This is a genomic window from Streptomyces sp. NTD91 (genome assembly GCF_059510455.1).
This window is the reverse complement of record NZ_JCAJZW010000021.1, coordinates 1-57012: the sequence shown is the minus strand read 5'-3', so window position 1 is coordinate 57012 and position 57012 is coordinate 1. Positions and strand designations below refer to the sequence as shown.

General features: G+C 69.4%; 49 protein-coding genes, 1 tRNA gene and 7 pseudogenes (1 of these 57 only partly in view). 28 read left to right on the top strand and 29 right to left on the bottom strand.

Features of this window, described 5'->3' with window-relative positions:
• The 4 genes from kdpB to AC5WRT_RS21815 all read left to right on the top strand — a co-directional run.
• A protein-coding gene (kdpB, locus tag AC5WRT_RS21830; protein ID WP_496095155.1) for a potassium-transporting ATPase subunit KdpB crosses the window boundary here: on the top strand, nt 1–264 show its end. 1878 nt of this gene lie to the left of the window's left edge; the window shows 264 of its 2142 coding nt (coding positions 1879–2142); its start codon lies beyond the left edge, outside the window; it ends in the stop codon at nt 262–264.
• A gap of 38 nt (nt 265–302) precedes the next feature.
• A complete protein-coding gene (kdpC, locus tag AC5WRT_RS21825) occupies nt 303–887 on the top strand; it encodes a potassium-transporting ATPase subunit KdpC (protein WP_496095154.1) in 585 nt (194 codons plus the stop codon).
• A gap of 94 nt (nt 888–981) precedes the next feature.
• The gene (locus tag AC5WRT_RS21820; protein WP_496095153.1) at nt 982–1665 is read left to right on the top strand and encodes a response regulator; all 684 of its coding nucleotides are present in this window, start codon (nt 982–984) and stop codon (nt 1663–1665) included.
• 2 nt (nt 1666–1667) lie between these two features.
• A complete protein-coding gene (locus AC5WRT_RS21815; RefSeq protein WP_496095152.1) occupies nt 1668–4214 on the top strand; it encodes a DUF4118 domain-containing protein in 2547 nt (848 codons plus the stop codon).
• A 233-nt stretch (nt 4215–4447) separates the two neighbouring features.
• Here AC5WRT_RS21815 and AC5WRT_RS21810 read toward each other — a convergent pair.
• Nucleotides 4448–4570 (bottom strand) — tRNA-Gly (locus AC5WRT_RS21810).
• A gap of 1134 nt (nt 4571–5704) precedes the next feature.
• On the opposite strand from AC5WRT_RS21810, the gene AC5WRT_RS21805 reads away from it, so the two are divergent.
• The 5 genes from AC5WRT_RS21805 to AC5WRT_RS21785 all read left to right on the top strand — a co-directional run bounded on the left by AC5WRT_RS21805 (nt 5705) and on the right by AC5WRT_RS21785 (nt 10761).
• A complete protein-coding gene (locus AC5WRT_RS21805) occupies nt 5705–6256 on the top strand; it encodes an enoyl-CoA hydratase/isomerase family protein (protein ID WP_496095151.1) in 552 nt (183 codons plus the stop codon).
• A gap of 172 nt (nt 6257–6428) precedes the next feature.
• Nucleotides 6429–7997, top strand: coding sequence for a bifunctional 3-(3-hydroxy-phenyl)propionate/3-hydroxycinnamic acid hydroxylase MhpA (gene mhpA / locus AC5WRT_RS21800; RefSeq protein ID WP_496095150.1), 1569 nt, complete (start codon nt 6429–6431; stop codon nt 7995–7997).
• Nucleotides 7998–8085: 88 nt separating this feature from the next.
• Nucleotides 8086–9165 carry a maleylacetate reductase gene (locus AC5WRT_RS21795; protein WP_496095149.1) on the top strand — a complete coding sequence of 360 codons (1080 nt, stop codon included), beginning with the start codon at nt 8086–8088 and terminating at the stop codon, nt 9163–9165.
• Nucleotides 9166–9179: 14 nt separating this feature from the next.
• The gene (locus AC5WRT_RS21790) at nt 9180–10037 is read left to right on the top strand and encodes a dioxygenase family protein (protein ID WP_496095148.1); all 858 of its coding nucleotides are present in this window, start codon (nt 9180–9182) and stop codon (nt 10035–10037) included.
• A 319-nt stretch (nt 10038–10356) separates the two neighbouring features.
• The gene (locus AC5WRT_RS21785) at nt 10357–10761 is read left to right on the top strand and encodes a nuclear transport factor 2 family protein (protein WP_381102081.1); all 405 of its coding nucleotides are present in this window, start codon (nt 10357–10359) and stop codon (nt 10759–10761) included.
• Nucleotides 10762–10824: 63 nt separating this feature from the next.
• On the opposite strand, the pseudogene AC5WRT_RS21780 reads toward AC5WRT_RS21785, so the two are convergent.
• Nucleotides 10825–11660 (bottom strand): annotated as a pseudogene (locus tag AC5WRT_RS21780) (IS5 family transposase).
• Between the two features lie 331 nt (nt 11661–11991).
• The gene (locus AC5WRT_RS21775) at nt 11992–13131 is read right to left on the bottom strand and encodes a PucR family transcriptional regulator (protein WP_496095222.1); all 1140 of its coding nucleotides are present in this window, start codon (nt 13129–13131) and stop codon (nt 11992–11994) included.
• 87 nt (nt 13132–13218) lie between these two features.
• On the opposite strand from AC5WRT_RS21775, the gene AC5WRT_RS21770 reads away from it, so the two are divergent.
• Nucleotides 13219–14274: a ferredoxin reductase gene (locus AC5WRT_RS21770; RefSeq protein ID WP_496095147.1), complete on the top strand. Its 1056-nt coding sequence runs from the start codon at nt 13219–13221 to the stop codon at nt 14272–14274.
• Nucleotides 14275–14281: 7 nt separating this feature from the next.
• Nucleotides 14282–15400: a fatty acid desaturase family protein gene (locus tag AC5WRT_RS21765; RefSeq protein WP_496095146.1), complete on the top strand. Its 1119-nt coding sequence runs from the start codon at nt 14282–14284 to the stop codon at nt 15398–15400.
• A gap of 491 nt (nt 15401–15891) precedes the next feature.
• Here AC5WRT_RS21765 and AC5WRT_RS21760 read toward each other — a convergent pair whose 3' ends face one another.
• Both AC5WRT_RS21760 and AC5WRT_RS21755 read right to left on the bottom strand, forming a co-directional pair.
• On the bottom strand, nt 15892–17577 hold the full coding sequence (locus AC5WRT_RS21760) for a ribonuclease J (protein WP_496095145.1): 1686 nt from the start codon (nt 17575–17577) through the stop codon (nt 15892–15894).
• 739 nt (nt 17578–18316) lie between these two features.
• Nucleotides 18317–18877 (bottom strand): hypothetical protein, encoded by a 561-nt coding sequence (locus AC5WRT_RS21755; RefSeq protein ID WP_496100517.1) that lies wholly within the window; start codon nt 18875–18877, stop codon nt 18317–18319.
• A gap of 152 nt (nt 18878–19029) precedes the next feature.
• Here AC5WRT_RS21755 and trhA point away from each other — a divergent pair.
• A pseudogene (gene trhA / locus AC5WRT_RS21750) lies at nt 19030–19783 on the top strand (PAQR family membrane homeostasis protein TrhA).
• A gap of 276 nt (nt 19784–20059) precedes the next feature.
• Here trhA and AC5WRT_RS21745 read toward each other — a convergent pair.
• A complete protein-coding gene (locus AC5WRT_RS21745; protein ID WP_496095143.1) occupies nt 20060–20398 on the bottom strand; it encodes a MerR family transcriptional regulator in 339 nt (112 codons plus the stop codon).
• A 1059-nt stretch (nt 20399–21457) separates the two neighbouring features.
• On the opposite strand from AC5WRT_RS21745, the gene AC5WRT_RS21740 reads away from it, so the two are divergent.
• The 3 genes and pseudogenes from AC5WRT_RS21740 to AC5WRT_RS21730 form a co-directional block, all read left to right on the top strand.
• Nucleotides 21458–21817, top strand: coding sequence for a GvpU-like protein (locus tag AC5WRT_RS21740; protein WP_496095142.1), 360 nt, complete (start codon nt 21458–21460; stop codon nt 21815–21817).
• 263 nt (nt 21818–22080) lie between these two features.
• Nucleotides 22081–22637, top strand: a pseudogene (locus AC5WRT_RS21735) (helix-turn-helix domain-containing protein); the annotation flags it as partial.
• Nucleotides 22638–22874: 237 nt separating this feature from the next.
• Nucleotides 22875–23009 (top strand): annotated as a pseudogene (locus AC5WRT_RS21730) (IS30 family transposase); the annotation flags it as partial.
• Between the two features lie 72 nt (nt 23010–23081).
• On the opposite strand, the gene AC5WRT_RS21725 reads toward AC5WRT_RS21730, so the two are convergent.
• The 12 genes from AC5WRT_RS21725 to AC5WRT_RS21670 form a co-directional block, all read right to left on the bottom strand.
• Nucleotides 23082–23408 carry an SCO5918 family protein gene (locus AC5WRT_RS21725; RefSeq protein WP_496095141.1) on the bottom strand — a complete coding sequence of 109 codons (327 nt, stop codon included), beginning with the start codon at nt 23406–23408 and terminating at the stop codon, nt 23082–23084.
• 50 nt (nt 23409–23458) lie between these two features.
• Nucleotides 23459–23860 (bottom strand): CBS domain-containing protein, encoded by a 402-nt coding sequence (locus AC5WRT_RS21720; RefSeq protein ID WP_496095140.1) that lies wholly within the window; start codon nt 23858–23860, stop codon nt 23459–23461.
• A gap of 45 nt (nt 23861–23905) precedes the next feature.
• Nucleotides 23906–25402: a DEAD/DEAH box helicase gene (locus AC5WRT_RS21715; RefSeq protein ID WP_496095139.1), complete on the bottom strand. Its 1497-nt coding sequence runs from the start codon at nt 25400–25402 to the stop codon at nt 23906–23908.
• 346 nt (nt 25403–25748) lie between these two features.
• A complete protein-coding gene (locus AC5WRT_RS21710; protein WP_014145516.1) occupies nt 25749–25952 on the bottom strand; it encodes a cold-shock protein in 204 nt (67 codons plus the stop codon).
• A gap of 960 nt (nt 25953–26912) precedes the next feature.
• A complete protein-coding gene (locus AC5WRT_RS21705; RefSeq protein ID WP_496095138.1) occupies nt 26913–27155 on the bottom strand; it encodes a DUF5302 domain-containing protein in 243 nt (80 codons plus the stop codon).
• A gap of 205 nt (nt 27156–27360) precedes the next feature.
• Nucleotides 27361–28776, bottom strand: a complete 1416-nt coding sequence (locus AC5WRT_RS21700) for a DEAD/DEAH box helicase (protein WP_496095137.1) — start codon at nt 28774–28776, stop codon at nt 27361–27363.
• A gap of 383 nt (nt 28777–29159) precedes the next feature.
• Entirely contained in the window at nt 29160–29444 is a 285-nt protein-coding gene (locus AC5WRT_RS21695) for a hypothetical protein (RefSeq protein WP_496100516.1), read from the bottom strand.
• A complete protein-coding gene (locus AC5WRT_RS21690) occupies nt 29420–30124 on the bottom strand; it encodes a transposase (protein WP_496095221.1) in 705 nt (234 codons plus the stop codon). The genes AC5WRT_RS21695 and AC5WRT_RS21690 overlap by 25 nt, the downstream gene beginning before the upstream one ends.
• A 583-nt stretch (nt 30125–30707) precedes the next feature.
• Entirely contained in the window at nt 30708–30857 is a 150-nt protein-coding gene (locus AC5WRT_RS21685) for an alpha/beta hydrolase fold domain-containing protein (RefSeq protein ID WP_496095135.1), read from the bottom strand.
• 629 nt (nt 30858–31486) lie between these two features.
• Entirely contained in the window at nt 31487–32083 is a 597-nt protein-coding gene (locus AC5WRT_RS21680) for an NADPH-dependent F420 reductase (RefSeq protein WP_496095134.1), read from the bottom strand.
• A 411-nt stretch (nt 32084–32494) separates the two neighbouring features.
• Entirely contained in the window at nt 32495–32941 is a 447-nt protein-coding gene (locus AC5WRT_RS21675; protein ID WP_496095133.1) for an alpha/beta fold hydrolase, read from the bottom strand.
• 38 nt (nt 32942–32979) lie between these two features.
• Nucleotides 32980–33798, bottom strand: a complete 819-nt coding sequence (locus AC5WRT_RS21670; RefSeq protein WP_496095132.1) for a 3'(2'),5'-bisphosphate nucleotidase CysQ — start codon at nt 33796–33798, stop codon at nt 32980–32982.
• A 137-nt stretch (nt 33799–33935) separates the two neighbouring features.
• Between AC5WRT_RS21670 and AC5WRT_RS21665 the strand changes: the two genes are divergently transcribed.
• Entirely contained in the window at nt 33936–34844 is a 909-nt protein-coding gene (locus AC5WRT_RS21665; RefSeq protein ID WP_496095131.1) for a LysR family transcriptional regulator, read from the top strand.
• A 315-nt stretch (nt 34845–35159) separates the two neighbouring features.
• Entirely contained in the window at nt 35160–35369 is a 210-nt protein-coding gene (locus tag AC5WRT_RS21660; protein WP_496095220.1) for a hypothetical protein, read from the top strand.
• Nucleotides 35370–35951: 582 nt separating this feature from the next.
• On the opposite strand, the gene AC5WRT_RS21655 is transcribed toward AC5WRT_RS21660, so the two are convergent.
• The 4 genes from AC5WRT_RS21655 to AC5WRT_RS21640 are packed head-to-tail and all read right to left on the bottom strand — an operon-like array spanning nt 35952 to nt 41770.
• Nucleotides 35952–37250: an MFS transporter gene (locus tag AC5WRT_RS21655; protein ID WP_496095130.1), complete on the bottom strand. Its 1299-nt coding sequence runs from the start codon at nt 37248–37250 to the stop codon at nt 35952–35954.
• On the bottom strand, nt 37247–38461 hold the full coding sequence (locus AC5WRT_RS21650; RefSeq protein WP_496100515.1) for a type III PLP-dependent enzyme: 1215 nt from the start codon (nt 38459–38461) through the stop codon (nt 37247–37249). Before AC5WRT_RS21650 ends, AC5WRT_RS21655 begins: the two co-directional genes overlap by 4 nt.
• Entirely contained in the window at nt 38458–40158 is a 1701-nt protein-coding gene (locus AC5WRT_RS21645) for an IucA/IucC family protein (RefSeq protein ID WP_496095128.1), read from the bottom strand. Before AC5WRT_RS21645 ends, AC5WRT_RS21650 begins: the two co-directional genes overlap by 4 nt.
• A gap of 37 nt (nt 40159–40195) precedes the next feature.
• Nucleotides 40196–41770, bottom strand: coding sequence for an IucA/IucC family protein (locus AC5WRT_RS21640; protein ID WP_496095127.1), 1575 nt, complete (start codon nt 41768–41770; stop codon nt 40196–40198).
• A gap of 408 nt (nt 41771–42178) precedes the next feature.
• Between AC5WRT_RS21640 and AC5WRT_RS21635 the strand changes: the two genes are divergently transcribed.
• From AC5WRT_RS21635 to AC5WRT_RS21615, 5 genes are all read left to right on the top strand, one after another.
• Nucleotides 42179–42949 (top strand): response regulator transcription factor, encoded by a 771-nt coding sequence (locus AC5WRT_RS21635; protein ID WP_496095126.1) that lies wholly within the window; start codon nt 42179–42181, stop codon nt 42947–42949.
• On the top strand, nt 42946–44391 hold the full coding sequence (locus AC5WRT_RS21630; protein ID WP_496095125.1) for a sensor histidine kinase: 1446 nt from the start codon (nt 42946–42948) through the stop codon (nt 44389–44391). The genes AC5WRT_RS21635 and AC5WRT_RS21630 overlap by 4 nt, the downstream gene beginning before the upstream one ends.
• A 117-nt stretch (nt 44392–44508) precedes the next feature.
• Nucleotides 44509–45162: a response regulator transcription factor gene (locus tag AC5WRT_RS21625; protein WP_496095124.1), complete on the top strand. Its 654-nt coding sequence runs from the start codon at nt 44509–44511 to the stop codon at nt 45160–45162.
• A gap of 50 nt (nt 45163–45212) precedes the next feature.
• The gene (locus AC5WRT_RS21620; RefSeq protein ID WP_496095123.1) at nt 45213–46409 is read left to right on the top strand and encodes a sensor histidine kinase; all 1197 of its coding nucleotides are present in this window, start codon (nt 45213–45215) and stop codon (nt 46407–46409) included.
• Nucleotides 46410–46459: 50 nt separating this feature from the next.
• Nucleotides 46460–47734, top strand: a complete 1275-nt coding sequence (locus AC5WRT_RS21615; protein ID WP_496095122.1) for a COG4705 family protein — start codon at nt 46460–46462, stop codon at nt 47732–47734.
• 519 nt (nt 47735–48253) lie between these two features.
• Here the strand turns inward: AC5WRT_RS21615 and AC5WRT_RS21610 are convergent.
• From AC5WRT_RS21610 to AC5WRT_RS21595, 4 genes and pseudogenes are all read right to left on the bottom strand, one after another.
• A pseudogene (locus tag AC5WRT_RS21610) lies at nt 48254–48400 on the bottom strand (ABC transporter permease); the annotation flags it as partial.
• 57 nt (nt 48401–48457) lie between these two features.
• Nucleotides 48458–48601: pseudogene (locus AC5WRT_RS21605) on the bottom strand (DNA-binding response regulator); the annotation flags it as partial.
• An 85-nt stretch (nt 48602–48686) separates the two neighbouring features.
• Nucleotides 48687–49697, bottom strand: coding sequence for a M56 family metallopeptidase (locus tag AC5WRT_RS21600; RefSeq protein WP_496100532.1), 1011 nt, complete (start codon nt 49695–49697; stop codon nt 48687–48689).
• A gap of 5 nt (nt 49698–49702) precedes the next feature.
• Entirely contained in the window at nt 49703–50131 is a 429-nt protein-coding gene (locus AC5WRT_RS21595) for a BlaI/MecI/CopY family transcriptional regulator (RefSeq protein WP_496095121.1), read from the bottom strand.
• A 141-nt stretch (nt 50132–50272) separates the two neighbouring features.
• Between AC5WRT_RS21595 and AC5WRT_RS21590 the strand changes: the two genes are divergently transcribed.
• From AC5WRT_RS21590 to AC5WRT_RS21565, 6 genes and pseudogenes are all read left to right on the top strand, one after another.
• Nucleotides 50273–51658, top strand: coding sequence for an MGDG synthase family glycosyltransferase (locus tag AC5WRT_RS21590; protein WP_496095120.1), 1386 nt, complete (start codon nt 50273–50275; stop codon nt 51656–51658).
• Nucleotides 51655–52440, top strand: coding sequence for a polysaccharide deacetylase family protein (locus AC5WRT_RS21585; RefSeq protein WP_496095119.1), 786 nt, complete (start codon nt 51655–51657; stop codon nt 52438–52440). The genes AC5WRT_RS21590 and AC5WRT_RS21585 overlap by 4 nt, the downstream gene beginning before the upstream one ends.
• A 77-nt stretch (nt 52441–52517) precedes the next feature.
• The gene (locus tag AC5WRT_RS21580) at nt 52518–53186 is read left to right on the top strand and encodes a DedA family protein (protein WP_496100514.1); all 669 of its coding nucleotides are present in this window, start codon (nt 52518–52520) and stop codon (nt 53184–53186) included.
• A 208-nt stretch (nt 53187–53394) separates the two neighbouring features.
• A complete protein-coding gene (locus AC5WRT_RS21575) occupies nt 53395–54102 on the top strand; it encodes a phosphatase PAP2 family protein (protein ID WP_496095117.1) in 708 nt (235 codons plus the stop codon).
• Nucleotides 54071–54226 (top strand): annotated as a pseudogene (locus tag AC5WRT_RS21570) (DNA-binding response regulator); the annotation flags it as partial. The gene AC5WRT_RS21575 and the pseudogene AC5WRT_RS21570, both read left to right, overlap by 32 nt.
• Before the next feature lie 223 nt (nt 54227–54449).
• Nucleotides 54450–54623 (top strand): hypothetical protein, encoded by a 174-nt coding sequence (locus tag AC5WRT_RS21565; RefSeq protein WP_496100513.1) that lies wholly within the window; start codon nt 54450–54452, stop codon nt 54621–54623.
• On the opposite strand, the gene AC5WRT_RS21560 is transcribed toward AC5WRT_RS21565, so the two are convergent.
• The 3 genes from AC5WRT_RS21560 to AC5WRT_RS21550 all read right to left on the bottom strand — a co-directional run bounded on the left by AC5WRT_RS21560 (nt 54620) and on the right by AC5WRT_RS21550 (nt 56702).
• Entirely contained in the window at nt 54620–55270 is a 651-nt protein-coding gene (locus AC5WRT_RS21560; protein ID WP_496100512.1) for a phosphatase PAP2 family protein, read from the bottom strand. The genes AC5WRT_RS21565 and AC5WRT_RS21560 overlap by 4 nt on opposite strands.
• A 251-nt stretch (nt 55271–55521) precedes the next feature.
• A complete protein-coding gene (locus AC5WRT_RS21555; RefSeq protein ID WP_496095115.1) occupies nt 55522–55989 on the bottom strand; it encodes a hypothetical protein in 468 nt (155 codons plus the stop codon).
• 116 nt (nt 55990–56105) lie between these two features.
• Nucleotides 56106–56702: a DedA family protein gene (locus AC5WRT_RS21550; protein ID WP_496100511.1), complete on the bottom strand. Its 597-nt coding sequence runs from the start codon at nt 56700–56702 to the stop codon at nt 56106–56108.
• Nucleotides 56703–57012: the final 310 nt, after the last annotated feature.

Here is a 57012-nt window from a genome sequence, read left to right as displayed (position 1 = left end):
GCGGTCTACCCGGGCCTGGACAAGCTGAACATCATGCAGCTGTCCTCGCCGAACTCCGCGATCCTGTCGGCCGTCATCTTCAACGCGCTGATCATCATCGCGCTGGTGCCGCTGTCCCTGAAGGGCGTGCAGTACAAGCCGGTCAGCGCCGACAAGATGCTCCGCAGGAACCTCGGCATCTACGGCCTGGGCGGGCTGATCGCCCCGTTCATCGGCATCAAGATCATCGACCTGCTCATCTCTCTGATCCCCGGGATCGGGTGAAGGACATGAACAACTCCTCCTTTGTGAATCTGGGCCGTATGACGTGGGCTGCTCTGCGCATGCTGCTCGTCCTCACCGTCGTGACCGGCATCGTCTACCCCCTCGTCGTCACCGGCATCGGCCAGGCGGCCTTCCACAGCAAGGCCAACGGCTCGATGGTCAAGGTCGACGGCAAGGAGGTCGGCTCCTCGCTGATCGGACAGAGCTGGAACGTCAAGGGCACCGACAAGCCCGACCCGCAGTGGTTCCAGCCCCGTCCGTCCAACAGTAACTACGACCCGCTGACCACCGGCTCCAGCCAGCTCAGCGCCAGCAACCCCAAGCTGGTGCAGATGGTGGAGGACGCGAAGAAGCAGGTCGCCGAGTTCAACGGCGTACCGCAGTCCGAGGTGCCCAAGGACGCGGTGACCGGATCGGCCTCCGCGATCGACCCGGACATCTCCCCGGCGTATGCGGATATCCAGGTGGGCCGCGTGGCCAAGGCGAACGGCCTGTCCGTCGCCCAGGTGCAGAAGCTGGTCAAGGAGCACACCGACGGCCGCACCCTCGGCTTCATGGGTGAGCCGCACGTCAACGTCCTGGCGCTCAACATCGCGCTCAAGGACCTTCTGGCGAAGCAGTGACGGGATCACCCGACATGCGTGGGAGTCGACGGCCGGGGGAAAATCCCGGGTCCGTCGACTCCCGCTGTCATGACGACAGGAGAGGCACACACCCATGACCAGGGTGCTCGTGGTGGAGGACGACCCGCAGCTCGTTCGGGCCCTCGTGATCAACCTGCAGGCACGCAACTACGGCGTCGACGCCGCCCCCGACGGCGCCACCGCGCTCCGGCTGGCGGCGGCCCGCCAGCCGGACGTGGTCCTGCTCGACCTCGGCCTGCCCGACATGGACGGCACCGACGTCATCAGGGCCCTGCGTGGCTGGACCCGCGTCCCGATCATGGTCCTGTCCGCACGTCAGTCGTCCGGCGAGAAGGTGGCGGCCCTCGACGCGGGCGCCGACGACTACGTCACCAAGCCGTTCAACATGAACGAGCTGCTCGCCCGGCTGCGGGCGGCCGTCCGCCGCACTGAGGACACCCCGCTCGTCCCGGAGACGACGCTGGTCGAGACGGAGGACTTCGCCCTCGACCTGCTGGCCAAGAAGGCCGTACGGGACGGACGGGACGTACGGTTGACGCCGACCGAGTGGCACCTGCTGGAGATCCTGGTGACGAACCCCGGCCGGCTGATCACCCAGAAGCGGCTGCTCCAGGAGGTGTGGGGTGTCTCCCAGAGCAACAAGACCAACTACCTGCGCGTCTACATGGCCCAGCTGCGGCGCAAACTGGAATCGGACCCCTCCCATCCCCGCTATCTCATCACCGAGCCCGGCATGGGCTACCGCTTCGAAGGATGAACATGGCACGCGGCAAGCTCCGGATCTACCTCGGCGCGGCACCGGGCGTGGGCAAGACCTACGCGATGCTCTCCGAGGCACACCGCCGAGTGGAACGGGGCACCGACTGCGTCGTGGCCTTCGTGGAGCATCACGGCCGGTCGCGCACCGAGGTGATGCTGCACGGCCTGGAACAGGTCCCGCGCAAGGAGATCGACTACCGGGGCAGCGTCTTCACCGAGATGGACGTCGACGCCGTCCTCGCCCGCCGCCCCCAAGTGGTCCTCGTCGACGAACTCGCGCACACCAACGTCCCCGGCTGCCGGAACAGCAAGCGTTGGCAGGACGTCGAGGAGCTGCTCGCGGCCGGCATCGACGTGATCTCCACGGTCAACATCCAGCACCTGGAATCGCTGGGCGACGTCGTGGAATCCATCACCGGGATACGGCAGCAGGAGACCGTCCCCGACGAGGTCGTACGGCGCGCCGACCAGATCGAGCTGGTCGACATGTCCCCGGAGGCACTGCGGCGCCGGATGGCGCACGGCAACATCTACAAGTCGGACAAGGTCGACGCGGCCCTGTCCAACTACTTCCGTCCCGGCAACCTCACCGCTCTGCGCGAGCTGGCACTGCTGTGGGTCGCCGACCGGGTCGACGAGTACCTGACCGAGTACCGCAGCCAGCACCGGGTCTCGAAGATCTGGGGCTCGCGCGAACGGATCGTGGTCGGGCTCACCGGTGGCCCCGAGGGCCGCACCCTCATCCGCCGGGCCGCACGCCTGGCTGAGAAGGGCGCGGGCGGCGAGGTCCTGGCCGTCTACATCTCCCGCAGCGACGGCCTGACCTCCGCCTCCCCGAAGGAAGTGGCGGTCCAGCGCACCCTGGTGGAAGACCTGGGCGGCACCTTCCACCACGTGGTCGGTGACGACATCCCCGCCGCCCTGCTCGACTTCGCGCGCGGCGTCAACGCCACGCAGATCGTCCTCGGCGTCTCACGCCGCAAGGGCTGGCAGTACGTCTTCGGACCCGGCGTCGGCGCCACGGTGGCCCGGGAATCCGGCCCCGACCTCGACGTCCATCTCATCACCCACGACGAGGTCGGCAAGGGCCGAGGACTGCCCGTCGCCGCAAGGGGCGCGCGGCTCGGCCGGGCCCGGCTCATCTGGGGATGGCTGGCCGGAATCGCCGGGCCGCTGCTGCTGACCTGGCTGCTGAGCAGTGTGCTGCCGCACCTCGGGCTGGCCAACGACATGCTGCTGTTCCTGACCATGACGGTGGCGGCGGCGCTGCTCGGCGGCCTGTTGCCCGCACTGACCTCGGCGGTGGTCGGATCCGCCCTGCTGAACTGGTACTTCACCCCACCGGTCCACACCTGGACCATCGCCGACCCGAAGAACATCGTCGCCATCGCGGTGTTCTTCGGCGTCGCCGTCTCCGTCGCCTCAGTGGTGGACCTGGCCGCCCGCCGCACCCACCAGGCCGCCCGGCTCCGCGCCGAGTCGGAGATCCTCTCCTTCCTCGCCGGCAACGTCCTGCGCGGCGAGACCACCCTGGAAGCACTCCTGGACCGGGTCCGCGAGACCTTCGGCATGGAGTCGGCGGCCCTGCTCGAACGCGAGAACGACGTCGCTCCCTGGACCTGCGCCGGCAGCGTCGGCCCCCGCCCCTGCGCCACCCCGGACGCAGCCGACGTGGACGTCCCGGTCGGTGACCATCTGACTCTGGCCCTCTCCGGCCGTGTCCTGCCTGCCGAAGATCGCCGGGTACTGGCCGCCTTCGCGGCCCAGGCCGCCGTCGTGCTGGACCGCCAGCGCCTGCAGCAGGAGGCCGACGAGGCGAAGGCCCTGGCCGAGGGCAACCGCATCCGCACCGCCCTGCTCGCCGCCGTCAGTCACGACCTGCGCACCCCACTCGCCGGCATCAAGGCCGCCGTCACGTCCCTGCGTTCGGACGACGTGGAATGGTCCGAGGCCGATCAGGCAGAGCTCCTGGCCGCCATCGAGGAGGGCGCCGACCGCCTCGACCACCTCGTCGGCAACCTGCTCGACATGTCCCGCCTCCAGACCGGCACCGTCACACCGATCATCCGCGAGACCGACCTCGACGAGGTCATCCCCATGGCGCTCGGCGGCGTACCCGAGGACAGCGTCGACCTCGACATCCCGGAGACGCTGCCCATGGTCGACGTCGACCGCGGCCTGCTGGAACGCTCGGTCGCCAACGTCGTTGAGAACGCGGTGAAGTACAGCCCGCCGGGGCAACCGGTCCTCGTCTCGGCCAGCGCCATAGCGGACCGCGTGGAGGTCCGGGTCGTGGACCGCGGCCCCGGCGTCCCGGACGAGGACAAAGCCCGCATCTTCGAACCGTTCCAGCGCTACGGCGACTCCCCGCGCGGCGCCGGCGTCGGCCTCGGCCTCGCGGTGGCCCGCGGCTTCGTGGAGGCCATCGGCGGCGCCCTCAACGCCGAGGACACTCCCGGGGGCGGCCTCACCATGGTCCTCACCCTGCCGACGGCACCCCAACGCCGCCCTGAGGAGCCCCAGCGCACATCCGCCGCCACGACATAAGCGGCCGAGCCCGCAAGCGTTCAGGCTCCCGGCGCAGCCCGAAGGGCCCGGCCGATCAGAGGGACTCTCCTTTGCACACGGGCGAAGGGAGTGCCGCCGCCCGGCTCGCTGGGCTGTGCACACTTCTCGCCGGCCTGATTCGCTTGCACTTAGGGCGCGCGGAGGGCACGCCACTTCCAAAATTGGGACTAGACAACAAGCAAACCGCAGGTCGCCGACGTGGGCTTTCAACCTGGAGCGGGTGACGAAAATCGAACTCGCGCTCTCAACTTGGGAAGCTGATGTTGCGCGCCTTCTGTGAAGGAGCTGCCCTTCTTGAATCCGGCGGCATCCCTTTCAAAGCACAACTGACCCGCGCAGCGCTCGACGCGTACTCCACTGACCTCGGCCACGAATGTTCCGCTTATTGGTGCCGGCGGCCGTCCGGGTAGGTTCGTCAGAACGGCAGCCACCTCCACCGTACGGCGGCGGCCACAGGGGCCGGGGTGCGGCATTGATGGGCGCGGGTGCCCTGTCCGGACGGATCAGCGGGTGCGATCGCAAACCGGTCGAGGGAGACAGCGTTTCAGGAGCACGGACTTCATGAGGCGACCGCGCCGTGGGTGCCGGCGCAGCCGATCTCCCGCCGAGGCCGGACCAGAGCGTTCCGGTGCGGCCTCGGCCTCTCACGGCTCCGCGTAAAGGTCCCGTCGGAACGGTTCCCGAGGGCCTCAACGTATAGCCCGCTATCACGCAACCATCACGAACTGGGCGGACCCTCCCGGCGCAGAAGGACCTGACCTGCGATTTCATGCCCGCCTTGGACTGGCCTGGACGCCCATGGACGGCCCCTACAACCTGTGCCATGTGGTACCCAGTGAGGGTCCCAAGATCAGGACAGGAGCCTCTTCTGGCCCGTCAAAGCGGTATTGCAGGGTGTTCGACGGTGTCTCACTCACGCGTCAGACCCTCTCATCTGTCACGAGATGTCACATCGCCGGGGTGAACCTAGCGGACCTTAGCCCTCTCGCGTCGGCATGTCCGGACACTGCCGGAACCGTTGAGCGTCTAGGTATGTGGTTCTCCGGCGTGTACTCATGACCGCGTCGACAGTGGACCCTCCGGGCGCGTTCCTGGTAGGAGACTTGGCCGTAGCCGGATGGGCCCTCCCGGTCACGGCTTTCGGTCCACAACCGGCAGCCGCACTCCGAGTCCGCCGGCCATACGGCTCGGCAAGTCGCTCGGCTGGTGGAACGCGTGGCTCACGCTTGCCCCTCCGCCGCACCCCCGTGCAGGCCGTCCCATGTGGTGGCGGCTCCGCGGAGGTCCTCTACATCCGGCTTGACGTACCACCTCTCGGTCGTCTTTGCGTTCGTATGCCCGGCCCATCGCGCGAGGATGTGGTCCGGCACGCCGTTGTTGGCTAGGAAGGTGAAGCACGGCGAGCGGGCGTCGTAGAGCCTGACGCGACGGAGGCCGAGAAGCTCCACGCATGTGAGACGCCCGCGGTCGTGCTGACCGGCGCGGGCGACGTCTTCTGCGGTGGGGTGGACGCCGCGCGACTCGGCCAGGGTGACCCGGCGGAGTTCGGAGCGGCGATGGTCGAACTGTTCAAGACACTCCCGGCCCTCGGCGTCGCCGTCATCGCCGCGGTGAACGGCGACGCCCTCATGTCGGGCTTCTCACTGGTATGCGCGAGCGACATCGTGGTCGCCGCCGAAGGAGCCAGGCTCGGCACTACGGAATCAAGCCTGGGTGCCTGGCCCATGGTCGCCTCTGTTCCCGTCCTGCACACCCTTGGACGTCACCATGCGTTCCAGAACCTCCTCACCGGCGACCCGTTCGACGCCCAACGTGCCTACGAAATCGGTGTTGTCAACGAGGTGGTCCCCGCCGACCGGCTGCGCACGGCTACCGAAAGCTGGGTCGCCCGCGCCACGCGATCGCGTGTGCTGGCCGGTGGCCGCCGCAACGCCGAACGCTTCCTGTCCCTCCCCTACGACGAGGCGCTGGAAGCAGCCCTCACCGAATTCGTCAACCTGTTCACCAGGAGCACGCCATGACAACCCCCTGTCCCATGGCGGTACGAAGGCCTGCCGGACATGAGCGCCCGCGAGCGCGAGCGGCCGGCGCGACGGCAAGTGATCGCGGCACGTCTTCCTTGAACCGGGACGTGCGCGGACACGGCCCGCACCGGCGCTCGGCCGGGTGGCATTCGAGGGAAGCGGGTGGGCGATGAGCCGGCACACCGACGTCGACGTCGTCATCGTCGGGTACGGCCCGGTGGGGCAGTACCTTTCCTACAAGCTGGGGCGCCTGGGCTGGACCTCGGTCTGCATCGAGCGGCACTCGGGAGCCTACGAATTCCCGCGTGCGGTCCACTTCGACGACGAGATCGCCCGGCTGTTCAACAGCATCGGCCTGGACGCCGACACCAATCCCGCGATCCAGCAGTTCGACGTCCCCTACCGCTGGGTGAATGCGGACAAGGAGGTCCTGCTCGAGCTGGTGTGGCGCGGCCGCGGGCGCTCGGGATGGAACGTCAACAACTTCTTCTACCAGCCCCACCTCGAGCGCGAGATCAACGACATCGTCGCCACACAGACCGGGACGCAGGTGCTCCGCGGCTGGGAAGCGGTCGAGGTCGTCCAGGACGACAGCGTCGCCACAGTGGTGGCCCGCCCGCACGAGGGCAGCCCGGACTCCGAGACGCGGTCATTCCGGTGCCAGTACGTCGTCGGTGCCGACGGCGCGAACTCGTTCGTGCGCAACAACATGGCGGTGACGACCACCGACCTCGGGTTCGCGTTCGACTGGCTCATCGTCGACCTGCTTCCGCACGAGCCGCTTGAGCTCGAAGCGCGCGCATGGCAGTGGTGCCGACCCGAACGTCCGACCACGGTCATCCCCGGTGGTTCGCCACATCGTCAGCGGTTCGAGTTCATGCGACTTCCCGGAGAAACGGTCGAGGAGCTCAACACCGCGCGAACGGCATGGCGTTTGGTCGGCGAATTCGGGCTGGCCCCGGACAACGCGGTCCTCGAACGGCACGTGGTCTACACGTTCGGCGCACGCTGGAGCGACCGCTGGCGCGATGGGCGGCTGTTCATCGCCGGCGATGCAGCGCACCTGACGCCGCCGTTCGCCGGCCAGGGCATGTGTGCCGGCATCCGCGACGCCGAAAACCTGGCATGGAAGCTCGACGCGGTTCTGCGGAAGAAGGCACCCGACTCCCTGCTCGACACGTACGGCCCGGAGCGCATCGAACACGTCCGTCATGTCATCGAGTTGTGCGTGGGCCTCGGCCAGGTGATCTGTGTGACCGATCCGCAGGCGGCCGCCGTGCGCGACGCCCGGATGAAGGCAGCCCTCCAAGACCCCGAGCTCGTTCCTGCGCCTCCCCCGCTCCCGCGCCTCGGGCCCGGCCTGACCGGCAGCCATCCGGAGGCCGGATACGTGTCCTACCACGGGCGCGTGACCGCGGGCGGAGTCAGTGGCCGGTTCGACGACATCCTCGGTCACGGCTGGACAGTACTGGGCCGACCCGGCGCCTTCGCCCCGCTGCCGCACGGGACCCGTGCCTGGGCGAACGACCACGGTCTGCGTTTCGTCGAGGTCGGCGAGGGGGCGCCGGTCTCCGACGACGAGGGCGTCTACGCTGCCTGGTTCGACGACCTGGATGCCGACGCGGTCGTCATCCGCCCGGACTTCTACGTGTACGACGCCTGCGCCGCCCAAAGCCTGGATGCCGTGCTGCGCCGCCTGCGCTCGTCCCTGGTCGTCGACGACGTCACAAAGGTCTGACCCATGGAGTTGCGACCTGGCTCGCTCGGACTCGGGAAAACGCGCCGGCCTCTGGGTGCGGAACACGCCGTGACAAGGATGAGTCGCCATGCACTTCGTTCATGAAGTCCCCCGATCGAGGGTGGTGTTCGGTGTCGGCAGGCGGCTTGAGCTCGGCGCCGAGTTGGCCCGGCTCGGGCTGACCCGGCCCCTGCTCGTCAGCGCCTCCTCCTCCAAGGCCGGGCAGGAGATGTCCGACCTGCTGACGCCGCTGCTCGTCGGTCACTTCGACGAAGTAGCCATGCACGTTCCGGTAGACGTAGCCGCGCGAGCGGTGCACGCCGCACGCGTCGCCGCGGCCGACTCTGTCGTGGCGGTCGGCGGCGGTTCTGCGATCGGCACCGCAAAGGCCATCGCGAAGGACACGCACCTGCCGATCCTCGCCGTACCCACCACGTACGCCGGGTCGGAGATGACGCCGATCTGGGGTCTCACCGACGACCGGCGCAAGACCACCGGGCGCGACCCGCATGTCCTGCCCCGGGTCGTCATCTACGACCCGGAGCTCACCGTGTCGCTTCCGCCCGCGCTCACGGCCGCGAGCGGCATGAACGCGCTGGCGCATCTCGCCGAGGGCCTCTACGCGCCGCAGGTGTCTCCCTTGGCCGCGCTCACCGCGCACGAAGGGATCCGGGCGCTTGCGGCGGGTCTGCCCAAGGCGGTGGCGGAACCGGCGGACATCAACGCCCGCACCGAGGTGAACTACGGCGCCTGGCTCGCCGGCTGGACGCTCGGCACCACCGGGATGGGCATCCACCACAAGATCTGCCACACCCTCGGCGGCACCTACGACCTGCCGCATGCTCCCTCCCACTCGGCGGTCATCCCGTACGCGCTGGCCGTCAACGCCCATGCCGCACCGACGGCGATGGCGGCCGTAGAGGCTGCGTTCCGGGCGGCCGGCCTGGACGTCGACCACGCGGCAGGTGCGCTGTGGGACCTGCGCAGGGAGATCGGGGCCACGCAGTCCCTGTCCGCGCTCGGTTTCCCGGCCCAGGAGATCGACGCGGCGGCGGACATCGTCGTGCACAGCCGGCCGGTCAACCCGCGCCCGGTCGACCATGCCTGCGCCCGCGCGGTTCTCGCCGCCTCCTGTGCAGGTGACCGCCCCGCCGTCTTCCTTCCCTGACGAGAGAGACGACCATGGACAAGATGGCCGAGGACGACCTGACCGACCAGGCCGTCTCCCGACTTGAGGCGACCCCGGACCCACGGCTGCGCGAGGTGATGTGCGCCCTGGTGCGGCACCTCCACAGCTTCGCCAAGCAGGTGCGGCTGACGGACCAGGAATGGCTGGCCGGCATCCGCTTCCTCACCGCGGCCGGTCATATCACCGACGACACGCGGCAGGAGTTCATCCTTCTGTCGGACACGTTGGGGCTGTCCTCGCTGGTGGACCTGATCAACCACTCCGACGTCGAGTCGCTCGCGACGGAGCCCACCATCCTGGGACCGTTCTACGTGCCGGGCTCACCAGACCGCGACTTCGGTGCCTCCATGGTCGAGTACGACGACGGCGGCCCGCCGGCGCTGCTCAAGGGAACCGTGCGGGACGAAAACGGACAGCCGATCCCGGGCGCACGCCTCGATGTGTGGCAGAACTCCGCCACGGGCTTCTACGCCGTGCAGCAGCCCGGCCTTCAACCGCCGACGAACCTGCGCGGCGTGTACCGCACCGACGAGCACGGCCGCTACGAGATCCGCACCGTCAGGCCGGTGCCCTACCCCATTCCTGCCGACGGGCCCGTTGGCCGGCTGCTGGCCGATACCGGACGGCACCCGTGGCGGGCGGCGCACATCCACGCCAGGGTCTCGGCCCCGGGCTTCGAACCGCTGACCACCCATGTTTTCGACCGCGACAGCCAGTACCTGGACTCCGACTCCGTTTTTGGCGTCAAGGAGTCACTGATCCGCGTTTTCGTGCCCGGCGAGGACGGCGTCCTGCACTGCGAGAGCGACTTCGTCCTGTGCCGGACAGGACAGTCCGCCGCATCCGCGTAGGGACAGGGGACGATGCCCGTCGCCCCGGAGAGGGCCGGCACCGCCTCAGACAGCCCCAGAGGCGTTCGGCTTTACAGAGGCGGAGGCTGTGACCGTTGGTCGCGAAGGGTCCTGGGCCGTATCTACCGTAAGAACTCCTAACAGAATGGCTCGGGGATGGGGTGAGCCGGGTGGCGGTCACTCGACACCGTTGCCACAGTGGACGGCTGCCGCCCTCCGATCCGGCCAAAGGGAGGACCTGGCTGCCCAGGCCCGGCTTGCCCTCAGTCGGCTGTGGCCCGGAGCGCCTAGGCTGTCACCGCTACGGAAGGGCGGTGCCATGAATGCTGACTCCCGGACCAGGGCCGCTGTCGAGGAGCATTGGCGGGCCTCGGAACGCGGGGACACCGAAGCCGAGCACGCCATCTACGCCACGGACGCGATCCTGGACTACCCGCAGTCAGGCGAGCGGTTCCGGGGCCGAGCGGCGATCTCGGCGCAACGCGGCGGGCACCCGGCCGACCGACACTTCACCGTCCAGCGGATCACCGGCCATGCGAATCTGTGGGTGAGCGAATGCCTCATCACCTACGACGGTGTGCCTTCGTACTCGGTGAGCATCATGGAATTCGCTGACCAACACGTGGTGCACGAGACGCAGTACTTCGCCGACCCCTTCGGCGCGCCGGCCTGGCGGGCCGCGCTCGCGGAGCGGATGCCGGGCCGGACCATCGCCGGAGCCTGATTCTTGGCCTTGCTGGGTCGGCCAGGTGACGAGCCTGTCACTTTGTTGAAGTTCCAAGAACCCCTATCGCAAGGGCTTCAAGCGCCTCCAGCAGATGAGCGCGCATGCGAGGGTGAGGAAGGCTTCGTGGATGTCGTCGCGGATCTCCCAGCGGATCCGCAGGCGACGGAACCAGTGCAGGTGGGCGAACGCACGCTCCACGACCCAGCGTTGAGCGCCGAGTCCGGAACCGTGCTCGGTGCCGCGCCGGGCGATCAGTGGCTTCACGCCGAGGTCCCAAACCAGCCGGCGGTACTTGTCGTGGTCGTAGCCGCGGTCACCCAACACCACGTCTGGGCGACGCTAGGGCCGACCACGCTTGCCACGCACGGGCGGCACGGCTTGGAGGAGCGGGATGAGCTGAGTGACGTCGTTGTGATTGCCCCCGGTCAGGGTGACGGCGAGCGGAATACCAGTCGCGTCGGTGATCAGGTGGTGTTTGCTGCCCGTCCTGCCCCGGTCGACGGGGCTTCGTCCGGTCTTGGGGCCCCCTTTAGCGCGCGGATGTGGGAACCGTCGACGGCAGCTCGGGAGAAGTCCAAGGCATTCGCGTTGCGGAGCTTGGCGAGGAGGACCTCGTGCAGCCGAGGCCACACGTGGGCTTCGGTCCATTCGGCCAGGCGGCGCCAGCAGGTCATGCCCGAGCCGAAGCCGAGTTCTTGCGGCAGGTGTTCCCAGGCGATCCCGGTGTGCAGGACGAACAGGATGCCCTGGAACACCAAACGGTCTGGATGCCGCTTGCGGCCGGCGTGCCGCATCCGACGTTCGACCTTGGGCAGCAGCGGCTCAATCACCGCCCAGAGCTCGTCGTCGACTTCCCACGGCTTTGGCCGAGCCACCCTGCACCACCCCCGGATCATCAGTCCCGGAGTGATCCAACCACCTTGAAGATCATTTCGTTAGGGGTTCTTAGAGGCGTGCTACGAGAGTACGGAAACTGAATGCCCACGGCGTCAGAGAGCTAGCTAGTCCGAAGGGCAAGGGCGGCTGGGACAGGCTGTCCGCCGGGCTCGCAACCATCGCCCGTCAATCCCTGTTCAACAGCACCATCTCCGATTCAAGGGCTGGGCGCCGACATACCAGATCGCGAGCCGTCGCCAGGCTGCAAACGCGGCTCTTGGCGGATGTGATCGCCTCCGGCGCCCGCGATGCCGGGATCCGCCGGGAGTTCGTGGACGGTCGAAGTACGCGTCAACTGGCCCGAAGACCGACCGCCAGCGTCAGTTCAAGGACCCGGTGCGGCGATGCGAGATCCGGAAACAGCTCCCGCAGCTGCGACATCCGGTACCGGACTGTCTGGGGATGGACGAACAACGCCGCCGCCACCTCCTCCCGCCTGCCCTGGTGCAACAGCCACGCCCGCAACGTCTCCTCCAGCCGCCGTGCGGTCGCGACAGGCAAGGTGCGCAACGGTGCGAGGGCTCGGGCACGCAGGTCTGCGAACGCGTCCACGTCGGCGCTCAGCACCAGCTCGGGCAGGTGGTCCTCGGTGTCGCGGATATCAGAGGAGAGGGAGCGCGCGCGTGCGGCTCGTGCGTACGAGGATGACGCACGAGTCCATGGCCGGGCCGGGCCGACCACGGCGGTTCGGTCGGTCAGCTGCCGCACGAGATGTGATCGGTCGGAATCGGGAACGAGCAGCACACCGGTGGCGTCCGGCAGATCGTCGAGGACGAGGGTGCTCGGGTCGAGCGCGCGGTAGGCAGGCCGGACCTGGGCGGCGGGCAGCAGGACGGCCGTCAGCGTAACCGGAGGCTGCCATCCGGCCCGTTGAGCAGAGGCCAGCAGCACGTCCGGGCTCGCGCCGGCGAGGAGGTCGCGGGCCAGGTGTTCCAGGTGGCGCTCGTGGGCCCTGCCCCGGGCGGCCAGTTCGTCGGCGTGGCCCGCGGCGCTCGCGGCGGAGAGCTCGTCGATGTAGGCGAAGGTCAGTTCAGCGAACTTGGCGACCTCGGCGGCGGGCAGACCTGCGGACACGGCGCCCGCTGCCAGGCATCGCCAGGCCACGCGGGCGCCGACGCGGTAGGCGCTGAGCAGGGCGTCCATCGAGCGGCCGTCGCGCACCTCGCCGCGGCCCAGCTCGTAGGCCGCGTCACCGCCGTCGCCGCCCGTGGCGTTCCCGCTCGCGAGGTCCAGGTAATGCCCGAGGGCGGTGCGAACGGCTCGGCGGATGGTGCCGCCCATCTGGCCCGAAAGGGCGTTGGCGTAGGAAGGGACCTCGTCGATGATCGCCTGGACGACCTCGTCGGCGGTGGTCTTCAGCGCGGCCCGAAGTGCGGTGACCGTCGTCTCATCCAGGGCCAGTTCGCTGGCCCTCTGGGTTACACGACTCACTTTTTTATTCACTGCGAACAATTCCACCCACCAGATTCACGTCCTACGGTCAGGACTTTACGCCCTGAGACGCAGCAAGCTGGAGTCATGACGAGTGCAGCCCTTCGCAGCAGGGCGTGGAAACTGCTGGAGATGGTCACGACGCCGCTGCTGCCGTCGGACTACCTCGACCTGGTCAGCCCACTGCGTGCGGGCGCTGACCTGCGGGGGCGCATCGAGGCCGTACACCCCGAGACGGATGACGCCGCGACTGTCGTGATCAGGCCGGGACGGGGCTGGCGCGGCCACAGGGCCGGTCAGTACGTGCGGATCGGGGTCGACGTCGACGGGGTGCGCCTGTGGCGTGCCTACTCCATCACCTCGCCGACGAACCGCCAGGACGGCCGCGTCACGATCACCGTGAAGGCGATCCCGGACGGCAAGGTCAGCAACCACCTGGTCCGCAAAGCGAAATCGGGCACGTTGATCCAGCTCGACCAGGCGACCGGTGACTTCGTGCTGCCGCAGGCCAAGCCCGCCAAGGTGCTCTACCTGACGGCGGGCAGCGGCATCACGCCCGTGATGGGCATGCTGCGCGACACCGAGTTCGACGACGTCGTCATGGTCCACTGCGCGCCACGGCCGCAAGACGTGATCTTCCGCAACGAACTGCACGACCTGGTCGCGGACAAGAAGCTGCGGCTCATCGAGGTGCACACCGACACAGACGGCATGCTCGACATCGCCCGTCTCGACGAACTCCTGCCCGACTGGGCCGAGCGGGAGACCTGGGCTTGCGGGCCCGCGGGCCTGCTCGACGCCGCCGAAGAGCACTGGAGCGGGCACGGCGTACAAGAGCGCCTGCACACCGAACGCTTCCGTCCCAGAATCGTCGTCGCCGGCGACGGCGGCGAGGTCACATTCAGCGCCACCGGCAAGACCGTCGACGCGGACGGCGCCACGCCGTTGCTAGACATCGGCGAGGAGGCCGGCGTGCTCATGCCCTCCGGGTGCCGCATGGGCATCTGCTTCGGCTGCGTCACGCCGCTCAAGGCGGGCGCCGTCCGCGACCTGCGCACCGGCGAGATCACCGAGGCCGAGCCGGGCGTCCTCATCCAGACCTGCGTGTCCGCCGCGGCGGGCCCCTGCGACATCCAACGGTAGGAGCACCTTGACCGCCATCGACCCCACCGCCCACCTGACCGCGGAGCAGATCGAGGAGCTCGGCCGCGAGTTGGACGCGATCCACGACGAGGTGATCACCGACCGTGGCGAGAAAGACGCCGCCTACATCCGTAAGGTCATCTCGGCGCAGCGCAAGCTCGAGCTGGTCAGCAGGGGCGTGCTGCTGTTCTCGATCTTCCCGCCCGCGTGGCTGCTCGGCACCGCCGGTCTGTCCGTGGCGAAGATCATGGACAACATGGAGATCGGCCACAACGTCCTGCACGGCCAGTGGGACTGGATGCGAGACCCGAAGATCCACTCCACCACCTGGGAGTGGGATCACGTCTCGCCGTCCGAGCAGTGGAAGCACTCACACAACGAGCTGCACCACACCTACACCAACGTGATCGGCAAGGACAACGACCTCGGCTACGGCATCATGCGCGTCGACGAGGACCAGAAGTGGCACCCGTTCCACCTCGGCCAGCCGCTGTGGAACTTCATCAACGCCTGCTTCTTCGAGTACGGCATCGCAGCGTACGACCTGGAGCTCGGCAAGAACCTGCACAAGTGCCGCCGCAAGAACCCGGAGTTCCGCGCGCGGGCCAAGGCCGTCGGCCGCAAGATCCGCAAGCAGGTACTCAAGGACTACGTGATCCACCCGCTGCTGTCGGGCCCGTCGTTCCTCACCACGCTCGCCGCCACGTTCACCGCGAACCTGGTCCGCAACATCTGGTCCCACTCCGTGATCATGTGCGGGCACTTCCCCGAGGGCGTGCAGGTCTTCGAGCGCCGGTCGATCAAGGACGAGACGCGCGGCCAGTGGTACCTGCGCCAGATGATGGGCTCGGCGAACATCAGCGGCAGCAGGGCCATGCACTTCATGACCGGCAACCTGTCGCACCAGATCGAGCACCACCTGTTCCCGGACCTGCCGAGCAACCGGTACGCCGAGGTCGCGGTGAAGGTGCGCGCGCTGTTCGAGAAGTACGAGCTGGAGTACGTCACCGGACCGCTGCCCAAGCAGGTGTTCTCCGCGTGGCGCAAGGTCTTCCGGCTCTCGCTGCCGAACAAGAAGCCCGAGGTCAAGACGCCGGACCGTGAGCAGGAGCTCGTCGCCGCCTGATGGTTAGAAGCGCCTGGCTCACGAACCCGAGGTCAGGCGCCCTTGTCCGCAGGCTCCAGAATCGCCACGCACTCCACGTGATGCGTCATCGGAAACAGGTCACAAGGTATGTGGACGGGAGGAGAATCTGCAAGACACATGGGGTTTTCCTGCCTTGGACACGGGCTGTGAGGCGGCCGGAGCGTCAAATGAGCGTCATGTCTGACGGACTTTCTCTCCTCCTTGGCCGGTACACCAGGCTGTGCGCGCTTCTGTTCCCCGTGGCCGTCATGTTGCTGCTCGGGCGCCAGGCCAGCTGCTGGAGCGGCTGCGGGATGCCCGGCGCAGCGCTCCCGCCACCGGCCGCCCCGGGCGCGTCCGGGCGAAACCCGGGCGCGATTCGTACGGGCCGGCCCGGTGGGCCGGTGATGAAGCTGGACATCAGGAACTCGTGGCCGAGTTTCACCTCGTGCGCATCGGCGTCCGACCCCGGACGCCTGCCGGGCTGTGGCTCAGGCGTCGATGATGACGGGGATGATGAGGGGCTTACGGCGGTGGGTGCGGAACGCCCAGTTCGCCACGGCGCGGGCGAGGAGCTGTTCGAGTTGGCGCGCGTCCCCGACGCCCTCCTCGGCCGCGGTGGCCAGGGTCTTCTCGATGACGGGGATGACCGGCTCGAAGGTGGCGTCGTCGTGGACGAAGCCCCGGGCCAGGAAGTCGGGGGCCTCGGCGAGGGCGCCGGTGTCCGCGTCGACGATCGCCACCACCGTGACCACGCCTTCGGCGGCGAGGGTGAGGCGGTCCTTGAGAGACGCCTCGGTGGCGCCGCCCACTTCCATGCCGTCCACGTAGACGTTGCCGGCGGGGACCTTGCCGGTGATGGACGCGCGCCCGTCGACCAGGTCGACGACGACGCCGTCCTCGGCGATGACGACCCGTTCGGGGTCGACACCGGTACGGATGGCGAGGTCGCCGTTGGCCCGCAGGTGGCGCCATTCGCCGTGCACGGGCATGACGTTGCGGGGCTTGACGATGTTGTAGCAGTAGACGAGTTCGCCGGCGCTGGCATGCCCGGAGACGTGCACCTTGGCGTTGCCCTTGTGGACCACGTGGGCGCCCCACCGGGTGAGCCCGTTGATCACCCGGTAGATGGCGTTCTCGTTGCCGGGGATGAGGGAGCTGGCGAGCAGGACGGTGTCGTCCTCGCCGATGCGGATCATGTGGTCGCGGTTGGCCATCCGTGACAGCGCGGCCATCGGTTCGCCCTGGGAACCGGTGCACACCAGAGTGACCTTGTCGTCCGGGAGCTTCTCCAGCTCCTTCGTGCTCACGACCAGACCGGAGGGGACCTTCAGATAGCCCAGGTCACGGGCGATGCCCATGTTGCGGACCATCGACCGGCCGACGAAGGCGACCTTGCGGCCGTGCTGGTGGGCGGCGTCCAGGACCTGTTGGATGCGGTGCACGTGGCTGGCGAAGCTGGAGACGATGACCCGCCGCGGCGCGGTGCGCATCACCTGCTCGATCGCCGGATTCAGCTCACGCTCGGAGGTGGTGAAGCCGGGTACCTCGGCGTTGGTGGAGTCGGTGAGGAACAGATCCACGCCCTCCTCGCCGAGGCGGGCGAAGGCGCGCAGATCGGTGATGCGGTCGTCGAGAGGGAACTGGTCCATCTTGAAGTCGCCGGTGTGCAGCACCATACCGGCCCGGGTGCGGATCGCGACCGCGAGGCTGTCGGGGATGGAGTGGTTGACCGCCACGAACTCGCAGTCGAAGGGCCCGAAGCCGCGCCGGTCGCCCTCCCGCACCCGCACCGTGCGCGGCCGGATCCCGTGTTCCTTGAGCTTGGCCTCCAGGAACGCCAGCGTCAGCTTGGAGCCGACGACGGGAACGTCGGACCGCTCGCGCAGCAGGTACGGCACGCCACCGATGTGGTCCTCGTGGCCGTGGGTGAGGACCACGGCCACGATGTCGTCCAGCCGGTCCCGGATCGACGTGAAGTCCGGCAGGATCACGTCCACACCGGGCTGGGTCTCCTCGGGGAACAGCACGCCGCAGTCGACGACGAGCAGCTTGCCCGCGTGCTCGAAGACGGTCATGTTGCGGCCGATCTCACCCAGGCCGCCCAGGGCGACGACCCGCAGCCCTCCTACAGGCAGGGGAGGGGCGGCTTTCAATTCCGGGTGCGGATGACTCATACCCTGACGGTACCCGGAGAGCGAGACAGGTGATCCATTACCTGTCCGATCTCCTCCTCCCGACAGGGTCGGGGCACCACAACGGGTGTCCGGGGACGATCCGATGACGCCGGCGGCCGGACAGGGAGGAATCAAGGCGGTACCGTCTTCGGTGGGTCTGCCATGTGCCCGGTGGTGCCGGCGAGGATCTCGTGCCTCTTGTCGTGGTGGCCGGCCTCCGCGGCCTCCCGGTGCGCCTCGTCGCTGGGCCACTCGGTGTACAGCAGTGCCCGAGTGCCGTCGGCGCAGTGCCGGAAGTGCGCCCGATCTTGCCCCGGGTGCCCGCCGTCCCCTCGGCTGGTCGGCGATCACGGCGTCCGTGAAGGCGCGCTGCCACCCGACTCCATGACGTCCAAGGCCGCGGTGACCAGGCAGCCGGGCGTGCGAGTCTCGTCGGCTACGGCGAGACCGAGGAACCGGCGGTATCGAGACGGCCCCGCGAGTGCGGCTCAAGCCGCTGCCCCGCAGGTACGGGTCGTAGGCGGCGTCACCGGCCCCCTGTGCGCAGGTCAGCACAGTGCCACCGTCGGTGCTCAGGAACCAGGACAGTGCGGCGAGCCCGTGCGCCCACGGGCCGCAGCCGTGCCATTACGAACCCGTCCTCTCGGCAAGGACCAACTGACCGACGCCTCCCACCACCGTCCGAGTCGTGTCAGGATTCGTTCGATCACAGGTCACTGCTCGAACGTCCCGGCCGGAGTCAGACACTCGTCCATGCTTCGATGAAGGCGTTACGTCCGGCCGCATCGGGCGACTTGTGGCCCGCGTGAAGAACGCGCCAGGCGGTGAGTTCCAGGTCCCGGAGCCACAGTTCGCCGATGACCTGTGTTTTGAGATCAGGGAGGTGGTCGGACTCGGCGAGCGCCTGGCCGATCACCTCTGCGGCCGCAACGCGCTGGGGAGGCGTCATCTCGTCTACGGCCGAGAGGATCTGTCCGGCCAGACCGGTTCCCTCTCCGGCCAGCGAACGCAGCACCAGGTCCTTGATATTGGTCGGCAGCAGGTAGGCGGTGCCCGAGGATCTCCACAGGTTCGACCAAAAGGGTTCTCCTGCGTCGGTGGGGGCGGGGAGCGCGGCCAGCAGTCCGAGGAGATGCGCGGTGGCCGCGTAGCCATCGGAGTGGGCCGCCGCGAGGACCGCTATGCCGGCGACACGCTCCACGTCGAAACGGCCGGTTTCGAATTGTGAGGGCAGCCCCAATCTTTGTTCCAGCTGATCTGCGAGGGGGGCGGATGCGTGGGAGGGGAACTCGGGAAGCATCGGCGGTCCTTGGGCGTAGGTGGGCGGAGATACACGCTCGGAAACCTTCGTCCTTCCCATGGCCAGGCGGCTTACACGGCTTCCGCAGGCCCAGTTGGTGGCTAGACCGACCTTGAGGGCCGCCGTCACGGGCAGGCTCTTAGCATGATCGGATGGTTGCCGATGATGCCCAGAAGAACGGGACAGGACAGGAAGTGGTGTCTGGGGACGCCGTAGCCGGTCTCCCCGGCGGATCACATCATGGCAATACCGAGGAGGAGTTTCACCCGGTTGCCGACCTGGTCGAGCCGGTCAAGCCTAAGCTGCGTGGCTGGCTCCATGCCGCGATGGTCCCTGCCTCGGTGAGCGCCGGCATCGTGCTCGTCTGCCTGGCCCGGACCCAGCAGGCGGCCCTGGCCTGCACCGTGTACTCCGTCACCGCCTGGTTGCTGTTCGGGACGAGCGCCGTCTACCACCTGGGGGCCAATGGGCGAGGCCGTCCTGCGTCGCCTCGACCACGCCAATATCTTCCTGATCACCGCCGGGACCTGCACCCCTCTGGCCGTGCTCCTCCTCCCTCCTGACCGGCGGCACCTGCTGCTGTGGATCGTATGGACGGGCGCGCTGACCGGTATCGCCTTCCGCGTGCTGTGGGTCAACGCTCCCCGCTGGCTGTACACCCTCTGCTACCTGGCCCTGGGGTGGGCACCGGTGCGTTACCTGCCCGACTTCCTGCACACCGGCGGTGCGGCCGTGGTCACCCTGACAGTGACCGGCGGTCTCCTCTACAGCGCGGGCGCGGTGGTCTACGCCGTCCAACGCCCCGAACCCTCGCCCCGCTGGTTCGGCTTCCACGAGGTGTTCCACGCCTTGACCATGGCGGCCTTCACCGCGCACTACATGGCCATCTCCCTCGCCGTCTACTGACACAACAGCAGGCGCATTCACTACTGCGGCACGGTGCTCTCGCCTCGCTCGCGGCTCGATCAACGACTGGGGCCGTGTGGGGGGATGCCTGGAGGGGAGGCGGCGCCCGGTCAGGGAGCCTGTCAGCCGCCTCACCGTTGTGGCGGCGCCGCGAGCGGAGGGAAGGAGGTGGGCGAAATACGGTGGAGCCGTTCGGAGGCGAGGATCATCTCTGCGCGCCGCAGCCCGGCCACGCGTGGCTGCGATAGCCTGCCGATACCGGCGGGCCCGCTCACCTCAGGCTGCGGCCGATGGACTGGACGATGCGCCGGTGCGGCGGTATTCGGCGTTGATGCGCTGGGCTTCTTCGAGCTGGTCTTCAAGGATGATGATCCGGCATGCGGCCTCGATCGGGGTGCCCTGGTCGACGAGCTCACGCGCGCGGGCCGCGATGCGCAGTTGGTAGCGGGAGTAGCGGCGGTGTCCGCCCTCGGAGCGCAGTGGTGTGATCAGTCGCGCTTCGCCGATGGCGCGGAGGAAGCCGGGAGTGGTACCGAGCAACTCGGCGGCCCGGCCCATCGTGTAGGCGGGGTAGTCGTCGTCGTCGAGACGGCTTAGCGACTCGTCTGCTGTCATCTCACCTCTCTGTGGAACGCGTGGAGGGGCCTTGGTGCTGTTTGGCACCAAGGCCCCGAAGGAACTGCAACACCATCTGCCGGCCCCAGTGCTGCGCCAGCCTTCTGTTTCCGCCCAGCCGCCTGATACTCCGACATGGGTGCGGGGATCGCGGATGCGTGACCGGAGACCACCTACCTATCGATGTCCTGCGGTACCCGGGCTCGCGTCTTCCGCCCGGGCGATCCTGATGGTGCTCGACTCCTCCGTTCTTCCCTCGGAACCAATCACTTGCAAACAGGGACTGGGTACTACTGGTACTGCAACCGCGTCAACTGCGGTCCTGCTCACGGCGGCCCCTCATCACTTCAGGCCACCCGGTCCGGTCGTCAGTCCCGTCGCCGTCGTACAACAACTGGCTTCGGAACTCCACCACCGCACCGTCATACGTGGACTGCTGCCCGGCAGTTCGTGTCTGCCGGGCCTTGCTCGATCTCGGCTACGAAAGAAACCATAATCACCGAGACATCGAATGTCTACTCCGGCGAACATAGATTTGCTGCGGCTCGACGATGAGGTCTTCCGCTGAGCCGATCTGCGAATGCTGGGGGCTGTCCGCAGCGCAGGTCCGACGCACGGATGAGACCCAGAGCCGCCCGCAGAGCTTCCCGTGGCGGCGCCGACCGGCGCGGCGCGTCGACCGCGATTCTCAGCCCCCTCCGGCGTGCACGGTGGCTCGGGCGGGTTGGCGGGCGGAGCGCAGGGTCGGGTAGGCAAGGGCCGAGCATGAACGATCCGCAGACGAGGGTGGCCTGATGACACAATGTCCGTCAACGCCACATCTGCCCCGTTCCACGCGGCCGTTGCCGACGCACGCGATACCGCACAAGCGTTCATCGAAGACCTGTGGCAGCCGAACGGCAGCCGACCAATGCCTCGAAGCACACCCCTGGCTCGCAACCGCCGCACATGCGTACCCCCGGCCTGTAGTGCGGCACCAGGGGAGCCGTATGCGCCCGTCTCGCCCGGTTGCGCCATCGCCCAAGCCGCCCGGGGGGCCGGTGCATAGAATCCGATCCCATGCCGAAGCCTGACGAGCTGCTCGTTGCGATAGCCGCCCTTGTGGAGTCCGGGCAGAGCAATCAGATGTCCCTGACCGTGGTCACCAGTGGTGCTGTCATCACCGGTCGGCTGGCTCCGGAAGCCATGTGGAGGCAGAGGGTGTCTGAGGTGCTGACGGACTCCGCCGACCTGGGCGAGTTCTCCGCCGTCTTCGACACCCCCGCGAGGAAGGACGGACCGCCCACGCATGTGCATTTCCACGTCGCCCGGATCCTGCAGGGTACGGTGGGGATCCCGGAGACAGGCGGGATGTACCGCGTCGCGATCGAGGACGTCAGTGCCTGGACCGTGGGCGACTTCAGCTACTCCGACCACTGACTCACCGACCCACGGCACACAGTGAGGCCCCACCGGCACGCTTCCGTGCTAGGGCGTGTTTCGAAAGTAGCGTCGTCCGCCCGGAGGGCGGGGTCCGCGGCGTCTGATGCGGTGCATCGCAAGGCGGAGGGTCGTCCTCGTACCGGGCGTACGTGGACGATCCCGACAACGCGGCGAGGTGCCGTGCCAGACGCCGCGGACCAGACGGGACTTTCGAAACACGCCCTAGTGGTCGCCGACAACACCCCGGTTCAAGGGGTGCAATGGACTTCGAGATCCGGAAGGATCGGCGGCCTCAGGGGCCCAGGAGGTTGGACCCTGGGCGGGAGGAATACCTTCGGCTCGTGGATCTTGGAAGAGGGAACACGGAAGCCTGCCGGATCATCGGCATCAACCGCCGCACCGGCAAGCGTTGGCTCTACGGCCGGCAGGCATCCGCGAGGTACAAGGTAGCCCCGCCCATCGTGGACACGGGGCTGCCCTGGCAAGCACCCGAACCCCCGGCTCGCCCTGAGGAACCCGTCGGCCCGTCGCGCTACCTCACCGAGGCCGACCGCATCCACATCGCTGACCGGCTCCGGGAGAAGGCGTCCGTCCGGGCCATCGCGGCCGAGCTGGCCGCAGTCCCTCCACCGTAAGCCGGAAGATCCGCCGCAACCACGCGCTCATGTCAGGCGGCGGCTGGTGCTACCGTCCGCACGCCGCTCAGCGCCGCGCGGACGCCCGCGAACCGCGCCCCAAGCCCGGCAAGATCGGCCAGAACCCCAGGCTGCGGGACTTCCTCCAGGACCACCTGACCGGGCGGTGGCCGCCAGCTCAACGCGGCGCTCCACACCGTGGCCATCACGAAGATCCGCATGCCCGGCACCCGGGGTCACGCCTCTACCAGGCCAAGATCGCAGAAGGAAAGAGGCCCAGGAGGACAACCGGGGGCGACTACAGCATCCAGCGCGGTCGACCCAACCCCGACGGCCGGCTCTTCGGACAAGTCACTTCCCGGACCCGCCGAAAGCGAGCCTACGCCACCCCACCAGACACCTTGACAAACACAGAGGCCCCCAAGGGCACCGACCTATCCCGCCACACCCGCGAGGACCTGGACGCCGCCGCCACCGAACCCAACAGCCGCCCACGCAAAACGCTCGACTGGGCGACCCCAGCCGAGCGTCTGTCTAAACTGCTCGCGGCTTGATCCACTCACCGCAGTGTTGCTACGACCCCTGGAATTCGCCCACGCCGGTGGGGCCTCACTGCTCGGTTCGGCTCACACCTGTCCGTACGTCAGGCGGACAGGGGGAGCGCCGAGCGTTGCGGGAGCCGGCCCGTACGGGCCGGCCAGAGGCGCAGATGCGGCGGTGGGGCGGGTGCGGCAGGTGAAGCCGAGTTGGGTCATGGCCCTGAGGACTTCGCCGGTGCTGAAATCACGCCGGTCCTGGCGGGTGACGACCTGGCCGACCTGCTTGGCGGGGTAGTGGCGTCGTCCGATGATGACGAACTCACCGGTGACCAGCTCAGGTGTGACGCCCTTCATCGATTCCACCACGCCGCTCTTGGTCAGGTCGAACGGGAAGCGAGCGATGACACAGCGCACGATGCCTCCAGGGAGAAGAGAAGACGGGCCCGGATAGGGGTGACGGCGGTTCAGCGAGAGAGGACGAGGACGCCCAGAGCGTTGCCGTGTCCGTCGACCACGGGCGGGGCCCCGAGCCGGCGGCAGCGCATCGCACGCTCGGCTTCGGCCCTCGTGGCCAGCGGCGACGCGAATGGCCCGATGACGTCGGCGATGTCACGCAGGCGGATCCGGTCCGTGTATCCCGAACCGTCACGAACGGCCGTGAGCCGGTCCCGGGTGACCAGGCCGGTGCACATACCGTCCTCGTCGCAGACGACCAGATGACCCGTACGGGCGGCGGCCATCACGGACAGTGCCACCTCCACGGTCATGTCCTCCCAGACCTGTGGTCCGGCCACGTCCGCGGGATCGGCCGCCGTCTGCACGGCGTTGGTACGTGTTGAGCGGAACTGCGTCTGGTCCAGCGTCAAAGGGTGCCTCCTGCGAAGTTGGGCGGGCTTCCTGACACGAAGGTTCTATGCCGCCGCACCGGCGTTGGACTGCCGTACGAGCGCGCGGCGGGCCGCCGAGACGGGGCGGCGCCGACCGCGTGAGGTGGCGCCGCGCTTCTTGGGGCGTTCGACCACCGGTGCGGTGATGACGACCGGGATGCCGGAGGGGGCCTGGGCGCCGGTGATGCGGTGCAGGGCCTCTTCGCCGACGCGGACCTGGGTGGTCTGCGGCACGATGCCGGCCGCTGCCATGAGGCGGGTCATGCCGCGGCGCTGGTTGGGGGTGACCAGGGTGACGACGCTGCCGGACTCTCCTGCGCGGGCGGTACGGCCGCCGCGGTGGAGGTAGTCCTTGTGGTCGGTCGGCGGGTCGACGTTGACGACGAGGTCGAGGTTGTCGACGTGGATGCCGCGCGCCGCGACGTTGGTCGCTACCAGCACATTGACGTGTCCGGTCTTGAACTGTGCCAGCGTGCGGGTGCGCTGTGGCTGTGACTTCCCGCCGTGCAGGGCGGCGGCCCGTACCCCGCTGTTCAGGAGGTGTTCGGTGAGGCCGTCGACGGCGTGCTTGGTGTCGAGGAACAAGATCACGCGGCCGTCGCGTGCGGCGATCTGGGTGGTTGCCGTGCGCTTGTCGGCGCCGTGAACGTGGAGCACGTGGTGCTCCATCGTCGTGACCGCGCCGGCCGAGGGGTCGACGGAGTGCACGACGGGGTCGCTGAGGTAGCGGCGCACGAGCAGGTCGACGTTGCGGTCGAGAGTGGCGGAGAACAGCATGCGCTGGCCTTCGGGGCGGACCTGGTCGAGGAGGGCGGTGACCTGCGGCATGAAGCCCATGTCGGCCATCTGGTCGGCCTCGTCGAGGACGGTGATGGAAACCTGGTTCAGTTGGCAGTCGCCACGGCCGATGAGGTCTTTGAGGCGTCCCGGCGTGGCGACGACGATCTCGGCACCGGCGCGCAGCTCGCTCGCCTGTCGGGCGATCGGCATTCCGCCCACCACTGTGGCCAGCCGCAGCCTCACGGAGCGGGCGTACGGGGCGAGCGCGTCGGTGACCTGCTGCGCCAGCTCACGCGTGGGTACGAGGATCAGCCCCAGCGGCTGCCTGGCCTCGGCGCGCTGCCCGGCCGTACGGGCCAGCAGCGCCAGCCCGAAGGCGAGGGTCTTGCCGGAGCCGGTACGGCCACGGCCCAGTACGTCCCGGCCGGCGAGGGAATTCGGCAGGGTCGTGGCCTGGATCGGGAAGGGCACGGTCACGCCTTGCGAGCCGAGCGCAGCCAGCAGTGCCCCGGGCATGTCGAGATCGGCGAAGCCCTCTGCGGCGGGAAGCGCGGGTGTGATCGTCCTGGGCAGCGCGAACTCGCCCTGGACCGCGGCGGGCCCGCGGCCGTAACCGCCGGAGCGGCCCGGCCCGCCGGAGCGGCTCCTGGCCGACGAGCCGAATCGGCTGCCGCCCCTGCCGGAGTCGGTACTGCCGTTACGGGTGCGGGCGAAGCGGTCGTTCGTGCGTGTGCGGTTCATGCGGAACCTTCCTCGATACGGCACATATCAAGGAATTCCCGCAGCAATGAGCAGCAGAGAGAATTGCAAGAATGGACCGGTGGAATGCGAGAGCGAATCTGACCGACGGAAAATCCGTGCGGGCACACGCGCTGGAATGAGTGGCGCGAAGCGAACGCCATGTCCGGGCGTCCGCTGCGATGAAGCTATGAAGGGCTGCGTGCACCCCTGAAGGATGCCCCGTATGCGGTGAGCCTACGGGTTTCCTGCTTGTCGTCCGCAGGCGAGACCACTGCGGGAAAATGCGAGCAGCTGGGACCCGCACCCCGAAGGACGCGGCCCCAGCTACAATACGCGACAGTCGGCGTCAGGCGAGAACGATGTTCTCGGCCGTCGGGCCCTTCTGGCCCTGCGCGATATCGAAGGTCACCTTCTGGCCCTCCAGCAGCTCACGGAAGCCCTGGGCGGCAATGTTCGAGTAGTGGGCGAACACATCGGCGCCGCCACCGTCCTGCTCGATGAAGCCGAAGCCCTTTTCCGCGTTGAACCACTTCACAGTACCAGCAGCCATGTCATTTCTCCTTTGGGGCAGTGTATCGGGATCCGCACTGCGCGGACCCCGTGTCGCCGCGATGATCAGCCCGCCGGGAAAAAGACCGGATAACAAAAGTGCTTCCAGTGGCACAGGCGCCGCCCGGAGGGCACTTGAAGTTTTGGGAACCACAACTGCAACTGAGATCGACAGTAGCACGCCGAAGCCGCCTGTGTACGGTGAAGAATCCCACCCCACTTAATGCGGTAGAGAATCTGTCTGCCTGTCCCGTTGAAACCTCAGCTCGCGGGCACAGATTTTGACCCAGCCGGAGCGCAACGTTTCGGGAAGCTTTGGGGGCGCGCCCAGCGTAAGGGCTGCTCCCCCAAAAGATGGTGCGGGCGGGTGTGGAGATCAGGGTGGCGCCGGCAAGCGTCACGGCCCGTCTCCGGCACACGCACGGGAGTGGCCATATCGAAGACCGTCGAGGACCACACCGTCGATCAGCTCGGTGGAAACAGCAGCATCCTGGTGCGGCAATGCCGTGAGCACGAGGAAACGACGGCTGACGGATCAGTACCTGACCCTCGACGACCTTCACCAGCGGGAACGCGTTCTGAAGCAAGCGGTGCAGCTGGTCTTCAGCCATGCCTTCGTGGAAGAGACGGTGCTGTGGCCCGCCGTACGAGCCTCAGGGCCGGACGGCGAGGAACTGACGACAGCCGCAGTCGTTTTTCACAGCGGTACAGGGGCACGCAAGGCGCGCGACACACGCCGCTTACCCTCGGACATGGCAGTGCCCTCATCCCGGAATTCCAGTTCGGCGGCGCCACCGACCCGAACCAACCGCACCTGGGCCATTCCCCCCAGGCGAGTCCGCCGGCTACGCCCCGCCCGCGACGCACGCACGGACAAGCGCACGTCGCGGGCAACCGCACGAGAAGCACGACTGGATAGCGCGAGTGCCCGTGAAGCCGTCAGATCGCGGGACTCACCGACTCAGCCGCCGCTCTTGCGCCTGAACGACCGCTGGCTCGCAGCCGGGCCGTGCGCCGAACGCACCTTCGACGCATCCGACTTGGCGGCAATATCAGCGGCGTCCGCCTGCGAACCGCGCTTGCGCGCCAGGGCTTCGCGGAACTTGCGCTTGAGGTCGTAGTTGCCGTCGCTGTCCGGCTCCAGAGGGGACGTCTCGGAGGCAGCAGGCTCCGAACCTTCCGTAGATACGGGCTCTGCGGTCATGGTGACCTCCTGGGGTTCGGGGGTGGGCAAGCACAGCTTGTCATGCTGGGCGCAGTGCGAGGCGCCGGCAACGTCATCCTGTTCCGTTTCGGCGGGTATCCCTCTCGCGGCCAAGGGCCTTGACTTCGTAGGTGAGGCGCGCAGGACGGCTTAGGACCGGCTGAGGGTCGTCGATCCCGTGGCCAGGCTGCCAGGGCAACGGCTCTCAGCCGCTGCGACGCACGAGGGCGGCCCTGCGGGCCTCGGCGAGCTTGCGGGCCTCGCCCGCCTTTCGGGACTTGCCCCCGGCGCCGCGGGAGGTGTCCTTGCTGCTGCCGAGACCGCGGAAGTGAACGTTGGTGTTCTTGGGCCGGGGGGCGGCGGGCCCGCCGTCGAGCGGGATCCCAGAGGGAGACTTGGCGCCGGTGATCCGGCTCAGTTCCGCCTCGCCCGAGCGCACCTTGGTGACGGTCGGCTCGATGCCGGCCCCGGCCATCATGCGGCTCGTCTCGCGGCGCTGGCCCGCCAGCACGAGCGTGACCACGCTGCCGGACTCACCGGCGCGGGCGGTGCGGCCCGCCCGGTGCACATAGTCCTTGGCGTCGGTGGGCGGGTCGACGTTGACCACGAGATCGAGGTCGTCGACGTGCAGGCCACGGGCCGCGACATTGGTCGCCACCAGAACGGTGATCTGGCCGTTCTTGAACTGCGCCAGGGTCCGTGTGCGCTGTGGCTGGGACTTACCGCTGTGCAGGGCTCCGGCGTGCACCCCGCTGGCCCGCAGATGCCGGGTGAGCTGGTCGACGGCGTGCTTGGTGTCGAGGAACAGCAGTACGCGGCCGTCGCGGGCGGCGATCTCCGTGGCGACGGCGTAGCGGTCAGGGCCGTGGACGACCAGAACGTGGTGCTCCATCGTCGTGACCGTGCCCACGGCCGGGTCGACCGAGTGGGCGACGGGGTCGTGGAGGTAGCGGCGGACCAGCTGATCGACGTCGCGATCGAGAGTGGCCGAGAAAAGCATCCGCTGACCGTCGGGGTGCACCTGCTCGAGCACGTCGGCAACCTGCGGCAGGAATCCCAAGTCGCACATCTGGTCGGCCTCGTCCAGCACAGTGACTCTCACCCGTCCCAGGCGACAGGCGTTGCGCTCAATCAGGTCGTGAAGGCGTCCGGGGGTGGCGACGACCACCTCAGCTCCCTGGCGCAGCGCGGCGACCTGCCGCCCGATCGACATGCCGCCTGCGACCGTGGCCGTCCGCAGCCGCAGTGCCTCGGCGTACGGCGCCAGCGCCTGAGTGACCTGTTGGGCCAGCTCCCGCGTGGGCACAAGGATCAGAGCCAGGGGCTGCTTCGGTTCCGCGCGCCGCCCGGCTGTCCGTGTCAGCAGCGGCAGGCCGAAGGCGAGCGTCTTGCCCGATCCGGTGCGCCCACGTCCCAGGATGTCGCACCCCTCCAGGGCATCGGGCAGTGTGGCGGCCTGGATCGGAAAGGGTTCGCGCACCCCGAGTTCGCTCAGTGTCCGCAGTACCTCCGTCGGCAGTTCCAGACCGGCGAAGGAGACGGCCGGGAGTAGCGCCGGGGTCGTTGCCCCGAGCTGGGCGGCACTGCCGTGAGCGATGCCGGAGTCATTGGGATGCTTCATAAACAGCCTTCCGCAAGGGAACGTACCGAGGAAGGCCCGGCAGGTTTGAACAGCCCACGCACAAGCCGAACCGAACAGGCAGAATCGCCCACCGCGACGACCACGCAAACGCGTGAGACTAACACATGGCATAACCTCGCGCCGCTGATACCGATCGCCCCTGTGTACGGGTGCTGGCAGCGGATCGGCCTGGAACAACCGTTCCCCTTGAAGAATGGCCCCACCCCACGGGCGAGCTGTCGAGCCACACATCGAGCCTTACGAGCGGGGCAGCAGACCCCTGCTGCGGGTGCAGGTCAGCAAGCCGGACGCCGTCCGACCCGATGCTGACCATTTGCTGACCCGAACGCGGCGATCAACGCTTCGACCGCACGTCGTCGCACTCAGTAGAGTCCTCGATCAGTGGCCGCCATTCCCGCCGTGGCCTCCGCCACCGCTGCCATAGCCGCCATGGTCTCCACCGCCGCCGTAGCCACCGTGGTTGCCGCCATAACCACCGTGGTCTCCGCCGTAGCCGTAGCCGTAGCCGTCGTCATCGTCGTCGCCCACCAGCCGGGACCGCCGTGGTCGCTGCTGCAGGAGCTGTCGTTGCCGTGTTCCGTGGCGAAGGCGCTGTCGGCCGTGCCGATCGCCGCTGCACCGGTCAGCAGCAGGCCCGAAGCGGACAACGCGACGAGACGCCGAATGCGCTGTGATCACTCGCGGGCATGCAGGGGGCGGACGATGTCGGTCGGCAACGTCCATGAGACGGAACAAGTCGCAGGTTCCGCGACCATGAACGGCCCGCGGACGAGAAGCCCGCGTCCCGCGGCGGGGGCAGACATCGCATCAGACACTTCCAGGGACGTTCGACTTTGCAAGAGCAAAGGCCATGACTGTTGGTCGCCAAGGGCACCGGCCGGATTTGCCGAGCACTCGACGCGAGGGTGCAGGGAGGAGAGCCCGAGGGCAACGGTGCCGACGCCGGGGGGCTGCAGCGCACCCGCTCGGAAGCCCCGCCGGCCGCGTCTGCAGGGGCTTGCCGTCGAACGGACGCCCCTATGACGGGGGTGCTGGGCACCGGTCTGACCAGCTTAAAGACCTCGCGGGCGGCATACCGTTTGAGGCATCGGATGATCTCCGGTCGCGTCTTGCCCTCCTTCGTACGGCGTTCGTAGTACGCCTGGGTACGGGGGTCGTGGCGCAGGCGGGTGAACACGATGCGGTGCAGGGCGGCGTCGGCCTGCCGGTCACCGCCGTGGTTGAGCCGTCGCGTCATTCGGCGCCCGGAGGAGTACTCGATGGGGCTGACTCCGCACAGGGCAGCAAAGGACGCCTCGGAGCACAGCCGCTCGGGATTGTCCCCCATGGTGATCAGGAGAGTGACGGCACTGTCCGGGCCGATGCCCATCGGTACGAGCAGTTGCGGCGCGTGGCGTTCGACGAGCCGGGTCAGGCGTTGGTTCAGCTCGTTGATCTGCCCGGTGAGCTGTTCGATGCGTTCGGCGAGCATGCGTAATGTCATGTGGGTGGCCTGGGGCACCGCGTCCTCGTCTCCCCCACCATCGGGTGGGCTGAGGGTCGCGCAGGTGCGGAACAGCTCGGCGTTGCCCAAGCTCGACAACCGTTCCGCAGGGCGGGGTCGGCGATCACTAGGACGGCCTTGAGCTGGTTGATCGCGTGGTGTGCGGGCCTTGACCGCGGAGTCCTTGGCGAGTTTGCAGATCCGGGCGCCGTGCACGGGTCCGTCGCCGGATTCGGCCTGGGCCCGGGTGCGACCGCTGAGCACGGCTCGCGCTGCGGCCTGCGCGTCGAGCGGGTGGACTTGCCGAGCAGCCGGCGGGCCGAGCGGGGCCCCGTGGATGGTCCAGGCCCAGGAGAAGGCACGTGAGCTTCACGTGGTCGCGCCAGATCGCGACGCTGTGACTGCCTGGGTCACCCGGGCCGTCGGCTCATGCCGGAGCAAGCTGGGCCTGGGGCGCGAGCCGGTAGTCGACGGAGACCACGATCGTGCCGGAGCGGTTGGCCATGATGCGGGCGATGTTGTCCTGGCTGTCCAGGTCTCCGAGGGCCCATCCGCCGCCGTGGAAGAAGACCGTCACGGGTCGCGGCCCGGAGCGCGGCAGGGTGGTGGGGGGCGTAGATGCGGACGGGGACCTCAATGCCTTCGGCGGCGGCCACTGCGTCGTGCACGCTGCCGACAGGCTCGACGTCGCCCGCGAGGGTGGAGAAGCTGCTCACGAGATCGCGGTTCTCCGCGACCGTTCGGCTCTCCGGTGCCGGTTCGCCTCCTTCGGCCAACTTCTCGAGCAGGGCATCGATCTGGGGGTCGAGGGACATGATGAGGACCTTCCTGGAGCCGGCGACACGGATGGGAATGAGTGCTCCAAGCACTGCAAGTCGCCGGAGTGGAGCAGCGGCAGCGTGCTGCCGTCGGGCGCTGTGCGACCCCTGTCACGACAGGGCCCGCGCTCCACACGCACGCAACAGGCGCACTTGGATCGGCAAGTGTGAGGCCCTTGCCAGCGGCCACCGCGGGCATCGGCGGGCAGATCCGCGACCGGCTCCGCAAGCGGGTCCGCCGTGGGACGAGCCGATTCCTGCGTGCGAGGCCGTCGGCCCGGGGAAGGGTGGCCGCGGGTCGCCGTCGGGCGCTGAATCGTTGGCCCTGGCTGTGCTGTCGTATCCGTTCTGGATGTGGGCCTGCCGGGGGCGGTGCACTGCGTGCGGGTCAGCGGGCGATCGAGATCGCGAAGGGTGTGAATCCGGTGGACCGGATGACGTGCGGGACGAAGAGGATCGCGGCCTCGGTGGCGCGGGCGGTCTGGATTCCGCCGAGGTCGGTGATCCACTCCTTGTGCCAGCCAAGGTCGGTGAGCAGTTCACGGACGGTCTGCTTGGTCTGCGGGTCGTCGCCGGAGAGGAACGCGGTCGGTGTCTGGGTGAGCGTGGCCGGCGCGGTCATCACCGGGAAGAGCATGGTGTTGAGGGTCTTGACGACGCGGGTTTCGGGGAGCGCGTACTGGAGTTGCTCTGCGAGGCTTGAGCCGGGGTGGAGCAGGTCGGCGGGCAGTCCGTCGGGTCCGTCGGTGGTGGCGTTGGAGACGTCGACGAGGATCTTGCCGGACAGTTCCTCCCGTAGGGCGGCGAGCCGGTCCAGGGAGCCGGCGCCCGGGGTGGCGTTGATGACGATCCGGGCTGTGCGGGCGGCGTCGGGGGCGGCGCCCGGCGTGCGGTCCGCGACGGTCACCTCGTGCCCGGCCCGGGTGAGGGCTGTGGCCAGGTTGCCGCCGACGCGGCCGTTTCCGAGAACTGCGATCGTGGTCATGACGATGTGGTCCTTTTCGTGGGTGCGGGTTGTGGTGCGCGATCAACGTGAGAGCGTGGCGACGGCCTGGGCGGGGACGCCGGGCGCGGTGGCCAGGAAGCTTTCCTCTGCGAGGTCCAGGGGCGGCCCTGGGCGTCGGCCCGCAGGTACGGCGGACCGTTCGCCCCCCGAGGTTGCGGAGCGAGTCAGCTGAAGAACTGATGGACGCGGGAGGCGAACCACTCGGGTTGTGCCAGGTGCGGGCAGTGCGTGCGGGTCGGTGTCTGCTCGGCCACGGCCCCGGGGATACGGTCGGTGAGCCAGTCGGCGTAGTCCCCACCGGGATCGGTTCCGTGCAGGGACAGGTACGGAACGTCGGGCGGGAGACTCGTGGTACGTCGGGACCACGCTGCCAGCGTGTCTGCGTCCCAATCAAGCAGCGGGGTCCAGCTCGCCGTACAGCTGGGCGAAAACTGTACGAACGAAGTCGGCGAAGCCCTCTCCCCGCACAGCGGCGACTATCTCCGCAGGAAGTGGACCGACCCGCAGCGACTGGTCGACATCGACCACGCCACGAGTCGGGTAACGGGCCGCGTAGGCGGTCGCAATCACCCCGCCGAGCAAGTGACCGACGATGAACGGGGACTGGTCCTCGCCCAGGGAGTCGATCAGCTGGTGGATGTCCTCCACCGACTCGTCGATCCCGTACGGCCGGGCCCGAGACGAGTCACCGTGGCCACGCAGGTCGGCGCTCAGCACGCGGAAGTGCTGCTGCAGGTCAACGGGGTTCCAGAAGCGCCGGTTTTCGGTGATGTCGTGGACGGCCACGAGCATCGGTCCCGTGTATTCGAGGTCGCGGGCCAACTGGTCGTCGGCCATGGTGTGGTCCTTTTCGTGGGTGCGGTTGTGGTGCGCGGTCAGCGTGAGAGGGTGGCGGCGGCCTGGGCGTGGATGCCGGGGGCGGCGGCCAGGAGGCTTTCGCTCTGTGGGGTCCACGGGCGGCCCTCGGCGTCGGAGATCTGTCCGCCGGCCTCGGTGACGAGCAGTGCGCCGGGGAGCAGGTCCGCGCGGGCGCCGGCGAACTGCCAGAAGGCGTCGATCCGGCCGGCGGCCACGTTGGTCAGGTGCAGGGTCGCGGGCACGGCGGTGCGGACGACGAGCGCGTCGAAGAGCATCGCGGTGATCGAGGAACCGACGCGGCGCACGACCTTCTCGTCCTCGTCGGGCCGGGCCTGGCTGGTGGCCACGATGCTCAGGCCGAGGTCCGTGCTCCGGGAGACGTGCAGCGGCCGGCCGTCGAGGTGGGCGCCCGCGCCGGTGAGCGCGGTGTAGATCTCGCCGGTCAGGGGCAGGTGGACCGCGGTGAGCACCGGCTGGTTGTCCCGTACGAGGGTGGCGGTCACCGCCCATTCCGGCAGGGCGTGCAGGTGGTTGACGTTGCCTTCGGCCGGATCCACGACCCACCATTCGCCGGGCGGCAGCGCCCCGCCGTCCAGTTCGTCCTCCACCCACCCGGCATCCGGACGCAGGCGCGTGAGGCGGGGGCGCAGGACCTCGAGGGCCGTGTCGTCGTTGGCGGCGAGCGCGCGCATCAGCTCTTCGCGGGTCTGGTAGCGGACCACCTCGCCGAAGCGCTCGCGCAGCGCCGAACCGGCCGCACGCACGGCGATCGCGGTCTGGCCGAGCAGGTCGACGTCGGAGGCGGCGGCGTCAGTGGTCTGCAGCGTTTCGGACATGATGAACTCCCTTGTGAGTAGGACGTGATGAGGCCGTTCCCGCCGGACTATGCGCTCGGTCCAGCGCTCTGGTCTCGAAGGTATGCAACCCCTTGATTAACTTCAAATGCATGTAAGGAACGGCTAGGATTACTCACATGCAATTGGATTTGAATCTGCTGGCCGCGCTCGACGCGCTGCTGGAGGAGGGCAGTGTGGCCGGGGCGGCCGCACGCATGCATGTCACCGCCCCCGCGATGAGTCGGAGCCTGGGCCGAATCCGGCGCACGACCGGGGATCAGATCCTGGTGCGCACCGGCCGCACGATGACCCCGACGCCGTACGCGATCGCCGTCCGGGAACAGGTGCACGAGCTGCTGCACCAGGTCCAGGGGGTGCTGGCGCCGAGCCGTGAACTCGATCTGGCGACGTTGGAGCGCACCTTCACACTCCGCTGGCACGATTCCCTGGTCGCCCTGGGCGGCCCCGCGCTGCTCTCGGCCGTGCGCGGACAGGCGCCGGGCGTGCGGTTGCGCTTCGTCGCGGAATCGAGCATCGACACCCCCGAGTTGCGGCGCGGCGAGGTCGATCTGGAGGCGAACGCCAACCGGCCGAGCGCACCGGACATCCGTGCCGAGAAGGTGGGCGAGACCCGCCTCGTCACCGTGGTGAGGCAGGGGCACCCGCTCACTCGTGTCAGGACCGTCACCGCGAAGCGGTACGCCGCCGCCGAGCACGTCACCGTCTCGCGACGGGGGAACCTCGGCAATGCCCTCGACGACGCCCTCGCGCGGCTCGGCCTCACCCGCCGCGTGGTGGCGTCCGCGCCTTCGGAAGCGGCCGCGCTGGAGTTCGCGCGCGGCTCCGATCTTTTGATCAGCGTCCCCGAGGCCACCGCGCGGTCCGCGGTCGCCGACCTCGGCCTGGTCGTGCTCCCTCTCCCGCTCGAACTGCCCTCGGCACCGATATACCTGTCATGGCATCAGCGATACGACACCGACCACGCCCACGCCTGGCTGCGCGGGCTGGCGCGAACCGCACTGGCCATGGGCGGAGCGTCGTCGTAGGCGGCGCCGTCCAGCCGCTTCACCCATACGGCCAGGCGACCACCCCGATGCCGCACGGCCGGCCGCTGTGCGGCCCGCACCGGATCACCATGGGTGGGCCCCGCTCACTCAGCCGGCTCCAGGCTGGTGAGCAGGTTGAGCAGGCCGGTGGGGGCGTTGTCGCCCTTCCAGGCGACCGCCTACCGCATCCTGCCGGCCGAAGCCGATCCCGCCCAAGCCGAACCCGGCACCGGTTATCTCCCTCCGCCCACTCCCCGTGAACTGCGACATCCTTCACCCTGACGACGGCGCCCAACTGCCCCCGGCCTCACAGAGATCACGGGCTACGCCCTGGCGGGCGACGGCCGCGCCGTCGCCCGCGTCGACGTCTCCCTCGACGCCGGAAGCAACTGGCAGCAGGCCGAACTCGACCCCGCGGACAGCCCCTGGGCCTGGCAGCACCGGCGCACCACGCTCGACCTGCCCGCCGGCGAGACACACGTGACCGCCCGGGCGTGGGACAGCACCGGCGCGCTCATGCCCTAATCTCCCCTCTCCCTGTGGAATCCCCAGGGCTACGGCAACAACTCCTGGGCCGGCATCCACGTCACCTGCCGCTGAACCGGCACCGGGCACCGGGGCATGCGCCCCCGAGGCCGCAGCGGTTGCAGAGCAGCAGGGCTCAGTCCTCGGAGCCCGCTCCACGCCATGCCACGCGCTACGGGTTCCTGGCGCCGTGGAACTCCCGGAACGCGGCAAACGCACGAGGCCCGTACCCGGTGCCCGGTCCACGTTCCGGAGGGGATCACCGCGCCGTACCTGCGCACCCTGCCGTTCCCGCCACGCAGCCTGCGGCGGGAGACCGAGGAGCACGCGGGCGGATCCGCCCGCCCGGCGCAATGGGATGGCGCGGCGCAGGCGGCAGAACGGATACGGCTTCACCGCGGTGCGCAGCTGCGGGTCGGCGATCGTGGTGAAGCCCAATCGCGCGTTGCTGGTCGAGCGCGGCAGGAAGGCTCGCAGGTCCCACACGTCCTCGGCCAGTTGCTTCCTGGCAGTACCCGCAGTGGTACGGCGTGGGCCTCATGGCCGCCGAGTTCGGCTGCGCGGACACCACGGAAGCGGACCTCATCCGCCGGACTGCCGGTCTCCTGTCGTCCGGGGTGCGGCGAGGGGCGGGCTGGTGACGGAGGCTGCTGCCGGGATGTGGATGCGCCGTCGGATCCGTCCTGTGCGCAATGCGGAGAGCACGATCGCGGAGGATGCCGAGATGACTCCGCCCAGGATCAGGGTGGAGCGAGCGCCGAGCGCGTCCGAAGCCAGGCCGACGAGTGGGGCGCCGACGGGGGTGCCGCCGAGGAGGACCAGGAAGTAGACGGACATGACGCGGCCTCGCAGGTGCGGGTCCGCATGCAGTTGGGTCAGCGCGTTGGCCGCGGTGGTCGTGATCGCCGCGGCGAAACCGGTGGGGAGCAGCAGGACCATGAACGTGCCGTAGTCCGGCATCAGTCCCTGCGCGGCTTCCAGCGCCCCGAAGACGATCGTGGTGGAGACGAGACGGCGAGCGGTGAGGGGCTTACCACCGCCTGTCCCGTAGATCGCGCCGATGAGGCTGCCCACGGCGTATGCGGCGGAGAGACAGCCGAAGGCGGCGGCGCCCGTGTGGAAGGCCGTGACGGCGACGAGCGAGATGGTGACCTGGAAGTTGAGGCCGAAGGTGCCGACGAAGGCGATGAGGCTGATCGGCAGGAGCAGTTCCGGGGTGGCGGCGATGTGACGGAAGGCATCGCGCAGCGGAGCCGGCCGCGGACGGCCGGGGTCGCCGGGGTGGTCCGTGCGGATGAGGACCAGGCCGTAGAGGACGGCCAGGTAGGACGCGGCGTTCACAAGGAACACGGGGCCCGTGCCGAAGGCGGCGACCGTCAGGCCGGCGAGGGCTGGGCCGACGGCGCGGGCCACGTTGAACTGGGCGGAGTTCAGGCCGACCGCGGTGGCCACGCGCTCCCGGCCGACCAGTTCGCAGATGTAGGCGTTGCGGGCCGGGCTGTCCACGGCGGTGGCGGCGCCGAGAGCGAAGGCCAGCACGTAGACGGACGGCAGGTTCACCGCCCCGGTGACGGTCAGCAGACCGAGCAGGAGCGACTGGACTCCCATGGCGGCCTGGGTCAGCAACAGGATCCGCCGCTTGGGGTACCGGTCGGCGAGGACGCCTCCGGCCAGGCCGAACAGGGTCTGCGGCAGGAACTGCAGTGCGGTCACGACGCCGATCGCCCCGCCGCTGTTTCCGGTCAGGTGGAGGATGAGCAGGTCCTGGGCGGCGCGCTGCATCCATGTTCCGGTGTTGGAGGCCAGCTGTCCGAGCAGGTAGCGGCGGAAGTTGCGGACGGCGAGTACGGCCGTGACCGGCACCCGGGAGCCTGTGGTCATGACATCCGACGGGCGTACGGGTCGCCGGTGACGGACACCTCGGCGTCGTCGAGGTGATGGAAGGTCGGGTGGGGGTGCATGAGGAACGCGTGGTGGGAGATGTTCCAGGCGTAGGCGCCGGCCATGGCGAAGGCGATCCGGTCGCCGACGCGCAATCGTTCCACCCCGGCCCGGCGGGACAGGACGTCCTTGGGCGTGCACAACTGGCCGACCAGCGTCACCGGCTCGTCACGGACCTCCGGACGGTTCCACGGCCGCGGCCAGGCGTCGTGGGGGATCACCTCGAAGGGCTGGTCGTGCTGTTTCGCGGCCGGGGTGCGCAGGTGGTGGGTGCCTCCGCGGAGTACGGCGAACGCCTGCCCGCGGCTGAACTTGATGTCCAGGACCTGGGTGACGTACCAGCCGCAGTACGCCGTGACCGAGCGGCCGGGTTCGATCCGCAGCGTGAGGCGAGGGTGGCGGGCCAGGAGCGGGTGCAGTCCAGCACCGAAGGCGGACCAGTCGAACATCTTGTCGGGGTGGGTGTAGTCGACGCCCATTCCCCCTCCGACGTTCACCTCGGCCAGAGGTGCCGCGCGTTCCTGAGCCCAGCCTTCGGCCCAGGTCAACGTCGTGTCGATCAGGGCCAGTTGGTCCTGGGCCTGGAGTCCGCTGGCCAGGTGGAGGTGCAGGCCGCGCCATCGGATGCCCGGCGCGGAGGCGATCAGCTCCAGGCAGCGGTCCAGCTGCGCGGGATCCATGCCGAAGGGGCTGGGTCGGCCGCCCATGGCGAGGGCGACATGGCCGAGGTCGACGGGCAGGTTGACGCGCAGGAGGGCATCGGTGCTCCGGTCGCCCAGCAGGCTGGTGAGGAGACGCAATTCGTGTTCGCTCTCGATGTGCAGGCGCTCCACTCCGGCTTCCAGGCCCCGGACCAGCTCCGTCTGCGTCTTGCCGGGACCTCCGAAGGCGATCGGGACCTCGGGGGCGAGCACACGGACGTGACTCAGTTCGCCGCCGGAGGCCACCTCGAATCCGTCGACGAGCGCGGCCAGCGCCTGCAGGATTCGGGGATCGGAGTTGGCCTTGGTCGCGTACAGCAGTTCGACGCGTTCCGGCAGCGCGGCCCGGATCGCGTGCACGTGCTCGCGCAGCGCCGGGAGGTCGTAGACGTACGCGGGCAGGTCGTCGTCGGTCAGCCGGGCGACGTGGTCGAGCAGGGCGGGCCTCACCGGACCACCTCGCGGGGGAAGTCCGCGCCGAGGGGACTGGGCAGGGGCACGTAGGTGGCGTGCCGGTCGGCCTTGCGGGACCAGCGCAGGAGGAGATTGGCCTTGGCGGGCAGCGGTACGCCGGACAGCAGGGCGCGCAGGCGTGGCGGTTCGGCGGCGGTGCGGGCGTAGGCGTCGAGGCGGTCACGGACCAGGCCCCACAGGGCGGGTTCCAGTGTCGGGTCGAGGTCGGCCAGGGCGTTGAGCACTTCGGCGGTGTGGTTGACCAGGAGGCAGTAGGCGACCCGGTTCCAGCCGCGTTCGGGGTCGTAGGTGAGGGGGCCCCGGACGTCCTCGGGCAGGGCGGCGAGGGTGTTCCGGTGGTGGTCGGGCAGGAGCTTGGTTCCCTCCAGGTCACGGAAGAGCATCTGTGCCGGCATGCCGTCGGGATGCACACCGACGACGACGTTCTGCAGGTGGGGTTCCAGGACCACGCCGTGTTCGAAGTATGCGGCCAGCACCGGTGGCAGCAACAGGCTCAGGTACCTCTCCCACCAGGCAAGGACGTCCCCGGCGCCACGGGCGAGCAGATGGGAGACGTGGGCCGCGCTGGAAGGGTACTCGTCCGCCACCGCGGCGGCGAGCAGGGGTGTCACCCCGGGACGCAGATGGTGGCGCAGGCCGGAGCGGACGATGACGCCGAGCCCCTCAAGGAGGGAGGTGTCGCCATCGGTGTCGAGGGTGCGGTAGCCGGGCTCGGCCAGGAGCGCGCATCCCGGGAAGCGGCCGGCGAGTCCGGCGAAGACGGGCTGGAGCAGCCGGTTGAGGGCGACGGCTCCGGACAGCTCGTAACGTGCATGCTTCCGCACGCAGTTGGTGAGGCGGACGTTCAGGCTGAACTTCAGGAAGGTGTCGGTGCCGGGGTGGTACAACGTGCGCACCGATGCGGTCGGCACCAGCTCGGGTCCACTCGCGCCGGTGTCGATGACGTCTCCGGCGGACACTGCCTCCCGTAGCCGGTCGTGGTCCTGGAGCAGCCGGTACTGCCAAGGGTGCACCGGCAGTATCACGAATCCCGGGTCGGCCGCCGGACACAGCGCATCCATCTCCCGCAACTCACCCTCCTGACAAGCGCGATGGCGGCGCACGGCCAGATAGCGCAGAGGGAAGCGTCCGCCGGTTTCCGGGCCGTACGCCAGCCAGTCCGCCGGGTCGCCGGTGCGGGACTTGGGTGTGGGGTGGAAGCGATGGCCGAACACCAGGGACTGTTCCGAGGCTACGTACGGGTCCGGGTCCGGCGTGACGTCCGCCCGCTCCTCCAGTGTGGTGCGGATCGTCTCGCGGCTGTCGGCGACCTGGCTCAGGAACTCTTCGTTGGCGAGGCCGGTGCGTAGTGCCAGTTCGTCGTGGACGTATTCGGCCAGCTCCCGCCAGCCCACCGTGCCCCATGAGGCGTTCTCGAGTCGCTGCACCGGGCCCTGGAAGCGGTGCGCTCCGATCAGCGAGACCCGGCGCAGCGGGGCACGCAGCAGGATGCCCCGGCGGGGCAGTCGTAGCAGGAGGTGGTCGTCGTCGACAGTGACCTGATGTTCGGGGGCTGAGACCTCGCGGATCAGGCAGTTGAGCAGTGTGTGGGCGGTGACGGTGTCGGCTGTCCGCATCGGATCGCCGACCGATCCGGAGACGAGGCTGGTGTGGGGGGCGGTGCCGGTGGTCATTCGGTCACTCCAGTGCTACGGCGGTTCCTGTCGGATTTCAACGGCACGTGGCCAGAGGGTTGGGGACGGGTGTCCACTGCGCCTTGCCCGGTTTCTCGGCCAGGCGCATGGCGATGGTCGCCTTCAGCGGCATCGTGTCGCCGAAGAACGCCGCCGCGTCCTCCTGATCGGGCAGGCCGGCGTACACGCGGCGGCCGACCTCGGCCACCGCGCCCCACAGCGCCCGGGGATCGGCCGCCCGCGTCCGGCTGAGGACGTCGACCAGCTCGCTGAAGACCCCGCTGACAAGGCCGCCGAACAGCTTCGTACGCAGTGCGCCCATGTCGTCGCCCGCGCGGGTGCCGAGCAGCGGCGGCAGCGGGAAGCCGCAGCGGGCCAGACGGCGCGGGCTGACCCGTACGCCGTCCAGGTCCCGGTACAGCACCCGCACCGGCCGCCCGTCCCGCAGCACGACCAGGGTGTTCTGGCCGTGTGCCTCCAGCGCCACCCCCATGGACAGCAGTGTCAGCGCGGGCGGCAGGATGAGCCCGGCGAAGTCGGCCAGCCAGCGCACCGGGTCGCCCGACACCACGGCGGCTCCGGTCGCGTGCACGGCGGTGAGCGGAACCGCGATCTCCGCGGGATCGAGGTAACACTCGGCAGACTCGCGGATCATCGCCGCCAGGCTCGCGGAGGGCTGCCCGTCCACCCGCACCGCTCCGCCGCCCAGCTCTTGCAGTACACGCAGGCCGGCGCCGTATCCGGCCTTGTCGATGACGGCCGCGACCAGGTCGGACAGCAGGGGCCCGTCGGCGACCTCGGCCGGGGAGATGGTGCGTCGGTAGTTGGTGACCTGGACGTCGAGGGCCGTCTTGATGTGACAGCCCGGCAGGGTGTCCAGCGGGGCGAGTGTGCGCAGCGACAGGAGCGGCCGCGCCGGGATCGTCTTCTCCATGACGGCCAGGCCGGGGTGGTGCGCGAGTACGTGGTCGCGCTGCCAGGGGTGCAGTGGGAGGAGGATCGTGTCGCCGTCGCGCAGTCGCCACGGCCAGTCGCCGGTCCCCTGCCAGCGGTCGGCCGGGACACGGAGCAGCGCGAGCGGGACGACGGGGTGGTGCTCGGGAGCGTAGGAGAGCACGTCGGCGATCGACATGCCGGTGCGCGTCCGGCAGCAGGGATGTTGCGGGTGACCGTCGACCACGGCCTGCTCAGCGTCCGCCGAGTCCTTCGGCAGGACCGTCCGGTCAGCGTTCGCGGCCCTTGCCAGGGCCAGGTTGACCACACTGTTGTCCAGCTCGGCCGCGAGACGCTGCGCAGCAGGGGTACACAGGCCCAGCTGCGCCAGCAGCTCCACCGGCCCACGGATCGGTCCCTTCGGACCCGATACGGTGAAGTCGTCGGGCACCTCGGCGAACGGTCGCGCACGTGACTCGGCCGCGCGGAGCGAGCCACCCCGCTGCAGTCCGACCACCAGGGCGCCGGACTCCCGGCGGCGCCCGGTCACGCCAGGCACGGGTTCTCGTACAAAGGCACCCCACAGCCGGCCCAGCACGGTGGCTCGTGCTCCGGGCAACGCGGCCGTGAAGGGCTCCACCAGGTCCGGGCGGGTGCGACGTAGTTCATCAATGGGCATGGGTGTCCCAGGTGCTCTCGGTGGGAGGCTTGTCGGGTGGTGCTCCGGTGGCGCCGGCCGTGCAACCGACGCTACGGGACGGCGATCAAACGGACTGCCAGAGCACATACAGCGGGAATCCCGTGCTCCTCACGTGAAGCGTCGTCCGCCCTGGCCACTCACCGGATTCCGCCGAGTGGATATTCATTTCGTGTGGTCCGCCCCTGGACCAGACTCCGGACCTCACCTGGGAGATCACACACCAGCGTCCGTGGCCTTAACCCTCGGCTCACTCCCCGCTGTCAATGTCCTGGATGTTGCTCTCGCGCCGCGCTTCGACGGTTACGCCGACCGTGGAGAATCACCGGCTCGGGGGAGGTTCCGGCGTTTGCCCGAGAGCTTTCGGCCGAGGTCTGTGAGCCTTTCGGCATGCGTGTCTTGCTGATCGAGGACGACGACCGGGTGGCCGGACCGTTGACGGAGGGACTGCGCCGTTTCGGGCTCACCGTGGAACACGCCAGAACCGGGGCCGACGGCCTCGCCGCGCCGGAGGCGGAGATGGTGCTGCTGGACCTGGGGCTGCCCGACATGGACGGCATCGACGTCTGCCGGGCCCTGCGCTCCCGCTCGACCGTGCCGATCATCATGATCACGGCCAGGGACGACGAGGTGGACCGGGTGCTCGGCCTCGAACTGGGCGCGGACGACTACGTCTCCAAGCCCTTCGGCGTGCGGGAGCTCGTCGCCCGGATCCGTGCCGTCACCCGCCGCGCCCGCCCCGCAGCGCTGGACCCCCACGCTGCGGAACCCGAGCCCTCGCACGACCTGGCAGAACCGCCCGGGCCGTCCCATATCCAGCGGATCGGCCCGCTGACCATCGACCGCCGCACCCGGCAGGTACACCTCCACGCGACACCCCTCGCCCTCGCGCCCAAGGAGTTCGACCTGCTCGTCTGCCTCGCTGAAGACCCCGGAGCCGTCTACTCCCGCCGACAGATCCTCGACACGGCGTGGGAACCGCACTTCTTCGGCCCGACCAAGACCCTGGACGTCCACATCGCCGCGCTGCGCCGCAAACTCGGTGACTCGTCCTGGATCGAGAACATCCGCGGAATCGGCTTCCGCCTGGTCCCCCCGGCACACGCCGACACCACGTCCGCCGCAGCGGCCGCGCGCGGCGGAGGACCAGGGCTCCGGTGACGCGCCGCATCCTGCTCAGCCACCTGAGCCTCATACTGCTCGTCCTGCTCGCGCTCGAAGTGCCGTTCGGACTCTTCTACGCCCACAGTGAGCTGTCCCGTTTCTCGCATTCCGCGCAGCAGGAAGCGACGACACTCGCCGAGGTCTGCGAGGACAAGATGGAGCACGGGCTGACAGCCGACCTGCCCGAACTGGCCCGCGCGTACGGGCAGCGAACCGGCAGCCGCGTACTCGTCGCCGACCGCGAGGGCACCGTCCTCACCGACACCGCTGCACTCGACCCGGTCGGTGAGGGCCTGTCCGCCGAGCCGGACATCTCCTCCGCGCTTCGCGGTCGGCCCGCAGTCAGCACCCGCACGGACCCGTCCACCACCGGCGAGGTCCTCCTCGTCACCGTACCTGGCGGTTCCAACACCACCGTCGCCTGTGTGGTGCGCACGGTGTACGCGCTGGGCCCGGTCACGGCGAAGGTCCGTGCCACGTGGCTGGTCCTCGCCATCGTCGGGCTCGGGGTCCTGGCCGCCGTCTCCCTGATCGGCTTCGCGCTCGCCCGCTCGATCACCCGTCCCGTCCAAGCTCTGGAACGCGCGACCGCGCAACTCGCCGAAGGGCGGATCACCGATCCGCCGGCCACCGATCACGGGCCGCCGGAACTACGCCGGCTCGCCGCCTCGTTCACGACGACCGCGAACCGGCTCCAGCACCTGCTCCGGGCTCAGCAGGCGTTCGCCTCCGAAGCCTCCCACCAGCTGAAGACCCCCCTGACCTCACTGCGTCTGCGCCTGGAGAACTTCGAGCCGCACCTCGCCCCCTGCGCCCGGAGCAGCCTCGACGCAGCGCTCGGAGAGCTCGAGCGGCTCAGCCGTATGGTGCAGGGGCTGCTTGCGCTCGCCCGGCTGGAGAACTCCGCGATCAGGCCGGAGGCCGTCGATCTGGGCGCCGTCGTCGCCGATCGCACCGCCATCTGGACGGCCTTCGCCGACGAACAGCAGGTCGACATCATCGCCTCAGGCGCGACAGACATGTGCGTGTGGGCGGTCCCCGGAGCCCTGGAGCAGATCATCGACAACCTGCTCTCCAACGCACTGCGCGTGTCCCCGCCGGGATCCGCCATCACCCTGGCAACCGTCACCACCCCTGTGGAAGGCGGTCGCACCCCGCCCATGGCCGAGCTGCATGTGATCGACCAAGGGCCCGGCATGTCCGAGGCCGAACGGCACAGAGCCTTCGACCGGTTCTGGCAAGCCCCTGATGCCGACCACGACGGCACGGGCCTCGGCCTGCCGATGGTCAGGCAGCTCACCCGCGCCAGCGGTGGTGAGGTTGCGCTGGAGGCGGCCCCCGGTGGTGGGCTCGACGCCGTCGTCCGCCTCCGGTGCACCCCGAGCCACAATCACCGAGAGCACCCGTCTGCAGCCGGGAAGACCATGTCGCCTGGCTGACCGACCGCCGCGCCGCCTTGGCAGCGGAGCGTGTTCTGCCCTGCGGGCCACTTCCGGCGGCCAGGTCGCCGACCCGGGGAAATGGAGAACTCCCGCTGGATTATCTAGGGTCAGCACGTGGCTTCGATCGTGGTGTGCGAGGACGACGCGGCGGTCCGCGACGTCCTCAAGCGCGCGCTCGAGCACGACGGCCACAGGGTCGCAGTCACTTCTACCGCGGACAGCCTGCTGCGGCACCTTGAGCCGGTCCCTCACCTGGTCGTCCTCGATCTAGGGCTCCCGGACGCTGACGGTCGCGATGTCTGCTTGGCGCTGCGGGCTCGCGGCGTTGATGCCCCGGTGCTGATGCTCACCGCCCTGGACGGCATGCATCACAAGGTGGGCGGCTTCGAGGCGGGAGCCGACGACTACATGACGAAACCGTTCGACATCCCGGAGTTGCTGGTGAGGGTCCGCGCCCTGCTACGCAGAACGACCGCCACCACCCCGCCAAAGGGTGTCGTTCTCGATCCGGCGAAACACGTCGTGATCCACGGTTCGGCAAGCGAGAGCCTGACGCCGACCGAGTTCCGGTTGTTGGGCAGGCTCATCGCCTCACAGGGCGACGCCGTACGCCGGCACGCCCTCGTCGCTGCCGGTTGGCCGCATGGCGCGCAGGTCAGCGACAACACCCTTGACTCCTTCGTTCGCCGGCTGCGGACCAAACTCGGTGCGCTGGGTGTTGCCGATCGCCTGGCGACGGTCCGTGGGGTGGGCTATCGATGGGAATGACGGGCTTCCGTGGGAGGGTCGTCGCGCTTGCAGTTCTGATCGCGACAGCAGTGGCAGCAGTGCTGGTGGTGGTCTCGCACGTGTTGCTGAGCCGGGTGACCGACGCCGACGCGAACGCTCTGGCGCATACGCGAGCAGAGGCAGTGGCGGCGAACGTAACCGTACGCCGTGGCCACGTCGTGCTGCTCGAGAACGGCAACGAAGCGCTCGACACGGTCTCGTGGGTGTACGCCGATGGGCACCTCATTGACGGGATCGTGCCGGGCAGCGTCCTTGACCGCGTCGAGGCATTTGCCGACTCCGGGCGGTCCCGGACCACCACGGTCGGCAGATACCTCCTGTATGCCCAGCCGATCCGGCTCGAAGGCCACCGCGTCGTGGCGGTCGTGAGGGTGGATCTGACGCCGTACGAGACGTCGGAGCAGCGCAGCCTGGCGATGTCGCTCATCTTGGGTGGCATCACGATCCTGATCGCAGGCGTCGTCGGATACCTGGTGGTGGGTCGTGCGTTGCGGGTGGTTCACGAAATGGCCGCTCTTGCCGACGACTGGGGCGACCACGAACCCGGGCGCCGATTCAACCTCGGCGTTCCCCGCGATGAATTCGGGGAACTCGGGCGAACTCTCGATCGCCTGCTTGACCGCATAGACAACGCGTTGGCGGACGAGCGCCGACTCACCGATGAGATCGCCCACGAGTTGCGGACGCCCTTGACGGCACTGCAGGGCGAGGCACAGTTGGCGCAACTGTCCGGTCATCATCTGGCACCGGAGTCTGTTCTGACCGAGGTCGACCGCCTGAACACGGCGATCACGACGATTCTGAGCGCCGCCCGGACACGGATCGACGGCGGTACCCGCTGCGATCTCAGGACGGCGGCGCGACAGGCGATCGCTGGTCGCTCCGTCGAACTCGCCATCCCGACCAACGTCGATGTCGCCGTGGCAGGCGAACTCGTCGTGGCTGTGTTGTCGCCCCTACTGGAGAACGGCCTGCGGCATGCGACTTCGCGCGTTTGGGTCACGGCGCGCATCCAGCCCCAGGGCGCCGTGATCGATGTCCTCGACGATGGCCCAGGGTTCGATCCGGCGGAGGTCGATCGGGTCTTCGAAGCCGGCGTGACCAGCAGCAACGGGCACGGGTTGGGGCTGGCCGTGGTAAGGCGCCTCGCCGCGTCCGCGGGGGTGGCGGTCCGGGCGATGGCGGATGGTCACGGTCGCGTCGAAGTGACCTTCCCCACGCCATAGGCGACTGCGTAGTCAGGTTGTGTGCAGGTTGGCCGAGCAAACCTCCCTGCATGACAACGACAAGCGAAGCCCGCACACGCCGCCGTGGGCGGCTGATGCTGAACAAGGTTCCCGAGGTCACCATCTGGTTCTGGGTGATCAAGATCCTGTGCACGACCGTCGGTGAGAGTTTCGCCGACTGGATCAACATGAAGCTGGGCGTCGGCCTGGTGAACACGGCCTGGATCTTCACCGCGGTGTTCGTGATGGTTCTGGGCGTCCAGCTGCGCCTGAAGAGGTATGTCCCGTTCCCGTACTGGCTGACCGTGGTCGTTGTCAGTGTCACGGGCACGCTGTACACCGACATCCTCACCGACCACCTCAACGTACCGCTGTGGATCAGCTCCGCCGTGTTCTCGGTCCTGCTTGCCGTGGTCTTCGGCGTGTGGTGGCTGCGCGAGCGCACCCTCTCGATCCACTCGGTCACGACGCTGCCGCGTGAGTCGTTCTACTGGCTCGCCGTTCTCGTCACCTTCGCGCTCGGCACCGCGACCGGCGACTGGACCCTCGAGCTCACCGGCTGGAGCCCGGGAGTCTCGGTCCTGCTGCCGCTCGGCCTCATCGCGGCGATCACACTGCTGTGGAAGTTCGGCGCGAACCCGGTGCTGTCCTTCTGGCTCGCCTACATCCTGACCCGCCCCCTCGGTGCCAACATCGGCGACTGGCTCGCCTCCCCGAAGGTCGCTCAGCCGGGCGAGCCGACCGGCCTCGCGCTGGGTACCTTCACCACCAGCCTGATCTTCCTCGGCCTGATCCTGGCGACTGTCATCTACCTGACGGTGACGCGCTCCGACGTGACCGAGACCTACGAGGCCACGCACACCCCGCAGGCCACCGCCAACCCGCACAGGGAGCGCATCGCTCTGGCGGGCTTCGGCCTCCTCGCCGTCGCCACCGGGGGCCTGCTGGTCTGGGCGCACAGCCAGCCGCACGTCGGCCCTGCGCCGGAGACCGACGCCACCTCCACAGTTCACCTCCCCCCCGGCCAGGCAGTGAAGAAGTTCCCGCCCGCGAAGGTCGACGCTCTGAAGGCACTCGCCTCGACCTCGCTCAAGGACGCACGGTCGGGGAACGCGACCGGGGCCCACTCCGCCGCCCAGTCGCTGCGTGATCTCTGGGATGCGGACCAGGCCTCGTTGCAGCCGCTGGACAACACCGGCTGGACGTTCATCGACGCCCAGATGGACCAGGTCCTGAAGACCTTCGGCATCGACCACCCGAACCCGCCGATGTCGCCGGCCCGGCAGGAGGCCGAACTCAACACCCTCCTCACAGACATGCGTTGACAGATCGGATCTACGCCGGGATCGCTGTCGCCGTCGGCGCGCTGCAAACCTCGGCGACAAGGCAAGGAGAGCAGTCGCCGGCCTTGACGGGCCTGCCCTTGAAGCCGGTTCGCGCCGAGCGGCGCGAACCGGCTTCAACCGTCAGCCGTGTTCACTCAGCCCCGGCGGCGGGCGTTCAGGGCCAGGCCGACGCCGACCGCTACACCGACGCCGGCATACAGCGGGCCGCATCGTCGTCGACGCGCGGGCGCTGCGGGAGCGGCGGCCGGAGTCGTCTCCGTGCCGCGCCGCGGCATGGCTGCTTCCCGCAGCGTGAGCACGGTTCCAGCCCCGCCGTCACCGGCTCCCGGCACAAGCCGACCGTGGAAGAGGAGCAGGGGGCCCGCGGTGTGCCGGCTCTGTGCGGGGCCGGGCGCGCTCCCCCAATCGGGAGACACAGCCCGCTGCGCCGTAGTACGGCTCAGGAGCACGGCTCGGTCCCGGTACCTCGAGAAACCTTCTGGCCTTGCGCGAAGAACCGGTGTCGACGTCCGGCCCCGGGCGATACAGGCGGTGCCGGGCGACGAGTTCGAGGGTCACCGCCACCGCAACGGCCTGTACGGCCATGAGCGCGATGAGGACGAACAGCTGCACCGCTCCGGCCAGCAGAGGGCCGGCTCCTCCCACTGAACGCGAACTGCCGCCTCGGCTGCCGTCGATCGGTCTGCTTGCTCCCGCGGGCCCTTCCAGCCGGTAGCCGTGTCCCCGCAGGGTGGTGATCCGGGGCAGGCGGCACGGACGGGTGAGCGCGTCGGCGGCCTGGGTCAGGCGGCGTCGCAGTCCGGCCATGGTGACGTCTAGGGTCTTGGCGGAGCCGAACCAGTTCTCCACGTTCACCCTGCTGCTTCCGGTCAGGCCAAGTGACGGCGACGACTCCCTGTCGGCGACCGAGTGAGCACGGGACTCGTACGCGTTACGGCCGGTGCTCTCTGCCCTCCCGACGCTCGTGACCGGCACAACAGGAACCGGGCGTGTGCTGGTGCTTCGGCGGCGCGACTGCGGTGCCGACGTGCACCGCGCAGTGCGCCCAGTGCGCGCTGTCCACCATGTGGTCGCTGTCGGAAGCGGCGTTGACGAGGCTGGCGCAGCACAGGGCCAGCAGCAGCCCGCCCGCCACGAAGGGCAGACTCCGGCGCGCGGGAGGCGGGGCCAGCAGGGCCCGCACCCGCTGGGGCACCACACCGCCGGTCACGGCCATGACGAGGGGATGCGGCGCCCCGGCCGAGGCCAGGGCCGCGCGCCCGACGGCTTGGGCGACGATCTTGCGGTCACCGACACGCTCGGCGGCCTCCTCGTCGGCCCAGCGCTCCAGGAGGAAGCCGCCGGCGACGGTCAACGGCCGAAGCAGCGGGTTCAAGGCCGCCGTGAGCCGCCACACGCTCTGGAAGAGGTGGTGACGGCCGCGTAGATGCGCCCGCTCGTGCGCGAGCAGGGCCTCGCGCTCGCCGTCGCCGAGACAGCGCAGCATTCCCCGGGAGACCACGATGCGTCCCGGCGCGCCGGGCAGCGCGAAGGCCAGCGGGGCGTCGTCGTCCACCACCGCCAGCTCCGTGTGCCCCGGAAGGTGGGCGCATTCCCGCCGTGCCCGCACGAGGTGACGGACCTGCCGTACGGAAGCGACGACCAGCGAGGCGACGCCGACGACCAGCACCAGGGCGCTCACGGCCGCGACGATGCGGTGCACCGGGTCCTCGGCGCGCAGCGCGGCAACGGACCACTGGCCCTCGGCGGCGACCTCAGGAACCTGAGCCACGCCGGTGAAGGCCAGCAGGGCGAGTGCCCCCGCCCAGCCGATGGCCGTCACGAGCGCTGCACAGGCCAGGGCCCAGGCGGCGGGACGCGGGGGCAGACGGCGCGCGAGCCGCGGTCCCAGCACGGCGAGCACGACCGTGACGATGAACGGGACGTAGACGCTGACCAGCATTCGGCTCACCGCTTCCCGCGGGAGCGCTCACCCTCAGCGGGTGTTTCGTCGTGCCCTGACAGCAGCTGGTACAGCAGGTGCTCGTCATGCGCCGAAAGCTCCGAAACGAAGCGGGCCAGCACCGCCTCGCGGTCGGAACCCCCCTCGAGCAACGAGTGCATGTGATGGGCGGTGTGGGACGCCTCGTCGCGGGCCGGCTCGTAGGCATATCCGCGGCCCTCGCGGTGCCGCACGAGCATGCCCTTCTCATGAAGCCGGGTCAGGATGGTCAACACGGTCGTGTAGGCCAAGTCGTCCGGCAGTCGCTCCCGCACCTGGCGGGCGGTCAGAGGTCCCTCGGCCGCCCAGAGAGCGGCCAGAACATCACCTTCCAGCTCACCGCGCGCCCGCCTGCCGGTCAGTCCTCGTGTCTGCTCGTGCCTCTGGTCCTCCACCGTCCGCCTTCCTTCGTCCGCGTCGCTACAGGCTACCCGGCGGCCAACTACTACTTGTAGGAGGTATGCTCCGGAATTCAAACCTCGGACTACTACATCTCGTAGAGTTCCGTCGCTCCCTTCATGTGCGGAGGAAAGCCCATGCCCCACGCCGGAAGCACGGCGTCCGAACTCGCCCACGCGGGCTTGATTCCGCAGCAGCGAGCCAGGACGCCCCACGCGGGGCGGATCGTGGTCGTCTCCGCGAGCGTCGGAGCCGGTCACGACGGCGCGGCCGCCGAACTCACCCGACGGCTTGCGGCGGACGGCTTCACGGTGGACCGGTTCGATCTGCTGGATCTGCTGCCGGTTCACCTGGGCCGTGCCGTGCAGGAGGGGTACCACCGGATGCTCGTCCGGGCCCCGTGGGCCTACCAGAGGATCTACTCGACCACCGAGCGCGCCGGCGGCGGTGGCCCGCTCGCTCGAGCACTGCTCCGCACGGCCGAGGCCCGGGTACTGCGTGCCCTCCCTCCGGGAACGGGAGCGGTCGTCTCCACCTATCCGGGGGCGAGCCGGGTGCTGGGCAATCTGCGCCTGAAGGGACGTCTGGGTGTTCCTGTCCTGACGTATCTGACCGATTTCTCGGTGCATCCGCTCTGGGTGGCGAACGGCGTCGACGTCCATCTGGCGGCCCATGCCATACCCGCCGGCCAGGCGCGGGCCGCAGGGGCCGGGGACGTGCGGGTGTGCGGCCCGGTCACCGATCCCCGGTTCCGGCCCTGCGACGTGGAACAGCGCGCACGCGCGCGGAAGACGTTCGGGCTGCCGGAGCGAGTTCCGCTCGCCCTTCTGGTCGCGGGGTCCTGGGGGGTCGGCCCGGTCCGTCAGGTGGCCCTGGAACTGCGCGACTGCGGCGCCGCCGTCCCGGTGGTCGTGTGCGGCCGGAACGAAGCCCTGGCCGAGCAGCTGCGGACGGACGGGATCGAGTACGCCTTCGGCTGGGTCGACAACATGCCCGGCCTGATGCACGCGGCGGACGTCCTCGTGCAGAACGCCGGCGGGCTGACCTCCCTGGAGGCGTTCGCCACGGGCCTTCCCGTCGCCAGCTACCGCTGCATACCGGGGCACGGGCTGACCAACGCGGCCGCCCTGGACGAGGCGGGCGCGGCCGTGTGGATCCGTGACCCGGCCGATCTCAAAACGGTGCTGTCCGACCTGATCGACGGCCCGCTCGGGCAGCAACAGCGCGCGACCGGCCTCGCCCTGTTCGCCCGGAACCCGCAGGGCGGTCCGGCCGCCGAGATAGCACGCGTACACCGAACGGGCGTCCAGGACGGGAACCAGAAGTCCCCGCCGCGGCGACGGCGGCGCGCCACGCGCCGGCTCGCCGCCACCACCGCGGTCGCGTCCGCTGTATGGGCCTGCGCCGTCGGCACGGGAATGGCAACGACGTACGGCGGTCCGGGCCTCATGCACACCATCGGGCGGGGCCTTGATCTGAGCAGCTTCACGGGACACCACCCGCACGGGAGTCACCACTCGTGAACGCCACCCGGACACTGCGCTCGGCAGCCATCGCGGCCCTGCCCGCGCTCGCCGCCGTCCACGCCGCCCCCGTGATCTCCACCTTCGGCCCGCTGCGCAACCGCCTCATGCCCCGCCTGTCGGGCCAGGGCCGCCCCGACCACGTCGCCCTGACCTTCGACGACGGGCCCGATCCCCTGTCCACCCCGCACTTCCTGCGGCTGCTCGCCGACCGCCGGGTGCAGGCCACGTTCTTCCTGCTCGGCAGCGAGGCGCGACGCTTCCCCGGCCTGGTCGGAGAGATCGCGGCAGCGGGCCACGAGATCGGCATCCACGGCTGGGCGCACCGCCCCCTGCTCCTGCGCGGCCCGCGCGCCACCTTGGACGACTTCGCCCGGGCGCGCGATCTCGTCGCCGACCTCACCGGACGGCAGCCCAGGCTCTTCCGGCCCCCGTACGGCGTCATGTCCACCGCCGCCCATGTCGCCGCCCGCCGGCTCGGGCTCGCCCCTGTGCTGTGGACCTGCTGGGGAGAGGACTGGACGGCACGCGCCACCCCGGAGTCCGTACACCGCACCGTCACGGCTGATCTGGCCGGCGGCGGCACCATCCTCCTCCACGACTCCGACTGCACCTCCGCACCCGGAGCCTGGCGCTCCGCCCTCGGCGCGCTCCCCCGGATCCTCGACACGTGCGAGGATCGGGGCTACTCGGTCGGCCCGCTGCGCGACCACGGGTGGCGGCCAGCCGGAAGCGCGCCGACGGGAACACCCCTCACGCCCGCATCGTCCACAGTTCCGTAGACGGTCCACTTCGCTGTAGTCAATCGCTGCCGTCCGCTCCGGACGCCCGCACGCTCCCAGAGAAGGGCCTGGTCCGCATGACCCCACCGCTGCACTTCACGACCCAGCTCGCCGTGAACGTGCTCGACGCCCAGTCGCTACTGGCCGCCTTCGGCGTGCTGGGCGTCGGCGTGGTGCTGTTCGCCGAGACGGGACTGCTGGTCGGATTCTTCCTCCCCGGCGATTCCCTGTTGTTCACCGCCGGCCTGCTGTGCACCGGAGCGGCGGACCGGCCCGTGAAGCTGTCCCTCGCACCACTGCTGGCCGTGGCGGCCGTCGGCGCACTGGCCGGGGCGCAGTGCGGATTCATGATCGGCCGCAAGGCCGGCGGGGCTCTGATTTCCCGCAGCCGCTCGCCGCGGTTGCACGAGGGAGTCAAGCGGGCCGAGGAACTGCTGGAGCGATACGGGCACGCGAAGGCGGTCGTACTGGCCCGGTTCATCCCGGTGGTGCGCACGGTCCTCAACCCGATCGCGGGCGCACTGGAGGTCCCCACGCGGACGTTCACCCTGTGGCAGGTGGTCGGCGGGTTGGTCTGGTCGATGGGAATCATCCTGGCCGGGTACGCGCTGGGCTCCTCGATCCCCAACGTCGACCACTACCTGCTGCCGATGGTCGCGCTGATCGTCGTCGTGTCGCTGACCCCGCTTCTCCTGGAGTTTCTGCGCGGCCGCCGGTCCGCCAAGCCGAAGGAAGGGCAGCGGTGATCCTTCTCTGTACGGGATCGGCCACCGAAGCTCCTGGTGTGAGGGTGGCGGTGTCCGAGGGCAAGTCGACAACCCAGGCCGCAGCGGTCTCCGTCGCGAGCCCCGCCGGGCTCGTCGCGTCGGCGCCGACCCCCGTGCCGCAACCCCGCTCCAAGGACCGGTCACGACGGCTCACCGGCACGCCCCTGGGCCGCCTCGCTCCCACCGTATGAGCCGCCGCGACCTCTCTCGGCGTGCCGCGGCCGCCGGCCTGGGCGGGGTGATCCTGTTCGCCGCTCTGGCCGCACTCGTCGTCGGCCATACCGGCCCACTCGGGCTTGACGACCGGTTCCTTTCCTGGTCGGTGCGGCACCGCCCCCACGCGGCGCCAGCCGTGGCTCGCGGGGTGACCGCCACCGGAACCGGCGTCATCCCGTACGTCCTTGCCCTGGTGGCCGGCCTGGTTGCGGGCCGCACGGCCCGGCAACGACTGCGGGCCGTGGCGCTGTGCGTTGCCTTTCTGGCTCTGGGGCAGATGCTGCGGTTCGGCGTGATGGAACTGGTACACCGTGCACGCCCGCCGCGGACGGAGTGGGCCACGCACGCCACAGGCTTCGCCTTTCCCTCGGGCCACAGCACCACGTCGGCCATGACTGCCGGGCTTCTGGTAGCGGTCGTCAGCCTCCGTGCCCCGCGCGGAGCGACGGCCCTCCGGCTCGCCACCGGCTGCTGGGCCGTGTCGGTCGGACTGACCCGGATCTACCTGGGCGTGCATTGGTTCACCGACGTCATCGGCGGCTGGTTGTTCGCCACCGGCTGGCTGGGGCTGTGCCTGTGGGCAGTCGCCCGATGGCTTCCCGAATCATTCGTCGCGGGGACAGCCCGCGCTCCCGCGGAGTCGACGGATGACCACGCGCCCGAAGCTCCTGGTCGTTGACGACGATCACGCCCTGCGGGACGTGCTGCGCCGCGGCCTCGCCGAGGAGGACTCCGACCCCGTGCTCGCCACCAACGGTGCCACCGCCCTACGGCTGAGCAGCGCGGATGTGGCGGCGGCCGTTGCGGCGCCAGGCCCACAAGTGGCTCACTTTTGATACGCCGTCGGAGGGGCAGGGTTCGGCCGTCGCCGAGAGGGGGTTGACAGCCAGCGAAGCCTGGCTGTGCTTCGGCCTCGTCCAGTGGCGGCTCTGGACGGCCGTTGCCGGCGGCCTGCCGACGCCGGGTGCGCGCCCGGGCCAGGTCGCGGGACGCGTGATGACCGCGGCGTGGGTCGGTGGCTGAGCGGTGATCAACGGTTACGACCGGCAGTGTCCCGAGCTGGGGCATCCCCTGGGCCTGGCGGCGGCTTCGGCACCACTGAGCCGGGGTGACGTGTCGGCGAAGGACTGGACCGTGGCCGGCAAGTTCACCTGGTGCGGGGACGGCCGTCGCGGCGTCCACCCGGCACGGCACAACTAACGGGCGGCCTGCGTTGCGGCTGCGGGTTCGGCCGTCAGCAGCGGACGCAGCGCGCCTCGGCTCAGGTCCGTGACCAGCGGCCTGGCCCAGCGGCGCAGGGCCAGGCTGGTGAAGTAGGCGACGGGCAGCGCGAGGAGCACGGAACCGAGGACGTCGTGGGGGTAGTGAGCGCCGACGTAGACCCGGGTGAAGCCCTCCACCACGCCGAAGACCGCCGCGATCGCGCTTAGGCGACGGTCCAGCAGGAACAGGGCGGCCACCGTCGCGGCGGCCACGGTGCTGTGCCCGCTCGGGAAGGCGTAGTCCGAGGGTGCCGGGCAGGCATCGACGAAGTAGGCATGAGGCATCGACCGGCAGGGCCGCACCTCGCCGACGATCTTCTTGACCACCTCGGCCACGGCGAAGGCGGTCACGACGGCGACCGGCGCGGCCAGAGCGACGGTCATCGTCTGCGTACCGCGGCGGCGCGCGGACCACCAGCCCATGAGCATGAGCACCGCGAAGACTCCCAGCCCCAGGTTGGTCCACACCTCCAGCGGGGTGTTGAGCCACTTCGTGTCGCGGGCGAAGTCGGTGACGGAGGTGAACAACGAGCCGTCGATGCCGGACCCGTCGAAGGCCAGCTGCGCGGTGGCGGCCGCGGTCATGACGAGACGTCCTTCCGTATGAGCACGCCGTCCGAGTGCGGGGGCGAGCAGGAGGCGACGCGGTTCGGACCCGCCTGATGTGCCGCCCCCGCCCCCGCGATGGCATGCTGATGACATCGCAGTGACGCGAGGATGGCTACCGAGTCAATCTACTACATGTTGTAGAAGCTCTACGTTCAGAGGTCGCGGGCCACATGCTCCTCAAGCTCGGACTTGGTGCCGACACGGTTCGCGCGAGGCCGACTGTCCCGTCAGCACGCGGGGCGGGCGGCGGGATGTGACGCTGTTCTGCGGCGATGGACGAAGCGGATCACGGAGATCACGAACACGGTGGGCCGGTGCGGATGGTCCAGGTTCACCGTGATCTCGTGAGCCGGTTGCAGGCCGCGCGCGGCCAGCGTCACACCTGCCCAGCGATGATCCTCCGGGAAGCTCCAGCGAACACGTCCGGCCTGCCGGGCGGGGACCGTCACCGTGACGTGGCCGGCTCGCAGACGGGCGGGATCGGCGCCGAGCCGCCTCAGGAAGTCGGCCAACCCGACCGACGTGGTGGTGAACTGTACATACAGCTTGTCCTTGTCCCAGGCGTTGGACTCGAAGAAGGCGACGCCGCCCGCTCCGGCCGGGACCGGCACCTGGTAGACGGCACGCTGGACGGCGGAGGGCATGCCGTGGAAGAGCCCGGCTCGCTCTTCGCGCAACTTGTGAGCGGCAGCCACGTTGTGGCTCTGATCGGCGGAGATCGCGAGACATCCGGCCGGGACCAGCACCAGGAGCGCGACGGCGAGCCCGCGACGTATCCGAACCCGCCCACGGGCAGGCGCGGGCGAGCCGGTCACCGGCACCTCACCCGTCGAGGGTCTGACGGAGGGGAGGAGGACGGCACGCCCGCCTCCCACACCACTGAATCCGACTCGACCGGATGGCGGCCGGTCCGGCGAGCGCGAATCCACTGGACAGCGGCCGACAGAACGCCGACCCCGACAACTGCGGCAACGGCAGGAGCGAGATAAGCCGTTCCGTGCCGCCCACTTTCCCCAAGGGCGTATCCCGCCAGCACCAGCGACTGCGACCAGGCGAGTCCGGCCACGGCCTGCCACAGAACGAAGGAGGCCGTCGGCATGCCCAGCAGTCCGGCAGCCGGATGCACCAACGTACGTATCACCGGCACGAACCGCCCCGACACGACCGCCCGCCGGGGCCCGTACCGCGCGAACAGGGCCTCAGCCCGCCCCATGCGATACCGCCGCCCCTTCGGCTGTCTCAGGCGGAGCGCTCGCCCACAGCGCCGACCGAGCCAGAACCCGGGCTGCGCACCCGCGAGGGAGCCGACTCCCGCACAACCAGCACCAGCGACAACGACAATCGGCCGGACGTCGAAAGCGCCGCCCGTACTGTGGTCCGATGGCTGGGCAGGCAGGCGTCGGGCCACCGCGACGCCTGCCGGATCCCCTCCGCCTGCCCGCCGGGCAGATCAGTCGGCCGTACCTCCGCGGAAGTCGGCCGGGGCCGGGGGGCTGGTCGTGGGTGCGGGCGAAGTGGCACCACCGGTGGTACCACCGCCCGTGGTGCCACCGAGCAGCCCGCCGCTGCCTGTGCCCCCGGTGGTGGTGCCTGGGGTGGTGCTGGAGGTGTCCGTCGGCCCCGGGCTGACACACCGCTTCTTCTTGCCGTGGCACGGGGCAGTGCTGGGGTCCGGTGTCGTCGACGTGCTCGGGCTGGCCGGGGGCGTGCTCTGCGTG

Coding starts and splice junctions, on each gene's coding strand:
- kdpC (WP_496095154.1), top strand. CDS start 303: ATGACGTGGGCTGCTCTGCGCATGCTGCTCGTCCTCACCGTCGTGACC.
- AC5WRT_RS21795 (WP_496095149.1), top strand. CDS start 8,086: ATGCACTTCGTTCATGAAGTCCCCCGATCGAGGGTGGTGTTCGGTGTC.
- AC5WRT_RS21815 (WP_496095152.1), top strand. CDS start 1,668: ATGGCACGCGGCAAGCTCCGGATCTACCTCGGCGCGGCACCGGGCGTG.
- AC5WRT_RS21745 (WP_496095143.1), bottom strand. CDS start 20,398: ATGACAGCAGACGAGTCGCTAAGCCGTCTCGACGACGACGACTACCCC.
- AC5WRT_RS21600 (WP_496100532.1), bottom strand. CDS start 49,697: ATGCTGGTCAGCGTCTACGTCCCGTTCATCGTCACGGTCGTGCTCGCC.
- mhpA (WP_496095150.1), top strand. CDS start 6,429: ATGAGCCGGCACACCGACGTCGACGTCGTCATCGTCGGGTACGGCCCG.
- AC5WRT_RS21785 (WP_381102081.1), top strand. CDS start 10,357: ATGAATGCTGACTCCCGGACCAGGGCCGCTGTCGAGGAGCATTGGCGG.
- AC5WRT_RS21670 (WP_496095132.1), bottom strand. CDS start 33,798: ATGTCCGAAACGCTGCAGACCACTGACGCCGCCGCCTCCGACGTCGAC.
- AC5WRT_RS21655 (WP_496095130.1), bottom strand. CDS start 37,250: ATGACCACAGGCTCCCGGGTGCCGGTCACGGCCGTACTCGCCGTCCGC.
- AC5WRT_RS21640 (WP_496095127.1), bottom strand. CDS start 41,770: ATGCCCATTGATGAACTACGTCGCACCCGCCCGGACCTGGTGGAGCCC.
- AC5WRT_RS21700 (WP_496095137.1), bottom strand. CDS start 28,776: ATGAAGCATCCCAATGACTCCGGCATCGCTCACGGCAGTGCCGCCCAG.
- AC5WRT_RS21770 (WP_496095147.1), top strand. CDS start 13,219: ATGACGAGTGCAGCCCTTCGCAGCAGGGCGTGGAAACTGCTGGAGATG.
- AC5WRT_RS21715 (WP_496095139.1), bottom strand. CDS start 25,402: ATGAACCGCACACGCACGAACGACCGCTTCGCCCGCACCCGTAACGGC.
- AC5WRT_RS21665 (WP_496095131.1), top strand. CDS start 33,936: ATGCAATTGGATTTGAATCTGCTGGCCGCGCTCGACGCGCTGCTGGAG.
- AC5WRT_RS21560 (WP_496100512.1), bottom strand. CDS start 55,270: ATGACCGCGGCCGCCACCGCGCAGCTGGCCTTCGACGGGTCCGGCATC.
- AC5WRT_RS21760 (WP_496095145.1), bottom strand. CDS start 17,577: ATGAGTCATCCGCACCCGGAATTGAAAGCCGCCCCTCCCCTGCCTGTA.
- AC5WRT_RS21580 (WP_496100514.1), top strand. CDS start 52,518: ATGACCCCACCGCTGCACTTCACGACCCAGCTCGCCGTGAACGTGCTC.
- AC5WRT_RS21710 (WP_014145516.1), bottom strand. CDS start 25,952: ATGGCTGCTGGTACTGTGAAGTGGTTCAACGCGGAAAAGGGCTTCGGC.
- AC5WRT_RS21680 (WP_496095134.1), bottom strand. CDS start 32,083: ATGACCACGATCGCAGTTCTCGGAAACGGCCGCGTCGGCGGCAACCTG.
- AC5WRT_RS21740 (WP_496095142.1), top strand. CDS start 21,458: ATGCCGAAGCCTGACGAGCTGCTCGTTGCGATAGCCGCCCTTGTGGAG.
- AC5WRT_RS21615 (WP_496095122.1), top strand. CDS start 46,460: ATGACAACGACAAGCGAAGCCCGCACACGCCGCCGTGGGCGGCTGATG.
- AC5WRT_RS21675 (WP_496095133.1), bottom strand. CDS start 32,941: ATGGCCGACGACCAGTTGGCCCGCGACCTCGAATACACGGGACCGATG.
- AC5WRT_RS21690 (WP_496095221.1), bottom strand. CDS start 30,124: ATGGGGGACAATCCCGAGCGGCTGTGCTCCGAGGCGTCCTTTGCTGCC.
- AC5WRT_RS21705 (WP_496095138.1), bottom strand. CDS start 27,155: ATGACCGCAGAGCCCGTATCTACGGAAGGTTCGGAGCCTGCTGCCTCC.
- AC5WRT_RS21590 (WP_496095120.1), top strand. CDS start 50,273: ATGCCCCACGCCGGAAGCACGGCGTCCGAACTCGCCCACGCGGGCTTG.
- AC5WRT_RS21575 (WP_496095117.1), top strand. CDS start 53,395: ATGAGCCGCCGCGACCTCTCTCGGCGTGCCGCGGCCGCCGGCCTGGGC.
- AC5WRT_RS21790 (WP_496095148.1), top strand. CDS start 9,180: ATGGACAAGATGGCCGAGGACGACCTGACCGACCAGGCCGTCTCCCGA.
- AC5WRT_RS21645 (WP_496095128.1), bottom strand. CDS start 40,158: ATGACCACCGGCACCGCCCCCCACACCAGCCTCGTCTCCGGATCGGTC.
- AC5WRT_RS21635 (WP_496095126.1), top strand. CDS start 42,179: ATGCGTGTCTTGCTGATCGAGGACGACGACCGGGTGGCCGGACCGTTG.
- AC5WRT_RS21820 (WP_496095153.1), top strand. CDS start 982: ATGACCAGGGTGCTCGTGGTGGAGGACGACCCGCAGCTCGTTCGGGCC.
- AC5WRT_RS21755 (WP_496100517.1), bottom strand. CDS start 18,877: ATGCTTCCCGAGTTCCCCTCCCACGCATCCGCCCCCCTCGCAGATCAG.